65 protein-coding genes and 2 pseudogenes (2 of these 67 cut by a window edge) are annotated in these 55720 nt (G+C 47.8%); 18 read left to right on the top strand and 49 right to left on the bottom strand.

What is annotated here, in order from left to right:
* Positions 1 to 506, top strand: the 3' portion of a protein-coding gene (locus tag E6W40_RS24920) for a phosphatidylglycerophosphatase A family protein (protein WP_136608332.1). 61 nt of this gene lie to the left of the window's left edge; the window shows 506 of its 567 coding nt (coding positions 62-567); the start codon falls outside the window, past its left edge; it ends in the stop codon at positions 504 to 506.
* Positions 507 to 568: 62 nt separating this feature from the next.
* Here the strand turns inward: E6W40_RS24920 and E6W40_RS24925 are convergent, their stop codons facing one another.
* The 3 genes from E6W40_RS24925 to E6W40_RS24935 form a co-directional block, all read right to left on the bottom strand.
* Positions 569 to 1552 (bottom strand): MBL fold metallo-hydrolase, encoded by a 984-nt coding sequence (locus tag E6W40_RS24925; protein ID WP_136608333.1) that lies wholly within the window; start codon positions 1550 to 1552, stop codon positions 569 to 571.
* A gap of 16 nt (positions 1553 to 1568) precedes the next feature.
* Complete coding sequence (locus E6W40_RS24930; RefSeq protein WP_136608891.1) at positions 1569 to 2324, bottom strand: class I SAM-dependent methyltransferase; 756 nt, start codon at positions 2322 to 2324, stop codon at positions 1569 to 1571.
* 92 nt (positions 2325 to 2416) lie between these two features.
* Positions 2417 to 2950, bottom strand: coding sequence for a GNAT family N-acetyltransferase (locus E6W40_RS24935; RefSeq protein WP_136608334.1), 534 nt, complete (start codon positions 2948 to 2950; stop codon positions 2417 to 2419).
* A gap of 180 nt (positions 2951 to 3130) precedes the next feature.
* Here E6W40_RS24935 and E6W40_RS24940 point away from each other — a divergent pair, with 180 nt between their 5' ends.
* The gene (locus E6W40_RS24940; protein WP_168929044.1) at positions 3131 to 3652 is read left to right on the top strand and encodes a hypothetical protein; all 522 of its coding nucleotides are present in this window, start codon (positions 3131 to 3133) and stop codon (positions 3650 to 3652) included.
* 75 nt (positions 3653 to 3727) lie between these two features.
* On the opposite strand, the gene E6W40_RS24945 is transcribed toward E6W40_RS24940, so the two are convergent.
* Positions 3728 to 4957, bottom strand: coding sequence for an MFS transporter (locus E6W40_RS24945; RefSeq protein ID WP_136608336.1), 1230 nt, complete (start codon positions 4955 to 4957; stop codon positions 3728 to 3730).
* A 20-nt stretch (positions 4958 to 4977) separates the two neighbouring features.
* Positions 4978 to 5874 carry a TetR/AcrR family transcriptional regulator gene (locus E6W40_RS24950; protein ID WP_136608337.1) on the bottom strand — a complete coding sequence of 299 codons (897 nt, stop codon included), beginning with the start codon at positions 5872 to 5874 and terminating at the stop codon, positions 4978 to 4980.
* Positions 5875 to 6147: 273 nt separating this feature from the next.
* Here E6W40_RS24950 and E6W40_RS29615 point away from each other — a divergent pair, with 273 nt between their 5' ends.
* Entirely contained in the window at positions 6148 to 6312 is a 165-nt protein-coding gene (locus E6W40_RS29615) for a hypothetical protein (protein WP_168929045.1), read from the top strand.
* 159 nt (positions 6313 to 6471) lie between these two features.
* Here E6W40_RS29615 and E6W40_RS24955 read toward each other — a convergent pair whose 3' ends face one another.
* The 4 genes from E6W40_RS24955 to E6W40_RS24970 all read right to left on the bottom strand — a co-directional run bounded on the left by E6W40_RS24955 (position 6472) and on the right by E6W40_RS24970 (position 9185).
* Positions 6472 to 7401 (bottom strand): manganese-dependent inorganic pyrophosphatase, encoded by a 930-nt coding sequence (locus E6W40_RS24955; protein ID WP_136608338.1) that lies wholly within the window; start codon positions 7399 to 7401, stop codon positions 6472 to 6474.
* A gap of 129 nt (positions 7402 to 7530) precedes the next feature.
* Positions 7531 to 7875 (bottom strand): DUF1904 family protein, encoded by a 345-nt coding sequence (locus E6W40_RS24960; RefSeq protein ID WP_136608339.1) that lies wholly within the window; start codon positions 7873 to 7875, stop codon positions 7531 to 7533.
* 113 nt (positions 7876 to 7988) lie between these two features.
* Positions 7989 to 8738, bottom strand: coding sequence for a 2,3-diphosphoglycerate-dependent phosphoglycerate mutase (gpmA, locus tag E6W40_RS24965; protein ID WP_136608340.1), 750 nt, complete (start codon positions 8736 to 8738; stop codon positions 7989 to 7991).
* Positions 8739 to 8813: 75 nt separating this feature from the next.
* Complete coding sequence (locus E6W40_RS24970) at positions 8814 to 9185, bottom strand: hypothetical protein (protein WP_136608341.1); 372 nt, start codon at positions 9183 to 9185, stop codon at positions 8814 to 8816.
* Between the two features lie 128 nt (positions 9186 to 9313).
* On the opposite strand from E6W40_RS24970, the gene E6W40_RS24975 reads away from it, so the two are divergent.
* Positions 9314 to 9775, top strand: a complete 462-nt coding sequence (locus E6W40_RS24975) for a DinB family protein (protein ID WP_136608342.1) — start codon at positions 9314 to 9316, stop codon at positions 9773 to 9775.
* Between the two features lie 87 nt (positions 9776 to 9862).
* Here the strand turns inward: E6W40_RS24975 and E6W40_RS24980 are convergent, their stop codons facing one another.
* From E6W40_RS24980 to sigY, 6 genes are read right to left on the bottom strand one after another with little or no spacing between them, the layout of a single operon-like run.
* The gene (locus tag E6W40_RS24980) at positions 9863 to 10642 is read right to left on the bottom strand and encodes an ABC transporter permease (RefSeq protein WP_136608343.1); all 780 of its coding nucleotides are present in this window, start codon (positions 10640 to 10642) and stop codon (positions 9863 to 9865) included.
* Positions 10639 to 11559, bottom strand: a complete 921-nt coding sequence (locus tag E6W40_RS24985; protein ID WP_136608344.1) for an ABC transporter ATP-binding protein — start codon at positions 11557 to 11559, stop codon at positions 10639 to 10641. Before E6W40_RS24985 ends, E6W40_RS24980 begins: the two co-directional genes overlap by 4 nt.
* Positions 11556 to 11753 (bottom strand): PLD nuclease N-terminal domain-containing protein, encoded by a 198-nt coding sequence (locus tag E6W40_RS24990; protein ID WP_136608345.1) that lies wholly within the window; start codon positions 11751 to 11753, stop codon positions 11556 to 11558. Before E6W40_RS24990 ends, E6W40_RS24985 begins: the two co-directional genes overlap by 4 nt.
* 33 nt (positions 11754 to 11786) lie before the next feature.
* Complete coding sequence (locus E6W40_RS24995) at positions 11787 to 12011, bottom strand: transcriptional regulator (RefSeq protein WP_136608346.1); 225 nt, start codon at positions 12009 to 12011, stop codon at positions 11787 to 11789.
* On the bottom strand, positions 12004 to 12417 hold the full coding sequence (locus E6W40_RS25000; protein ID WP_136608347.1) for a YxlC family protein: 414 nt from the start codon (positions 12415 to 12417) through the stop codon (positions 12004 to 12006). The genes E6W40_RS24995 and E6W40_RS25000 overlap by 8 nt, the downstream gene beginning before the upstream one ends.
* Positions 12404 to 12934: an RNA polymerase sigma factor SigY gene (gene sigY / locus E6W40_RS25005; protein ID WP_136608348.1), complete on the bottom strand. Its 531-nt coding sequence runs from the start codon at positions 12932 to 12934 to the stop codon at positions 12404 to 12406. The genes E6W40_RS25000 and sigY overlap by 14 nt, the downstream gene beginning before the upstream one ends.
* A 245-nt stretch (positions 12935 to 13179) precedes the next feature.
* On the opposite strand from sigY, the gene E6W40_RS25010 reads away from it, so the two are divergent.
* The gene (locus tag E6W40_RS25010) at positions 13180 to 13401 is read left to right on the top strand and encodes a DUF6199 family natural product biosynthesis protein (RefSeq protein ID WP_136608349.1); all 222 of its coding nucleotides are present in this window, start codon (positions 13180 to 13182) and stop codon (positions 13399 to 13401) included.
* Between the two features lie 115 nt (positions 13402 to 13516).
* Here E6W40_RS25010 and E6W40_RS25015 read toward each other — a convergent pair whose 3' ends face one another.
* Positions 13517 to 14251 carry a class I SAM-dependent methyltransferase gene (locus E6W40_RS25015; RefSeq protein WP_136608350.1) on the bottom strand — a complete coding sequence of 245 codons (735 nt, stop codon included), beginning with the start codon at positions 14249 to 14251 and terminating at the stop codon, positions 13517 to 13519.
* A 501-nt stretch (positions 14252 to 14752) separates the two neighbouring features.
* Here E6W40_RS25015 and E6W40_RS25020 point away from each other — a divergent pair.
* Complete coding sequence (locus E6W40_RS25020; RefSeq protein ID WP_136608351.1) at positions 14753 to 15103, top strand: DUF3888 domain-containing protein; 351 nt, start codon at positions 14753 to 14755, stop codon at positions 15101 to 15103.
* A gap of 275 nt (positions 15104 to 15378) precedes the next feature.
* Here the strand turns inward: E6W40_RS25020 and E6W40_RS25025 are convergent, their stop codons facing one another.
* Positions 15379 to 15804: a hypothetical protein gene (locus E6W40_RS25025; protein WP_136608352.1), complete on the bottom strand. Its 426-nt coding sequence runs from the start codon at positions 15802 to 15804 to the stop codon at positions 15379 to 15381.
* A 251-nt stretch (positions 15805 to 16055) separates the two neighbouring features.
* Here E6W40_RS25025 and E6W40_RS25030 point away from each other — a divergent pair, with 251 nt between their 5' ends.
* Entirely contained in the window at positions 16056 to 16286 is a 231-nt protein-coding gene (locus E6W40_RS25030) for a DUF2188 domain-containing protein (protein WP_136608353.1), read from the top strand.
* A 149-nt stretch (positions 16287 to 16435) separates the two neighbouring features.
* Here the strand turns inward: E6W40_RS25030 and E6W40_RS30560 are convergent.
* A pseudogene (locus tag E6W40_RS30560) lies at positions 16436 to 16513 on the bottom strand (helix-turn-helix domain-containing protein); the annotation flags it as partial.
* Between the two features lie 504 nt (positions 16514 to 17017).
* Between E6W40_RS30560 and E6W40_RS30565 the strand changes: the two are divergent.
* Positions 17018 to 18369, top strand: a protein-coding gene (locus E6W40_RS30565; protein ID WP_425464922.1) for an IS3 family transposase whose coding sequence is annotated in 2 segments (ribosomal slippage) — positions 17018 to 17474 and positions 17474 to 18369 — 1353 coding nt in all. Because the reading frame shifts where the segments join, the coding sequence is not laid out codon by codon here.
* Positions 18370 to 18441: 72 nt separating this feature from the next.
* Here E6W40_RS30565 and E6W40_RS29840 read toward each other — a convergent pair.
* The 4 genes and pseudogenes from E6W40_RS29840 to E6W40_RS25060 all read right to left on the bottom strand — a co-directional run bounded on the left by E6W40_RS29840 (position 18442) and on the right by E6W40_RS25060 (position 19864).
* Positions 18442 to 18561, bottom strand: a complete 120-nt coding sequence (locus E6W40_RS29840; RefSeq protein WP_211147086.1) for a YjcZ family sporulation protein — start codon at positions 18559 to 18561, stop codon at positions 18442 to 18444.
* 311 nt (positions 18562 to 18872) lie between these two features.
* Positions 18873 to 19277 (bottom strand): glucosaminidase domain-containing protein, encoded by a 405-nt coding sequence (locus E6W40_RS30570; RefSeq protein WP_136608354.1) that lies wholly within the window; start codon positions 19275 to 19277, stop codon positions 18873 to 18875.
* A pseudogene (locus E6W40_RS30575) lies at positions 19223 to 19411 on the bottom strand (tyrosine-type recombinase/integrase); the annotation flags it as partial. The pseudogene E6W40_RS30575 and the gene E6W40_RS30570, both read right to left, overlap by 55 nt.
* A 228-nt stretch (positions 19412 to 19639) precedes the next feature.
* On the bottom strand, positions 19640 to 19864 hold the full coding sequence (locus E6W40_RS25060; RefSeq protein WP_036649309.1) for a helix-turn-helix domain-containing protein: 225 nt from the start codon (positions 19862 to 19864) through the stop codon (positions 19640 to 19642).
* A gap of 233 nt (positions 19865 to 20097) precedes the next feature.
* On the opposite strand from E6W40_RS25060, the gene E6W40_RS25065 reads away from it, so the two are divergent.
* The gene (locus E6W40_RS25065; protein ID WP_136608356.1) at positions 20098 to 20391 is read left to right on the top strand and encodes a transposase; all 294 of its coding nucleotides are present in this window, start codon (positions 20098 to 20100) and stop codon (positions 20389 to 20391) included.
* Between the two features lie 201 nt (positions 20392 to 20592).
* Here the strand turns inward: E6W40_RS25065 and E6W40_RS25070 are convergent, their stop codons facing one another.
* The 5 genes from E6W40_RS25070 to E6W40_RS25090 form a co-directional block, all read right to left on the bottom strand.
* A complete protein-coding gene (locus E6W40_RS25070; protein ID WP_211147098.1) occupies positions 20593 to 22119 on the bottom strand; it encodes a right-handed parallel beta-helix repeat-containing protein in 1527 nt (508 codons plus the stop codon).
* A gap of 102 nt (positions 22120 to 22221) precedes the next feature.
* Complete coding sequence (melA, locus tag E6W40_RS25075) at positions 22222 to 23523, bottom strand: alpha-galactosidase (RefSeq protein ID WP_136608358.1); 1302 nt, start codon at positions 23521 to 23523, stop codon at positions 22222 to 22224.
* 19 nt (positions 23524 to 23542) lie between these two features.
* On the bottom strand, positions 23543 to 24367 hold the full coding sequence (locus E6W40_RS25080; protein WP_136608359.1) for a carbohydrate ABC transporter permease: 825 nt from the start codon (positions 24365 to 24367) through the stop codon (positions 23543 to 23545).
* An 18-nt stretch (positions 24368 to 24385) separates the two neighbouring features.
* Positions 24386 to 25321 carry a carbohydrate ABC transporter permease gene (locus tag E6W40_RS25085; RefSeq protein ID WP_136608360.1) on the bottom strand — a complete coding sequence of 312 codons (936 nt, stop codon included), beginning with the start codon at positions 25319 to 25321 and terminating at the stop codon, positions 24386 to 24388.
* Positions 25322 to 25337: 16 nt separating this feature from the next.
* Positions 25338 to 26474, bottom strand: coding sequence for an ABC transporter substrate-binding protein (locus E6W40_RS25090; protein WP_246073179.1), 1137 nt, complete (start codon positions 26472 to 26474; stop codon positions 25338 to 25340).
* Positions 26475 to 26866: 392 nt separating this feature from the next.
* On the opposite strand from E6W40_RS25090, the gene E6W40_RS25095 reads away from it, so the two are divergent.
* The 7 genes from E6W40_RS25095 (at position 26867) to nagA (ending at position 35186) form a co-directional block, all read left to right on the top strand.
* The gene (locus E6W40_RS25095; protein WP_136608362.1) at positions 26867 to 27886 is read left to right on the top strand and encodes a LacI family DNA-binding transcriptional regulator; all 1020 of its coding nucleotides are present in this window, start codon (positions 26867 to 26869) and stop codon (positions 27884 to 27886) included.
* Between the two features lie 241 nt (positions 27887 to 28127).
* Positions 28128 to 28994, top strand: coding sequence for an iron uptake system protein EfeO (gene efeO / locus E6W40_RS25100; protein ID WP_136608363.1), 867 nt, complete (start codon positions 28128 to 28130; stop codon positions 28992 to 28994).
* Between the two features lie 4 nt (positions 28995 to 28998).
* Positions 28999 to 30288, top strand: coding sequence for an iron uptake transporter deferrochelatase/peroxidase subunit (gene efeB / locus E6W40_RS25105; protein ID WP_136608364.1), 1290 nt, complete (start codon positions 28999 to 29001; stop codon positions 30286 to 30288).
* Between the two features lie 53 nt (positions 30289 to 30341).
* The gene (locus E6W40_RS25110; protein ID WP_246073180.1) at positions 30342 to 32183 is read left to right on the top strand and encodes an FTR1 family iron permease; all 1842 of its coding nucleotides are present in this window, start codon (positions 30342 to 30344) and stop codon (positions 32181 to 32183) included.
* Positions 32184 to 32404: 221 nt separating this feature from the next.
* Positions 32405 to 33280, top strand: a complete 876-nt coding sequence (locus E6W40_RS25115) for a MurR/RpiR family transcriptional regulator (protein WP_136608365.1) — start codon at positions 32405 to 32407, stop codon at positions 33278 to 33280.
* Positions 33281 to 33285: 5 nt separating this feature from the next.
* Complete coding sequence (gene nagB, locus E6W40_RS25120) at positions 33286 to 34014, top strand: glucosamine-6-phosphate deaminase (RefSeq protein WP_136608366.1); 729 nt, start codon at positions 33286 to 33288, stop codon at positions 34012 to 34014.
* Positions 34011 to 35186: an N-acetylglucosamine-6-phosphate deacetylase gene (gene nagA, locus E6W40_RS25125; RefSeq protein ID WP_136608367.1), complete on the top strand. Its 1176-nt coding sequence runs from the start codon at positions 34011 to 34013 to the stop codon at positions 35184 to 35186. The genes nagB and nagA overlap by 4 nt, the downstream gene beginning before the upstream one ends.
* Before the next feature lie 148 nt (positions 35187 to 35334).
* Here nagA and E6W40_RS25130 read toward each other — a convergent pair whose 3' ends face one another.
* Both E6W40_RS25130 and E6W40_RS25135 read right to left on the bottom strand, forming a co-directional pair.
* The gene (locus E6W40_RS25130) at positions 35335 to 36372 is read right to left on the bottom strand and encodes a YhcN/YlaJ family sporulation lipoprotein (RefSeq protein ID WP_136608368.1); all 1038 of its coding nucleotides are present in this window, start codon (positions 36370 to 36372) and stop codon (positions 35335 to 35337) included.
* Between the two features lie 102 nt (positions 36373 to 36474).
* Positions 36475 to 37062, bottom strand: a complete 588-nt coding sequence (locus tag E6W40_RS25135; protein WP_136608369.1) for a hypothetical protein — start codon at positions 37060 to 37062, stop codon at positions 36475 to 36477.
* Between the two features lie 190 nt (positions 37063 to 37252).
* On the opposite strand from E6W40_RS25135, the gene E6W40_RS25140 reads away from it, so the two are divergent.
* The gene (locus E6W40_RS25140) at positions 37253 to 38167 is read left to right on the top strand and encodes an NAD-dependent epimerase/dehydratase family protein (protein WP_342774744.1); all 915 of its coding nucleotides are present in this window, start codon (positions 37253 to 37255) and stop codon (positions 38165 to 38167) included.
* A 68-nt stretch (positions 38168 to 38235) separates the two neighbouring features.
* On the opposite strand, the gene E6W40_RS25145 is transcribed toward E6W40_RS25140, so the two are convergent.
* From E6W40_RS25145 to E6W40_RS25155, 3 genes are read right to left on the bottom strand one after another with little or no spacing between them, the layout of a single operon-like run.
* Positions 38236 to 38622 carry a hypothetical protein gene (locus E6W40_RS25145; RefSeq protein ID WP_136608371.1) on the bottom strand — a complete coding sequence of 129 codons (387 nt, stop codon included), beginning with the start codon at positions 38620 to 38622 and terminating at the stop codon, positions 38236 to 38238.
* Positions 38623 to 38636: 14 nt separating this feature from the next.
* Complete coding sequence (locus E6W40_RS25150) at positions 38637 to 39698, bottom strand: glycosyltransferase family 4 protein (RefSeq protein ID WP_136608372.1); 1062 nt, start codon at positions 39696 to 39698, stop codon at positions 38637 to 38639.
* An 18-nt stretch (positions 39699 to 39716) separates the two neighbouring features.
* On the bottom strand, positions 39717 to 40052 hold the full coding sequence (locus E6W40_RS25155; protein ID WP_136608373.1) for a hypothetical protein: 336 nt from the start codon (positions 40050 to 40052) through the stop codon (positions 39717 to 39719).
* 190 nt (positions 40053 to 40242) lie between these two features.
* Between E6W40_RS25155 and E6W40_RS25160 the strand changes: the two genes are divergently transcribed.
* Positions 40243 to 40872, top strand: a complete 630-nt coding sequence (locus E6W40_RS25160) for a DUF1796 family putative cysteine peptidase (protein WP_136608374.1) — start codon at positions 40243 to 40245, stop codon at positions 40870 to 40872.
* Between the two features lie 71 nt (positions 40873 to 40943).
* Here the strand turns inward: E6W40_RS25160 and E6W40_RS29620 are convergent, their stop codons facing one another.
* The 17 genes from E6W40_RS29620 to E6W40_RS30185 all read right to left on the bottom strand — a co-directional run.
* Positions 40944 to 41111, bottom strand: coding sequence for a hypothetical protein (locus E6W40_RS29620; RefSeq protein WP_168929046.1), 168 nt, complete (start codon positions 41109 to 41111; stop codon positions 40944 to 40946).
* 44 nt (positions 41112 to 41155) lie between these two features.
* Positions 41156 to 42376 (bottom strand): glycosyltransferase family 4 protein, encoded by a 1221-nt coding sequence (locus E6W40_RS25165; RefSeq protein ID WP_136608375.1) that lies wholly within the window; start codon positions 42374 to 42376, stop codon positions 41156 to 41158.
* Between the two features lie 236 nt (positions 42377 to 42612).
* A complete protein-coding gene (locus E6W40_RS25170; RefSeq protein ID WP_136608376.1) occupies positions 42613 to 43050 on the bottom strand; it encodes a hypothetical protein in 438 nt (145 codons plus the stop codon).
* Between the two features lie 85 nt (positions 43051 to 43135).
* Positions 43136 to 43855 carry a glycosyltransferase family 2 protein gene (locus E6W40_RS25175; RefSeq protein ID WP_136608377.1) on the bottom strand — a complete coding sequence of 240 codons (720 nt, stop codon included), beginning with the start codon at positions 43853 to 43855 and terminating at the stop codon, positions 43136 to 43138.
* Positions 43852 to 44787, bottom strand: a complete 936-nt coding sequence (locus tag E6W40_RS25180) for an NAD-dependent epimerase/dehydratase family protein (protein ID WP_136608378.1) — start codon at positions 44785 to 44787, stop codon at positions 43852 to 43854. Before E6W40_RS25180 ends, E6W40_RS25175 begins: the two co-directional genes overlap by 4 nt.
* Positions 44748 to 45596 carry an SDR family oxidoreductase gene (locus E6W40_RS25185; protein WP_136608379.1) on the bottom strand — a complete coding sequence of 283 codons (849 nt, stop codon included), beginning with the start codon at positions 45594 to 45596 and terminating at the stop codon, positions 44748 to 44750. Before E6W40_RS25185 ends, E6W40_RS25180 begins: the two co-directional genes overlap by 40 nt.
* The gene (locus E6W40_RS25190) at positions 45593 to 46579 is read right to left on the bottom strand and encodes a polysaccharide biosynthesis protein (protein ID WP_136608380.1); all 987 of its coding nucleotides are present in this window, start codon (positions 46577 to 46579) and stop codon (positions 45593 to 45595) included. The genes E6W40_RS25185 and E6W40_RS25190 overlap by 4 nt, the downstream gene beginning before the upstream one ends.
* Positions 46572 to 47660 carry a non-hydrolyzing UDP-N-acetylglucosamine 2-epimerase gene (gene wecB / locus E6W40_RS25195; RefSeq protein WP_136608381.1) on the bottom strand — a complete coding sequence of 363 codons (1089 nt, stop codon included), beginning with the start codon at positions 47658 to 47660 and terminating at the stop codon, positions 46572 to 46574. Before wecB ends, E6W40_RS25190 begins: the two co-directional genes overlap by 8 nt.
* A gap of 12 nt (positions 47661 to 47672) precedes the next feature.
* On the bottom strand, positions 47673 to 49094 hold the full coding sequence (locus E6W40_RS25200) for a glycosyltransferase family 4 protein (protein ID WP_168929047.1): 1422 nt from the start codon (positions 49092 to 49094) through the stop codon (positions 47673 to 47675).
* 142 nt (positions 49095 to 49236) lie between these two features.
* Positions 49237 to 50349: a CgeB family protein gene (locus tag E6W40_RS25205; protein WP_246073231.1), complete on the bottom strand. Its 1113-nt coding sequence runs from the start codon at positions 50347 to 50349 to the stop codon at positions 49237 to 49239.
* Positions 50350 to 50408: 59 nt separating this feature from the next.
* On the bottom strand, positions 50409 to 51494 hold the full coding sequence (locus E6W40_RS25210; protein WP_425464961.1) for a CgeB family protein: 1086 nt from the start codon (positions 51492 to 51494) through the stop codon (positions 50409 to 50411).
* Between the two features lie 243 nt (positions 51495 to 51737).
* Positions 51738 to 52094: a hypothetical protein gene (locus E6W40_RS25215; RefSeq protein WP_136608385.1), complete on the bottom strand. Its 357-nt coding sequence runs from the start codon at positions 52092 to 52094 to the stop codon at positions 51738 to 51740.
* 26 nt (positions 52095 to 52120) lie between these two features.
* Complete coding sequence (locus E6W40_RS25220) at positions 52121 to 52393, bottom strand: hypothetical protein (protein WP_136608386.1); 273 nt, start codon at positions 52391 to 52393, stop codon at positions 52121 to 52123.
* Positions 52390 to 52728 carry an alpha-helical endospore appendage domain-containing protein gene (locus E6W40_RS25225; protein ID WP_136608387.1) on the bottom strand — a complete coding sequence of 113 codons (339 nt, stop codon included), beginning with the start codon at positions 52726 to 52728 and terminating at the stop codon, positions 52390 to 52392. Before E6W40_RS25225 ends, E6W40_RS25220 begins: the two co-directional genes overlap by 4 nt.
* Positions 52729 to 52758: 30 nt before the next feature.
* Entirely contained in the window at positions 52759 to 53046 is a 288-nt protein-coding gene (locus E6W40_RS25230) for a nucleoside-diphosphate sugar epimerase (protein ID WP_136608388.1), read from the bottom strand.
* Between the two features lie 133 nt (positions 53047 to 53179).
* Positions 53180 to 54559 carry a glycosyltransferase family 2 protein gene (locus E6W40_RS25235; protein ID WP_136608389.1) on the bottom strand — a complete coding sequence of 460 codons (1380 nt, stop codon included), beginning with the start codon at positions 54557 to 54559 and terminating at the stop codon, positions 53180 to 53182.
* Positions 54560 to 54612: 53 nt separating this feature from the next.
* Positions 54613 to 55720: the 3' portion of a GT-D fold domain-containing protein gene (locus tag E6W40_RS30185; protein ID WP_246073182.1), read on the bottom strand. It continues 155 nt past the right edge of the window; 1108 of the gene's 1263 nt are visible here — the last part of the coding sequence; its start codon lies beyond the right edge, outside the window; the stop codon is at positions 54613 to 54615.

Below are 55720 nucleotides of genomic sequence, written 5' to 3' on the forward strand. Positions count from 1 at the left end.
CGACCCGGGAATGGCTCCATAAAAGAGGCGTAAAACTCGAGGAAATTGCGGAGCTCGTCATGCTCCTTCAGAAGAAATATTATCCCGATCTGACGATGGAAGAATGCATGGACAACGTGGATAAGGTACTAAGCAAACGCGAGGTGCAAAATGCGGTGCTAACCGGCATCCAGCTCGATGTGCTTGCGGAGGAAGGTAAGCTTTTTTCACCTCTGCAGGAAATGCTCGAAAATGATGAAGGCTTATATGGCGTTGATGAGATTCTGGCCTTTTCCATCGTCAATGTGTATGGCAGCATCGGATTTACGAACTATGGATATGTGGACAAGCTGAAGCCGGGTATTCTTGAGCGTTTGAATGATAAAAGCACAGGTGAAACACACACCTTCCTGGACGACATCGTTGGCGCGATTGCGGCCGCGGCAAGCAGCCGGATTGCACACCGGAAACAAGCCGAACGTGAACAGCAGGTTGAGGGCAATGAGCTTGTAATTCCGGAAGATTAAAATGAAATGCTAAAAGGGACGGCTCAATAAGAGCTGTCCCTTTTTATAGCGTACATATTCGCTCACATCATCTTGTATTGAATCATGTCGTCCTCATTGTGAAATGCTGCGATTCGTCCTCTGCGCTCCAGCTCCCTTGTATGGGCGAGGGTCTCGCACATGGCAAACCGCATCTGGTGGATACCCAGCTTGCTGCTGAAGAGCGAGACGCATAGCTCATAGCCTGATGCCGGAGCTGAACCGAGCAGCTGCTCCATCTTCACCAGCCGCTCTTCATGATGGAGCAGCAGCGCCTCAAGCCGATCCTCAAAATGCCGGAAAGGGTTCCGGTGCCCCGGATATGCGGTGCTGACCTCCAGATTCTTCAGCTTTAGCAGTCCCATCAAAAAGGATTGCAGCGGCTCCGGATCACTGCCCGGCATCAGGCTAACGTTCGGCGAAATCTGCGGGAGGACGGCGTCACCGCATAGAATATCGCCGCTCTCTTCATGGTAAAAGGATAGATGCCCCGGCGCATGCCCAGCAGTTTGAACCGGCAACCAGTCCCTTCCGCCCATTGTGAACAGCTGTTCGGACGGAATAAAAGATACTTCCGGAAGCGGTGTGATCTGCGGCATAAAACTGTTCATATGTACTTCAAGCTGATCCGTCCAATCCGCGGGCATTCCCTGTCTGCGGAACAAATCAAGTAAATCCGAGTTCATCGTGGATTGTGGTCCCCACATCCGTTGTGTTTCCTGAAAAGATCGCTCCGACATCCATACCTTGCAGCCTGTCTGCTGCTGAATCCAGCCTGAACAGCCCAAATGATCCGGATGGTGATGAGTCAGGACAACAGCCTCTATATCACTGAGGGCGATACCAAGCTCCCGAAAAGCCTGGTTCCACTCCTCCTCATTCTCCGGCGTATGGGGCCCTGGATCGATAATGGTCAATCCTTCCGGTCCGCGCAGAACATAGCTGTTCACCCAGCGAAGCGGGAAGGACATGGATATTTTCACTTGAATGATTCCATTGTGATGATCTGTTATTTCCGGCATGTTCACGTCACTAAACCTCTTTTCACATCTCTTGCGGATGAGGGCGATGGCCCACGAAAATCATCCGTTCTGAAGATTCCTCCAGGTAGTTTTCATCCTCGTCGTATCCTCCATGAACCTCATCAATGACGAGTCTTGACGCTGCAAGCATCTGTTTCATTTGCTCCAACGTATATAGCTTTACCCGTTCATGGTAGTGGCGTTCTTCGCCATCACCATCCTGCGGAATGATCGTGATATCCTTTTTCACAAAGTTATCCTCGATCTTCCGTTTTTCTGCAATCCGCTGGCCATCCGTTTCGCGTTCGGATTCCGGCACCAGATGGGACCGAACATGGGGCGAGTTCATAAAATCGATGATGAAACAGCCACCGGGCTTTAGCATTCTGTAAATTTCCTGTAGTACTTTCATCTGCTCCTCATCCTCACGGAAATAACCGAAGGACGTAAACAAATTCAGCACGGCATCAAAATCCCCATCTAGCGGAAGCTCCCGCATATCGGCTTGATGCCATTCCACACGCTGCTCCGGGTCCATCTTCCTCGCCTCCCGCAGCAGCACTCCTGACAGGTCCACACCACTCACGCGGTAGCCCGCATCTGCCAGTGCCAGCGAATGACGGCCGGTGCCGCAGCATAAATCAAGCACCCGGGCGTCCTGCGGCAGATCCAGCCAAGAAATCATTTTTTTGACCTCCCGCACAGCCCCCGCCGCATCTCTGTGTTTATATACAAGCAAATAATCTTCTCCAAAGCTTTTTTCATACCAGTCTTTGATCATGATGTCCCTCCGAATATGGTGTCATTTTATAATTACAGTAAAATGCAACAGCATGAACCATATTCTGCCCATCGATGTTTAAAAGAACTTCATTTCGTTTCATAATCCTGAATCAAAATGGAATAGAGATATGAATCAACAAATCCGCCCTTGTTGGAAAGGAGATGCTCGCGCAGATGACCCTCTTTCTGCATGCCGAGCTTCTGCATCACACGCTCCGAGCCTGTATTTTCCGGACGGCAGGTCGCATAAATCCGGTGCATATCCAGCTGCCTGAAGCCCAGTTCGAGCATGGCTGCCGCACTTTCGAAAGCATATCCCCGGCCCCAATGATCCGGGTGGAAGCAGTAGCCGACTTCTCCGTTAAAGCCGTTCTTATACAGGCCGACGCCGCCGATCATCTCGCCGCTGTCTTTCAGCGTAACCGCAAACTCATATCCTGTGCGCGGCTCTTGTTGCTGCATTGCCAGCATCGCTTCGATATGCTCCTGTGTCTCTTCCGGCGAATTGGGACCCCACAGCGTATATGTCGTCACGAGCGGATTCGAAGCATATCGATGCACGCCGGCATAGTCATCCTGATGATATTCACGAATGATAAGTCGATCTGTTTCCATGATCATGACGATCCCTCCATTTTTACGGACCTATTGCTTCCAGATTAAAGCAAGATCGGTTCCTTGCCAAGTGGAGTCGCGGACAATGGTCACCGGAACCGTGTAACAAATGGATGCTGCAAAGCGTTCTATATGTTAGAAATCAAGCCTGCGGAGGGATCCTATATTAAAAAGAAGAGTACGTACATGCTTTTGCTTCTGTTTCTTTTGGTTGTCACCGGCTGCCAGAACCGCAATACGATGAATGGACCCCTGTATAAAGGACGGCCCTTAACCATAGGCGTGATCGGCGATGAGCCCGTCGTAAGGGAATCAAACATTACTTTCAAGCCACTCACACTGGAGGAGCTGGAAAAGAATCCGGCGAAGCTTTCATCGCAATTTGATGCCGTCTTCATTACCAAGGATTATTTCCGCGAAGCCTCTGAACCACAATACACGAAAGTTTACAAAACGGCCGCTATCCCCTTCATCTTTATCAAGCTGGATAAACTGCTCACCGCATATACAGTTGAGCAGTTATCCTATGATGACGTTCCGGATGCTTTTAACCTTATGTTCGCATCCGCCGTCTATCAAGCTCCTGGCGCAGATGAACCGAAACTGTGGGGATTCGGCCTGTACAACGATGTGGAAAACGAAACGAATGTCAAAACCACATACTCCACCATTTTTAGTTCAATTGAATCTAAGCGCATTGGGAAATGAAATCAAAAACGCCCGGAAAACGAATCCGGGCGTTTTTGTCATGGATAAATCATGACAGTATTTCCATTTGTTAACTTACCCTTGACTGCTGGCAGCCTCAAGCTTTTGCTTACTGCGGCCGGTCATCCTTCTTCCCCATGAAACGGACAAAATCAGGCTCAGTACCAGAATGATAGCCCCGAAGGAATAAGGCAAGTTCACATGAACATCGAATAGAATACCTGCGAGCGCAGGACCAAAAATATTACCAAGACTCATATAGGCATTATTCATCCCCATGACAAAGCCCTGCTCCTCGTTTCCAGCCATTTTGGATAAAACCGTATTGATCGCTGGTCTCATAATGGAAGTGAAGGTGAAGAAAATCAGGATCAGCAGCAAATTGTACCAGAAGTTGCCCGAGAGCAGCATCAATACCATAGTAATGGCCGAGATCAGGAAAGAAACATTAATCAGCTTGTTCTCACCGAAACGATGAAGCAGCTTATTGATAAACGCTCCTTGAATGACAACGCCCACAAGCGCTCCAACCGTAATCATGATAGAAATTTCCTTGGTTGTGTATGCATACTTGTTGTCGACGTACAGGCTGAATACTGCTTCAAAATTGACAAGGCCAAAGGTCAGGGTAAACACAAGAATCAGATAGATAAAATAAGGTGCTTTAACGGAAGTGATCAGCTGCTTGACGATGCTTTCCCGCTTTTGCTGTGATTGTCTTGCCGCCTGCAGGCGCTCTTCGGACAAGGTTTCTTTCAGCATAAAAAAGGATAGAATGGTGGCAATCGCCGCAATCAGAGCTGAAATGTAAAATGGTGCACGAAGTCCAAAATCCGCAAGGAATCCGCCAATGCCCGGCCCGATAACAAATCCAAGCGACATTGCGGCCCCCAGCATGCCGAGACCTTTACCGCGTGTATCTTCCGTTGTGCTGTCAGCTACATAGGCCATCATTGCCGGAACCATCATGGCTGCGCCGATTCCCCCGAGGAAGCGGGATATGTACAGCATCCACATCACATTTGCGATGGCAAATAAAAATTGAGAGAGCGTGAACAGCAAGAGTCCTAGAACAATCATCCGTTTGCGGCCGTACTTATCCGACCATTCACCCGCAAGCGGAGAAAACAGAAACTGTGTCAGGCCAGAGGCTGCAATCAGATAACCTGCCGCTGTGCCTCCTGCGTTAAAATCTTCAAGCAGCTTGGGCAGAATTGGAATGACGAGTCCGATGCCCAGCATGGCTATAAACATATTGACCATTAATACAATAAGAGATTTGTTTGGTTTTGTGCTTGATGACATGAATCGATAGTTCTCCTTTTCTAAGCTAGATAGCTCTTGATCTTCGGAAGTGCGGCCAATCGGCCGGCAAGCTCCGACAGTTCCTGGATCAAAAGCAAATTATGGAGCATCCCCTGTACAATAATTCTTCGTGGTGATTGGCTTTTCAGCTCATTATCCAGCATCAGAATCGAGTCACGGACATCCTGCTCCTCTTTCCCTGATTTCCCCAGCAAATCCGCGCTGCGGTACATCCGGCATATGAGTCCTTCCACACTGTCCGTCTCAGGCTCCGGCATTTCGGATCTCAGATATTCGGGATAGTTATGCTCGCCGAGAATCGGTTTTACGCCATCTTCCTTCATCAACCCATCCGCCATATAATCCAGCAGCTTTAAAATATAAAGGGACAGCTCGCTCACCCCGATCGCCACATTTTCCAGGATCATCAGTACACTGTACTGCTCCAGCAGTGAAAACATGGAGAATACCAAATCCACTGCAAAGGGTTCAATGCGCGGACCATAGACCGTTTTGAACATCTGCTCGAAATGGCGGATCATCCTGCCCCGCAAGGCCCCCGATGCCTTGAGAACTTCCTCCGTGTATGAATTCGGGTTTTCCGTGATCAGCATCCGGATCAAATCGCGGTGAGCCAGAGAGTCCTGAAGCTGAAGCTCAATCTGATGCCTCAGACTGTCTGCCGAATTTACATCCCCTTGTTTCATCATGGCCTGCAGTTTGACATAGAGCCGGTCATTAATCATATGGAAAATAGACAGCAGCAGCTGATCCTTGGATTTATAGTGCTGGTACAGCGTTGCTTTGGACATACCGCAACCCTCGGCGATATCCTGCATGGTGGAACCGTTAAAGCCCTTGCGGGAGAAAACATGGATGGCTGCATCCATAATTTCCTGTTTACGGTCATTGGACATGGCGCTTATTCACTTCCTCTTGGAATTTCACTACCCTTAAAAACTACACGGTTTTGCAACTAAACTATATAGTTTTACCGAATTATAACTTGCAGTACCCTCCTCGTCAAGAAAAAATGAACATTCGACAGCTTTGCTGGACAACCCGTTTTTTGACGAAATATTAAAGAAAATAAAGTGATAGCGGTCTCATATTATGACAAACGTTTTCATAGACAAGTGATATATTGATATTGCACTTATGAATAGGTGTATAAATTGGAGGGATTAAACATGGAAAATTTCGAAAACGAACTGCAGTTGTCTGAGGAAGAGGCTCAAGAATCTCAAATCGAAGACATTGAGGAAAGCGAAGACGAGGAAGACGAAGAAGCTGAAGAAGCTGAGGCTGAATCCGAAGAAGAAGATTCAGAGGAAGACGAAGATTCCGAGCAATAATGGTTCCAAATCCCTTCTCCCAGAACTACAGACTTTTACAAACCCAACCTGTTCAGTCATGAACAGGTTTTTCACTGTTTATGCGGCATAGATCTTAGAAAACAAACAGGCGCTTGACCCGTTAAGGAGTCAAACGCCTGTTCTATATTCAATCGTATATTATTTGCTCAGTGTTTCAGTCAGAACAGGTACAATTTGCGATTTGCGGGAAACAACGCCTTTGAGCACGGCTTTGTTGTTTTCCAGCTTCACCTGATATGCAGTCTCTACGGAAGAAGCGGCATTACCAAGAGCCAAGGCTACCGAATCGTTGTTCAGGATGTCCGTTACGACGAACACGAACAGATCCAGACCTTTTTGACTGATGATGTTATTCAGAGCGTCTTCCAGCTCCGTTTGGCGGTTCAGTACATCATTTACGTCCACCGCGTTGACTTGGGCGATTTCTACTTTGTGGCTGCCCATTTGGAATTCCTTGGCATCCAGTGAAATAAGCTCGGCTACCGTTTTGCTGCTTACGTCTGCACCTGCTTTCAGCATTTCAAGACCGTAAGTCTCCAGGTTTACACCGGCGATATCAGCCAGCTCGCGTGCAGCAGCTACGTCTTCGTCTGTGCAGGTTGGGGATTTGAGAAGAAGCGTATCCGAGACAATGGCGGATACCATCAGTCCAGCGATTTCCTTCGGAACGGCAACATTCTTTTCTTTGAACAGCTTATTCAAGATGGTAGCTGTGCAGCCGACAGGCTCAGCGCGATAGTAGAGTGGGTGTGCAGTCTCAAAATTCGCGATGCGGTGATGGTCAATAACCTCCGTGACACGAACTTGATCGATGTCATCAGCGCTTTGCTGGCGCTCGTTATGGTCAACGAGAATCACTTCACTGGCTTCGCCTGCCACTTTCTCAACAAGACGGGGAGCATCAACCTTGAAGGTATCCAGCGCGTATTGAGTTTCACCGTTTACATTGCCCAGACGGACGGCTTCCGCCTCCAATCCGAGCTGATTTTTCAAATAGGAGTATACGATAGCTGATGTAATTGTGTCCGTATCCGGATTTTTATGCCCGAAAATCAAAGTTTTAGCCATGAGTATTCATTGCTCCTTATCCATTTATAAAGTACAGACATTCCAGAAATGTCTTGGTCTACATTCGATTATAGCGGTAATTCACTAATATTCCAATTCCTTTACAGAGATTTATTTACAAATATCTGATCAGGCCTCATGGATCGTTTTTCTCGGAATCTCGTTCAGAGGCAATCCCTCTTTATAGTAAAGCGATGGCTGCAGCAGAATATAAAAAATATGAGTTCGAGTAAAACCCTGGCTCTGCAGGTGTCCGTTTATCATTTTAGCAATGGCGTCATGCTTCTCCTGCTCTCTCGGAAACATGAAAATCTCAACGGACTGCGGACTGTTTGTGATTTTTTCCACATGCAAGAGCTCAATTTTTACGATTTCCTGCGGAATGTTGGCGATGGCTGCCATATCCTCAACAATCGCGGGTGCGACAGTTTCCACCACGTTTTTTTCAAATCCTGTAAATCTGACAAAAGGCAAAGCTGTTCCCTTCTTTCCTGAGTTGGTGTTTCAGCAGTACTGGTATTATATACCCTACCACAAAAACACAGGAGGAGTCACCTCGCGCAAAGGAACTCCTCCATGAATGTTAGTTACTCCATAATTTTCGACGGGTTGGCAACCACATCGATCTTTTCCTGCACCCGTTCCTCGTCCCCAAGAAAATGGCGGTTCAGCGGCTTCAGGTTCTCGTCCAGCTCATACAGAATCGGGACGGCGGTCGGAATGTTCAAATCCAGAATATCTTCATCGCTGATATTCTCAAGCACCTTCATCAGTGCGCGGAGGCTGTTGCCATGCGCTACAACCAGCACCTTTTTGCCTGCCTTGATCTGGGGTACAATCTCCGCCTCCCAATATGGAACGACCCTTGCGATGGTGTCCTTGAGGCTTTCACCCAGCGGAATCTCCTGCTCGGTCAACCGGCCGTATCGTTTGTCCTTTTGCGGATACCGGTCATCCTCGGCAGTAATTTGCAATGGCGGTACATCATAGCTTCTGCGCCATAACTGAACCTGTTCAGCCCCATATTTTTCGGCCGTTTCCTGCTTATTCAGCCCTTGAAGCGCGCCGTAGTGGCGCTCATTCAGCTTCCAGCTTTTATGAATGGGAATCCAGAGAAGATCATTGACGTCGAGTATATAGTTCAGCGTCTTGATTGCCCTTTTCAGGACCGACGTAAACGCAATATCAATCTCGTACGGCACCTTTTTAAGCAGTTCCCCTGCTTTAATTGCTTCTCGGACACCTTTTTCCGTTAAATCGACATCTGTCCAGCCTGTAAAACGGTTTTCCTGATTCCATATGCTTTCGCCATGTCTTACCAGCACTACTTTAAACATCGATTCATACCTCCTCACTGCCATGGCGGCGTAAACTGCATGGTCTATTTTTTGCCTATCCTATTTTTTTAACCCTTATTCCGTTTTTTGATGCATGCGGGCGACATAATTATCGGTGGTTAGATAATTCAGCTTCTGGGTCTTTTCGTCGTATTCATAGATCAGGATCATGCCGTAAGTGTCAGAGTTCATGTTGCTGTCAATGACGGCGAAACGACTGCCGCCAAGATAGACGCCCCCTCCGTTCAGGTCAGTTTTCACATCCATTTGACCGGGAAAGCTCTGCATATTGGTTCCGCTGGTGCGAACATCCAGACTGCCTCCGGTAATGTAGGTTCCTGTTTGCATCTTCATTGGCGACTGAGCATTCATATTCAGCAAATAAATCACGACAATGATCAATAATCCGTAAAACAACAACATGTAAGTGTTATGCTTCTTATCCACAACTATATCATCATTCCTTTCAGATAAGATAAAATGAAGTGCGCTTCATATAATGAAGGCGGATTTGCTCCTTCTGCTGCCATACTGTAAAATTGAATGAAGATTACATATTGTAAGGAGGAAATATTATGAGAGACTCTTATGTATTCGGACTCATGCTGCGTACACGAAGCAGCATCATCCAAAAGGTCGAAAATCTTCCTGAGGAAAAACGTAATGTGATTCCTGAGGGATTCAGCAACAGCATTCACTGGCAGCTCGGGCATCTGCTGACGATAACGAATATCATCGTGTTCCAGTTTGCGGGGAAAGAATCCGTCATTCCGGAAAACTACAAAACATTTTTTGCTTCCGGCACCAAACCTGCAGACTGGACAGGGGAGCCTCCGGCTTGGGATGTGCTGATTCAGGAGCTGACCCAGCAGTGTAAGCTGATTGAAGATACTTTCGCTGGCAAGCTTCATGAACCCTTGGCCGTGAAGGAGAATTTTGCCAAGGCGGAGACCGTCGGCGAAATATTAATTATGAACATCAGCCATGAAAGCTCGCATTCTGGCATGATCAATGCCATGCTGAAAATACTCGGCTAGAAACAAAGAACCCTGGCTTTGGTAAAAGTCAGGGTTCTTTTATATCCATATTATTACATATTATATCATGCCTGCATAGGTTTTTTTCTATATTTTGGATTTAACTAGTTTGACCCTATAGGTGGCAGCTGCGAAACAAGCCAGTATGCATAGCATGCTGATGATGAGCGCGCCAGCTGCTTCCGTCATTCCCTGTCCTTCAAGGAGCCCATTTACGTATATTTGCGGCAGCGAACCGGGACTCCAAGCCAGGTACCGCGGAAACCATCCGGAAGCCATCGTTAGCATAAGTGCCATCCCTAAACTGACAAAGGCAATACCCGCTGCAGGGTTCAAAAGCGAACTGGCAAGCAGAGTCAATGATCCACCAAACCACATCCACAGCAGATAAAATCCCCCCGCTGTCAAAGCTGCGCCGGTATCGACCGATCCGATCATCTGCACAGTATAATACCAGGCCCCAGCGTATCCGAGCACGAAGGAAACGGTGATTAAGGAAAACATGCTCATCCATTTGGCAGCGGTATATGATACGAACGAGACCGGTTTAGAAAATATCATCTGCGAAACGCCGCTTTGGCGTTCACCTGAAATCATCGTCATCAATGACAGCACCAAGATGAGCAATCCGACCGAATTGTACTGGCCAAGCGTCTGCGCCATTACCTCCGCACCAGAAGGCGGCTCCATTGTAATCGTCATGCCTTTGGGCATGTTTCCCGCCGACTTCAGGATTTCCGGCATGAAGCGGGTTACGATCGGCTGCATTACCCCCAGCATCAGAAAGACCAGTGGCACCCAGAGCCATTTATAGCTGCGCCCCATCTCCAGCATTTCTTTGCGAAAAAACAATCCGAACTGTCTCATGCCTGCACCACCTTCATAAATAAATCCTCCAGCGTGCTTTGGCCCGATTCGAATTTCCGGAAAAATACGTGATGAGCTACCGCGTCCTTCATCAGATCTTGCGATGCTTGCTCCACATCCGCTACCGTAAGCTCCGCCCGGGTTCCGGCAATCTCCGCCTGCAGTACAAAGGCCTTGCTGCCGACCGATGCCAGCCATTCCCCGGAAGCCTTCTCTCCACCGACTTCCAAGCGGATCACAGGCTCGCTGTACTCTTTGCGGATATGTTCCAGACTGCCTTGCAATGCGATTTCTCCGGCTTTAATCATGAGAATTTCGTCGCAAATCTCCTCGGCATCATGCAGGACATGGGTCGAGAACAGGACTGTCGTTTCGCGGCGGATGCGCCGCAGCAGGCTGAGTACGTCTTTTCGCCCGGCAGGGTCCAGCGCAGAGACCGGTTCATCCAGAATGAGCAGTTTGGGGCGGTGGATCAAGGCCTGTGCCAGTCCCAGCCTCTGTTTCATCCCGCCGGAGTAGCCCCCTATTTTCCGTTTCCCCTCATTCCCCAGTCCCACGGCTTCCAGCCACTCACCGGTCTTAAGCGCCGCCTCGCGGGTCGTAAGCCCGGCAAGTTCTCCGGTATAGCTTAAAAATTCTTTGCCGCTCATCCATGGATAAAAAACCGGCATCTGCGGCAAATATCCGATGTATGGCCGGTGGTCCTGAACCGGTCTTCCACCGTGCAGCAATTGAATGGATCCTTTCGTCGGCTGAAGCAGGCCCGCAAGCATACTGATCGTTGTCGTTTTTCCTGCTCCGTTTGGCCCGAGAAGGGCTGCGCAGCTTCCTTCGGCAACCGAAAATGAGATCCCGTTTACTACTGTACGCTCCTTGAAGCGCTTGGTTAATCCTTCAACCTGAAGCAGCGGAGTCATGAGACATCCTTCCTTCCCACAACAAAGTAAGCAACTGAGCCCAGTAGACTTCCGCACAGTATGATGATGACCCATAACCATTTAGGCCCCCGGGTCGATTCGGCTTTATATAATGAAATAAGTCCCACCACAGACAAAATCAGCTGGATGAAAATCAGAGGCGCAAGCAGATTCCATGGAATATCCGTATTCACGTGGCTTCCCCCTTCGCGTTATAAAAATTGTTATTACCGATTTTTTTGTCGTTCTTTTCTCCGCGGCCAGTATATATAAACGAACCAATAAGCGATAAGTGGTGAAGGGCATTGGATCAGCCCGATGATTCCCCAGAACCAGTAATACTTCGTATGGCGGCGGGCATGTGTGAACAGCCACAGACTTTGAGTCAGCAAAATGGCTATTACCAGAACAATGGCCCAGATAGGCAGTGAATCAGAATGTGAACTATGCATGACCCGACTTCACCTTTTTTCGTGATTTTTGCAGGGTACGCAAGGCAATGGCGATGACCCCTACGAACACAATCCCCTGAATCACTACGAAGATTACGAAGCTGCTCGATGCCAAAAGCAAATTGCCGCCGATAATCACAAGTGCAATGATCAGGAACAACGCCCACTCCAGAGCGGCCTGTTTGCGAAGCTTTTGCCTGTGACCGTTCACGAGCTGCTCCAATTCAAGCAGCGTCGGCGGCTCAGGGTCCCGGATGGTCAGATCCATCTGGTCGAACCCATGCAGCAGTTGTGCGATCAGAGCCTCATCCTCCGCAGATCCTTTTTCGTCCATGTTTATTGCCTGCGGTGGCAGGTCCGGTTTCTTCGGGTTCATGATCCCATGCTCCCGTTTATTCCTTTTCATCAGTCGTCAGCTCCTTTCGTAACTGCTGCAGTCCGTGATATATTCTCGATTTCACCGTTCCCGGCGGAATGTCCATGATTTCGGCAATTTCATCTTGAGTGTAGCCGTAATAGTGCTTGAGCAGAATCGGAAGACGCCACTCGTAACTTAGTCGGGACAGAGCTTGTACTGCATCCGTCCAAGCTTCCAACTGGTGCTTCAGCTGCCATTCGGTCTGGCGGAGAGCTTGCTCCTGGTCCTTCCATTGTTTCTCGACTTGCTTCCGGCGCATCTGGTCGATATAGATTCGAGTCGCCAGTGTGATGAGCCAGGAGGAGAATTTGGATTTTCCGTTATATAACTTAATTTTCTCGATACACCTCAGCATGGTCTCCTGCGCTATATCCTCCGCCAGTGCCGGGTTCATTGTCATTTTGATCAAATATTTCATTAAAAAGGAGTAGTGGGATTGCAGCAGCTGCGCCATCGCCTGACTATCTCCGCGCTGAGCGCGTTTGATTTGCTTTTGTTCGTCCAACTGCTGCCACTCGCTCCTTTCATTTTTTCATTCGTTTCGCTGCAGCGATGATTGCTTACGTCCGTACGCGACCCATGCAATCACCCATAATACGTTTAGGTTCCTTGATTCGTTCACGGGATATTAAAAATATTTTCAGGAAGTTTATTCCGTAGCATTTTTCAGCATAAAGGACGATACCTTTTGTTTCTCCAAAAGGTAACTATTTGTTATTAGAAACGTTTTATCTTTAAGGAGATGGTTCGATGTCAGTCGTTTTGATTTTGTTTGGCATTATCATACTTGCGCTTGGCGTGATTCAGATCCGCAAGCCCGCCTGGGGTTGGAGAGCTAATGAAGGTTGGAAGGTAGAAGGTGAATCTGAACCAAGCGAGGCATACCTGGTTTTGGCAGAGATCGGTGGTATATTGATTGTTGTCATGGGAGCATTTCTTATATTAGTCGGGATATTCAAGTTATTTTATTAAAGAATTATAGGCAATTGCATCGCTACGGATGCGGATCATTCTTACGACCACTTCGCTTCTTCAGAATGATTCCGCCTCCTCCGCTGAAGTATGTCCTTTCTTTAATTCATTCTATTTATTTCTTTTCCGCTGAGATCATTAAAAACATAGGTCTTCGAGTTTCGTCCATCATCCCGGGTATATTTTTTAACATTTCATCCGAAGGCGTAGATTCCTTGACTGCCTGGATGCTGAAACCAGCATGGATTAAGTCATTAATATAAGTTGATATGGTACGATGATATTTTATAACGTTTTCCGTTAAGAACGTTGTTTCACGCACGCCTTCCGATGCATAGTTGTCCACTGGCCAATGCAGCGTATTCCCTTGGTCATCGTAATACCAATCTTGTTCGCTGCGCGAAGTGAAAATCGGATGTTCCACTGAAAAAACAAATGTACCACCTGCCGCTAGACAGTCATAGACCTTTTTGCAAATCAACTCGAATGACTCGATATAGTGAATAGCTAATGAACTGATAACCACATCAAATGGAGCGTTAGAAAAGTGGATCTCTTCAATTGGCATTTTTATATACGAAATCAAAGGATCATTCGTCATTTCCCGAGCCTTTTGAAGCATTTTTTCGGAAATATCCACGCCAACCACCGAACTAGCCTGTTGCTCACGAGCATACCGGCAATGCCAACCGAAACCGCAGCCCAAATCGAGTACATTCTTATTCTGTAGATTTGGAATTAATGTTTTTAGTACGTACCATTCTCCTGCAGCCTCGAGTCCTTGGACTGACCTTGGCATTTTTTCATAAGCAGAAAAGAAATTCACATCATCATATTTGTTTTGTTTCATCGTATATTTCAACTCCTTTTAGGCGAGCTCAACTCGCACCTTATCATGAATATTAACACAACAAATATTAAAGTTAATTCTCATTTCAAATTTCTGTTGTTGCTCAGCTGTGAGGAAATATCCTAAAAATTTGTTAAAAGTGATAATGTATTTAAAACAAATTAATAATAAGGAGATCGTCCTATTGCATAAAAAGAAATACTTAACCCTTTTACCGCCGTTCCTCATTCTAACGATCATCTTGGCTTTCACTCTTCCAAACGATAAAAGGTATTTTGCATTTTTAGCCACGTTTGCATTTTGGATTACATACTATGTTTGGATTTATATTGAGAAGCAGATACAGAAGAAAAACGAATAGCATTTGTTGCGTCTTATGTGTCTATTGCTTATTGCCTCTATCCTTATTGATGATGATTTATACGACACCGTGTTGCGGTACGATCATTGCTAAAAATTAAATCCAAAGGGAATAATGTTATAAAAAGGATTGATCAACGAATGAAAAAGATTACGATAATAGTGATATTGGGTTTTCTTTTACTTTCGCCCATTGCATCTGCAGAACCAAATAATAAAATTTGTAACGATGTTCTCCTAACTTCACTTAGTCCGGCGATCTCAAACGCGATCAGCGGGTATTATGGGTATCCACGGTTATATGGGATGTATGATGCGAAGATTCTGAGAATTGAGCGAGTTCATGAAGGCGAATACACGTTTAATGTCACTGTGCAGGTCAAAACTTTTGTTGGAGCCCATAACCATCCTTTTGGTTTAGAAACAATGACCATAGCAGTTAGCCCTGGCTCAATGCTTGTTTCGAAGTTTCATCATGAAGATGCAAACTAAATCGTTACGGATCAGGATTGCAAAAATATAGTTTGGTTGCACACTCAAATTACGTGCTATATTCTATTTGGAGGTGCATCCATGAGTGGTAAAAAACTTGTGCTCTTGATAGTGTCTATTTGTGTATTTGGATTAATAGGTGTCTATGGGTTGATATATTTGATCGTATGGTTTGCTTTTAATTCATCTTGATTACTCATCGGCTCAGCTTCCCGATCTTCACTCTTTCCTCAAAACAAAAAGCCACTCGAATGAGTGACCTTGAAATTTGGAATTTATGCGAAGGCTAATACGGTCTTTGTCGCAAGCCAGAGTAAATCACATAATTCAAGATTTGCTATGTCATTACTTGGCAGGCTATCCGGTAAAATACACTTTGGGATTTTCCAATGAAAATAATTACTCACCTTGTCATTATTATATTCAATCAGTAAGCCACTCTCCAGGTTTCCCTGAACCATCTCAATCATTTGTCCGATGGAAAGAAGCGGCAGCGCTTCGCCTTTATGATAGTCCTCGTTAAAGTCTCTGTGACCAGAATTCACGAAAGGGCCCTCATAGCAAGTGAGATCATCATACTTTACCTTAACCACGTAGAGATCAGATAATCCGGGATTCCTCACCATCCACCATTTACGCAACCTCTCTTTTTGCTCGGTAGACAGTTCATTCAGATCATCAATGGTTATCCTCTGCTTCATGAACGATTAGCACCTCCCTCTCTCTTTCGTCCATTCTTATCAAGAAGAATATTCCATTGGCTATGCTCGAATTCCTTTATCTTAAATCAAACCGCCTTGTTGGATTATGCAGGAGGGAAAATTTATGATTTGGTATGTTTACTAGCCGCTCAATCCTTCAAATCGCATTCACTTCCACTCCTTCTGTTTATAGATACATAAGGGATTCAACAATAGAAGAAGTAATGTCGACAATGTAAGGAGGTGCGACTATGCCTAATAACAAAAAGCCATCTGTTCATACTGTTCCAAATCCTGAAGGTGGTTGGGACAACCAACAAGATGGAAAAGTTATGAGTCATGGTGAAACAAAAGCTGATGCCCAAAAGCTTGGAAGGCAACAAGCAATGAAAGATAAGACAGAACATGTTATTCATAACAAGGACGGGATAATATCAGAGTCCAATAGTTATGGGAATGACCCGTTCCCGCCAAGAGGATAATATCATCTATCCGGTTTCGTTATTTAAACGGGAAGCCGGATATTCTTTATTATGTTTAAAATCCCCCAAAGCAAAGAACCTTCTCGCCATGCCCTCCTTATAAATAAGGAAGACACAGTACAGAAGCCAAAGGCGCTTGAAGGCATCGATCAGATCTTTAATTCCCAGAGCTTGATCAGCTCGACGACGGCCTGAGAACGGCCTTTGACATTAAGTTTCTGCATCACAATAGTTAATCACTTTATCAAACAACAAGAGGTCTACTATGACTTTGGTTTCTTACGTTCTCTTTAGCATAAGTATACGTAGTAATGCAAGAAGACTCAGAAGAGAATCGAACCAGGAGCTGGGGTATAAGAAGCCAAAATGAGAAACTGGACCAAGTCAGGGCTTCAGCACAGTCCAGTTTTATACGAAGTTTATTGTTTGATATGTACTCTGAACTCATATTGACTACGCCTATAGTAGACTCCTGAAATACAAACATTTTGCCCCACCGCAATAGCAATTACACCAATAATGAATACAACTATTACCCCAAAACCACCACTTTTTATAGATCGACTTATTCATAATCCCCCCCTTAAATATGTATGTACTGAAACAGTGTGTTGTGGAAACATTTGGGGGTCAACAATAAAATAAAGACCCTGCCAGCACGTTGAACCGCACCCCATATCTTGGACACATGATATAATCGTCTAAGAAGAAGGGGTGCGGATTTTTACATTATGGTCAAATACAGCGAAGAGATACGAATAAAAGTTGCCATAGATGTCCTTGAGGGCGGGCTTTCTGAGAACGAAGCAGCGCGGAAATATGGAATGAGCCATGTCACTGTTAATGAATGGGTAGCAGCCTACTCCAAGCATGGAGCTGCAGGACTATTAACTAAGCAAACATACAGGACTTTTACAGGAGAACAAAAGCAGTACATATTAGAAGACATGCATAAGAACCGTTTGAGTTATAAAGGCGCAGCAAAGAAGCATGATGTACCGGACAGATCAATACGAAAATGGGAACGGCTATATCAAAGTGAGGGGCCGGGAGGCCTTTATATAGAGCGCCGAGGACGTGTTGCTAGTAAAGAGCCACTGGAAGGATTAGAGGAAAATACAAGCAATGTAGACGAGCTGATTAAGGAAAACCAACGCCTTCGTATGGAGGTTGCATACTTAAAAAAATTGAATGCCTTAGTTCAGGAAAAGGACTAATTACGAACGACGACAAAGCTCATGTGATATACGAGCTAAGGCATGAATTTAACGTAAAAGAGCTTGTCAAAATTGCAGACATTCCTCGTAGCACTTACTATTATCATGTAAAGAAATGGAGTAATCCGGATAAGTACGCCGATGTGAAGACAGAGATGCGGCGTTTATTTAACGACGAATTAAAGTGTCGGGCAGGATACCGTACGATGACTAGGGAGATTCGTAAAACATCTCAAATCAACCACAAGACAGTCCAGCGCCTAATGAAAGAGCTAGGGCTTCGGTGTATGGTTCGTAGGAAGAAATATCGTTCTTATAAAGGTGACCAAGGGAAAGCAGCTCCGAATGTCCTGAAAAGGGATTTTAATGCAGTAGCACCAAATGAAAAGTGGGTTACCGATGTGACTGAATTCCACCTGTTTGGGCAAAAGATATATCTGTCGCCGATTATGGATCTGTATAACCGTGAAATTGTCACCTACACCATATCCAGTAGGCCCACCTTCTCTATGGTCACTGAGATGCTTCAAGATTCATTTAAGAAGCTTCCTGAGCAACACAAACTTATTGTGCACTCTGATCAAGGATGGCAATACCAGCATAAACACTACCAACATATGCTCTCAGAGAGAGGAATCACACAGAGTATGTCACGTAAAGGAAACTGCCTGGATAACTCAGTAATAGAGAATTTCTTTGGTATCTTGAAAACTGAGCTTTTGTATATTCAAGAATTTGATTCACTTGAAGAGTTCATCCAAGAATTACATCAGTATATGCACTATTACAACCACCGAAGGACTAAACAAAAGCTAAGAGGACTCTCGCCGGTAGAATACCGCCTCCAGTCCTCTATAGCAGCCTAGGTCTCCACGTGTCTAAATTTTTGGGGTCAGTTCACGTAGCCAGCAGGGTCTTCACCATCCCTGATATTGGGTTTACCAACAAAATGCTGCCAAAATAATTACCAGCAGAATGAACAGCACAAGGATTGCACCCATATTGTTATGCAAACCATGACCATAACCTACGCCAACTCCTCCTACAACTCCACTCATCCCATATTACCTCCTTGAGTTTAAAGTACAATGTATCTTATGAATTAATCAGGATTGTGTATGGGCAAAGCGGTAAATAGATAAAGGCTCATTCCACGTTTGTAGGATGAGCCATCAGAAGGAGGTTAAACAAATGAGCAGAATGCTAACCCTCTACATTTTATGTTTTTGTTTACAAAATGTTCTCAAAAAAGAGTACTGCCAGCAAAAAGCCAGCAGGATCTTCGCTTATTTTTGTACCTTAATTCCGTTTTCCTTCCGGTAGTTGATTACAAGCTGCCGCCAAAAGTCATAGCTGCCTTTTTCGTCCGCTAATACGGTTTGTAATATTTAGAAGCATCCTTCACCCAAGACGGACACGGCATTTCAGTCAGTTCCTTTTGGGATTTAATCCATTCGGCTTGCTGCTTGATAGTGCTTTTCAGTTCTTCAAATTCCCTCTGCTCTGCTGCTGTCATTGACTGCTCACCTTCCTTTGTATCATATTGATAAAGCTTGTACTGCTCGATGATATTGATCAGCAGCTGCGTGTAATTCGGATCTGTCGCATACCCGCCTTTCCGAATCTCCAAGGCAGCTGTCTTATAATCGGCATTCAAAACACCGTGGTATCTCGTAGGTTTATCCTTGGTGCCATTGAGTATCAGCTTAGAATGATCTGCTATGGACTCTGAGCAGTTGTAATAAGCTCGGAAAGCTGCGTTAACATTTGACAGGCTTGCCCCTTCTCATCCATATCCGTCAGAAAATCTTCTATATGTTGTGCGTTAAGCTTTGATATTGGGATATGTCCTAATGATGGGTTTATATAGAGCCTCAGATTGTTCTCATATAATTCCAACGTTTCGGGCGATAAAGTTCTTCTATTTTAATCCATTCGGAAATGTAATCTTTGAACGGCGTCTTGCTGGGTTCAAAGTAATCCCCCTTATTCACACTCGCCCGTAATTCAGCCTCAGCTACTGTCACCTCTTTCCTATGTTTTAAAATCCCCCAAAGCAAAGAACCTTCTCGCCATGCCCTCCTTATAAATAAGGAAGACACAGTACAGAAGGCCAAGGGCGCTTGAAGGCATCGATCAGATCTTTAATTCCCCGAGCTTGATCAGCTCGACGACGGCCTGAGAACGGCCTTTGACATTGAGTTTCTGCATCACGTTGGAAATATGGTTCCGCACCGTTTTCTCACTGATAAATAACTGCCCGGCGATATCGCGGGTCGTTTTATCCTGAACAAGCAGCTCAAATACTTCACGTTCACGGTGAGTTAGCAAAAATTTGCTTTTATGATCGTTCCCTTTCAATGGTGTCACCCCTCCTTGCTCGGGTTTATGTGGTATAACAAGGTAAAGGGATACAGTCAACTCATATTATGTAAGCTACAGGGCAATGGTGCCGTCATGGTTAAAAAATAGGCTTGCGCCTTCATGGCGGGCTTTAACGCGCTTCAAACTTCCGAAGTTCATACGTTTTCACATCAGCAAAAAGTTTAAATTCGCAAGCCGGAGCCGACAATGAACTAGAGGAGGTGCTGGCTATGCTGATTTTGCTGATCGCAGGTTTCATTGTTGTTCCGTTTATCATGACAGCCTTGTCTATTCGGAGCAAGCTGGTCAGGTATGTGCTGCATTTGGTTGCGCTGCTTTCTTTTTATACTGCAGGCTCCATTGTCACCACGGTTGTTTACATGAACAGAACCCACGAGACCGTGTTTACCACAAACGTTCATGATGTGCTCCTGAACCCTTGGTTTCTGATGACAGGCGCTTACCTTGGATTGTATATTCCATACCGGCTACTGGCCGGATTCTGGGTACACCGGCATTCATAATTTACTTCCGGTGCATTCCTTCGCTTGTTGTTTATGCATTCATTTCATCTGTGTTCCATATAACTTCCATGGTTTGCACAAAAATACACCCCCTACATTCATCGGTCCCCAGAGGGGCTCCCATGTTTATAAGGGGTGCATTTGCACTTAAGTTAATATTGGAGCTGCATGATCAGGTATTGATTCACATTTAGAATGAGCCTATTCGTACGCGCCCATATTCACGCCAGCTCCCTGAACCCGTGCTTGCCCGTCGATATCCAGTGATCCAATGATGCTGGTATCCGTTAATCCCGAATCCATGGCTGGCGATGCTGGCTTCAGGTGGAAATCATTAGAGGCGGCGTTCAAGAACAAAGGATCCGCAAATAGGGAGTGAGCGTCGTTGCTTGTTCCTTTTTGGTATGCGGAGAAACCCGTATACTCTTTATTTTTCCAGGTCCAGGTGGCGTTCGAGCTTCCACCCGGGGCAAAATACAGATTATAATCAACCACATTTCCCGAGTTTTTCGTATATTCGTTATAGATCAGTACATTCGAAGAACTGGCTACGAAAATATTATTTTTAATAACATTGTTCTGGGTATCATATTGAACGTACAACTGTCCGCTGCCGTCACCCAGGGTGTCATTTTTGTATAATGTGTTGTTGACGATAAGGCAACCCACTGTCGACCCGCGCTTTGTATCATAACCGCCCATGGCAATACCGGTTAAGCGGTTATTATAGATCATATTGCTGCGGATTGTTATGTTACTGGTGGATTTCCCCGCATGCTCAGAAGCGATTTCAACCCCGATGTCATTATTGTAGCTGTAGTTCCGCTCGATGATGCTGTCTTTGCCCCCATCGACATAAATGCCATCCGCCGCATTGCTGTTGTTCGGAAGCTTTTTCCCGTAGGACGGGTTGTTATTGGAAGTAATATTGTAGACCTGATTGCCGCTTACGAACCCGTTTCTTGCCTGATCATAGGCCGCATTCGGTGATTTGCCCTCGTACCCGATAATATCGATCCCGATATTGTCATTATCATGAATCTTGTTGTTCGTCACGGAAAAGGTGTCGACATTACCGTTTAACACGAGCGATTCGCTGGAACCCAGCACCAGATTGTAGAGTTCGTTGCCGTCAATGGTCACGTCATGGATGGACTCCGGGGCTTTGGTGCCATACACGGCAATGCCATGAGCATCCCGCCCGAGAAGATCGGTTCCTGTTGGGGTTGACGTATTCTTAATATCATGGATTTTGTTGTTGGACAGCGTAATATAACTGCCTGAGCCGTGTACGTAAATCCCGACGGGCATTACGTTGCTTTTGGTAGTCGTATAGTTGCGAACCTCAAACCCTCGGATGGCAACATAATTAGCGTCCGTGATGTCGATGATGCCTTCGGTTCCGCTTACAGTAAGCCCTGTTCCATCGATCACGGCCTGCTCCGAGTTATAGCTGGTGAATGTAATCAGACCTTGGTCCGCGGAACCCGATTTGGTGATCTTGAGTTTTTCGTTATACACTCCGCCGCGAACGTAAACCGTACTTCCGGGTCCTGCGGTATCAGCTGCATGCTGCAAGGTCTTCCATGGTGCGCTGCTCGTACCTGCATTCGAATCGCTCCCGTTTGCCGATACATAATACTCGGTTCCCGAAGCTGCAGCCGAAGGCGCTTTGACGCTAGCGATTCCGAAACCTAATACAGCCAAACTAACTCCCACAATCAGCATTTTACCGAATCTCACGAATGATCATCTCCCTAATTTTTTTGTTTACCGCATATAACCATGTCCATCCATCTCAATGGCCCGCCAAGAATTTGTTTCTCAGGTTTACTTCAACGCCGGGATAAAGTCATGTTCGGCTTCATACAACTCCTCAAACATATCGCCTATCTCAGCAAGCGAGCAAACGGCAGCGGACAGCGGATCGACCATCAGCGCATGCCGGGCCATTTCTTTGTCATTACCCAGCACCGCTCCCACGGCCAGATCAAAAAAGGCCATATTAGAGCGGCACAAAGCGGCTAGATGTTCAGGCAGACTGCCGAACTGGCAAGGATTTATGCCATTGCGATCAACCATGCAGGCTACTTCGACAACGCCGTCAGACGGCAAATTATGAATTAACCCTTCGTTAGGCACGTTGCCATAAATCACTTTCGGTTCGTTTTTCAGCATCGCTTCAATAATAATGGCCGCATATTCATTGCTTGGCTTAAGCTCAAGCGGAATCGTGCCCTCGAGCTGCTGAATGATCCTTTCATCGTTTTCCTTCCGCCAAATCGGCCAATTATCCGCGTAATAGCCTGTTGCGCCATTATAACCGGAACTGCAGTGCTGATCGATTAATGATTGGCGTTTACGATAATAAGGAATGTACTCCGAGAAATGGCCGCTGGATTCCGATACGAAAGCCCCCAGGTATTTCATGGCGTCAAACCGGACGGGGTCCTTCTTCAGCAGTTCCGGATCCTGGATTTTCTCGCGCAGCAAAGGATACAAGTCCTGGCCCTGGTGGGAAAGCTCCACGAACCATGACATATGGTTGATCCCCGCTGCCCTCCATTTCATCTCCGAATAAGGTACCCCCGCATATTTGGCCAAACGCTGGGATGTATTCTGAATGGAATGACATAAACCAACGACCGGGATTTGTGTAATACGGGATGTAAGCAGCGTCACCGCCGACATCGGATTCGTATAATTCAGGATCGTCGTATCCGGGCAGAGATCCTCAATATCCCTGATGATTTCCATCCAGGAAGGAAGCGTGCGCAGCGTTTTGAATAGCCCGCCCGGGCCAAGCGTGTCACCGATGCACTGGTTAACTCCATACTTCAACGGAATCTCATACTCATAACGGACCGTCTGCAGTCCTCCCACTTCAATCTGGTTAATGACGAACTGCGAACCCCCGATCACTTCCCTACGGTCGGTGGAAGCAATCACGTCCCACTTCTTGCCTGAAAGCTCTATAATTTGAGCGACTAGCTTGCGTGCGATCTCCAGCCGTTCCGGGTCGATATCCACCAGTGCGATCGTGCCGCCTTCAATCCCTTCAATGAGCATAATGTCCGTAGTAATCTCCTGTGTAAATGCGCTACCTGCGCCAATAATCGATATTTTAGTCATCGGTATTCTCCCCTTCTCTTTACTTCATGCCCGTCATCGTCAGGCCTTTGATAAATTGCTTTTGGAATATGAGAAACACGGCAATTACCGGAAGCGTAATCAGCACGGCCGCCGACATCACGACGTTATAGTTGACCATATGCGTTCCGTTAAAGTAAACCAATGCCAAAGGAACCGTCATTTTGCTCTCGTCGTTTAGAATAATAAGCGGCCATAAATAATTGTTCCAGGAATTCATAAAGGTAAAAATGCCGAGAGCAGACAGCATGGTCAGAATGAGAGGCGCAATGATCCGAACCATCAGCCGCAGTTCGCCTGCACCGTCCATTCTTGCCGCATCCAGCAGATCCTGCGGGATATCCTCAATAAACTGCTTGGCGAGAAAAACGCCGTAGGAGCTTACCAGATTCGGCAAAATAATAGCCATCAACTGGTTGACCAAACCTAATTTCGCCGTGATTAGATATGTCGGAATCATAATAACCTGAAAAGGAATCATCATCGTCGCAAGGATTAGAATGAACAGAAGCTTTTGTCCCTTGAATTGATGTTTGGCAAAAATATAACCGGCTAGAGCACTAGTAAAAAGCGTCGCTGCCGTAATCACGATGGAAGTCACCGCACTGTTCATCAGCCATCTTCCGAAAGGCGCATCCACCAGCACGGTGCGATAGCCCTCCAGACTGGCCTTACTCGGTAAAAAAGTATGTGACCCGGATACGATCTCCATGTTGCTTTTTAAAGAAGATAAAACCATCCATGCATAAGGCAGCAGCATCGCACAAGCGGCTACTATCAACACCAGCATAATCAAGCCGTCCAACCATTTATTTCTGCGGTGCATTCGCTCTGGACCCCCTCGTCAATATTCCCACTCCGTACGCCCCCATTTGAGCTGCAGTAAGGTAACCACTAAAATGATCATCAGAAACACGGTAGCCATGGCCGACGCATACCCCATGTTGGAGTTGGAAAAGGCCTGCTCGTATATGTGCAAAGCCAGCACCCTTGTTTCATTAAACGGTTCTCCCTTGGTCATGATCTGGAACTGGGCGAAAGCCTGAAAATAAGAAACGACAGTGGTAACGGATATGAACAGCATCGATCTGCGGAGCAGCGGAAGCGTAATGTCCTTGAAGATATGCCAGCGGCTTGCTCCATCCAAAATGGCGGCCTCATAATACATTTCCGGAATCGAATCCAGACCTGCGATAAAAAGGACGATATTGTACCCGATATCTGCCCACAACGTCATCATGATGACCGAGTACAGCGCATAATGCGGATCGCTTAACCACTGTATCGGGGCCATATGCATCTTGTCGAGCAGGATATTAAACAATCCGTGATTGAAATTGAACATGGTGCTCCAGACGATTGCCGTACCTGCAAGCGGTGCGATTGTCGGAAGAAAAAACAACGTGCGCATCAAGCTCCGCAGCCAGCCGGACCGAATCCGCTGGATCGCTACGGCGATCATCAACGTGATGATGATGTTCACCATAACGGCAATAATGACAAATTTAAACGTGACCCAGAGCGATTTCAGAAAAACCGAATCGCCGAGCATACGGATATAGTTGTCGGCCCCTACGAAGAGAGCGCTTCCACTAAGCGGGTTATATTTAAATACCGATAACCCCAGACTCCATCCGATGGGAAGAAAGGCAAACACGCCGAACAGCAGCAGAACGGGAGCCAGCGACAGGTAAATGAATTTCCTTCCGTTTTTTCGGCCTGGCCGTTCGATCCCGGGCTCAATTCCTTTATTTCTGCCTGTTGCAGTGTCAAGATTCATGCTCGTTCCACTCCGATCATTTATGTTGATCCTGACTTTCGTTGATGGTTTTCTCTATATTCTGAAGTCCCTTTTCAACCGCTTCCTGCCCGGTGGCCATCAATTGGAAGTGATCATTAATCGTTTTGAAAAAGAAATCCCGGTCAGCAATCGGACCGATCCATTTCCCCAGCTGCAAAATATCAAGTGAAGTTTTCATATAAGGATTTGATTTGAGGAATTCCGGATTTTCCGCCACTGCCTTTTTGGCCGGAACAGTGAACGTGCTTTGGTTCCATGCAAGCAAATTGTCATTGGAGGACATGTAAGTAATAAAGTCGACGGCTGCTTTCTGCTGCTTGCTTTTCTCCGAGGCAACAATGCCCCAGCCTGACTCTGCTGAAAATGAAGGAGGATTCGTTGTAAAGGAAGGCACGGGTACATACTCAAAGTCTTTCACTTTGTATGTATTCAGCCCGGCAGCTACGGTCCATGGACCTCGATAGGTCATTGCCGATCTGCCTTGAAAGAAATAATCGGAAGTGTCCAGCTCGCCGCCGAACGTCGTAAGATCTGCCACTTTGTCGTTGGCAACGAGGTCGGTTAAGGCCGACATCGCCTTCTGGGCTTCTGGTGTCTGGAAATTAACATGGTCGTCTTCTCCCCAATATTTCCCGTTTTGCTGCAAAATCATAGACAGAAATGTGAACGTAATATTGTCGCCGGAAACGAAGTCAAAACCCTTGACCTTGATTCTCTTGCCGTCACGAACCGTCAATAGCTTCGCATCGGCCACAAGCTCATCCCATGTAGCAGGAGGATTGGCAATTCCATGCTCTTTCAACATTTCAGGATGGATTAACATCCCGCCATTCTCAATATTAAATTCGAGCGGCAGTCCATACAGCTTGCCATTCAGTGTGTATCCGCCCAATGGCGCTTCGTAATATTCCGTTTGCAGCTGTTCACTTCCCGGAATTTCCGCAAGCAGGCCGTTTTTCGAATACTCCGGAACCCAGGTGCCGAACATTTCTGCGATATCAGGCGGACTCTTTGCGGAAAAGGATGCTTTAAGCTTCTGGTTGTACACGTCATAAGGAAAGGTCTGGTAGTCAATGCTCACATCCGGGTGAAGCGCTTCGTAGTCTGAAATGACTTTTTTATATGCATTCATGAAGGCGTCTTCCTGATGGCTCCAGAAAACAAGTTTTACTTTACCCTGGCTACTGGAGGGTGATGAATCGGCTTTCGAATCATTTGCGCAACCCGTTATTGCAAAAATTGTGCAAATAATTGCAAAAACACTGCAAAGTTTTATAATCCGCATTAAATTTACCCCTTTCTTTTGATTAAATCTGCTTCGATCATCTTGATTACATGAAAATAATACCTCTGCTACAAACTATAGTCAATCATAATTATGCAAATTTATATGCAAATTATCTTTGAAAATTGCTGCAATATTTCTCGCAAATAAGTTGACCTTTGCCTTTTTTTTACTTAACATAGAGAGTGAGATTATCATTCTGCTCTACATCTTATATGAAATTGAAGGCAGGTCATATCATGCCCACATTAAAAGATATAGCCGAACGTGTCGGCGTTTCGATCTCCACCGTTTCCCGCGTTCTAGCCGACGAGTCTAACCGCTTTTTTAACAGTGAAACGAGACAAAAGATTTGGGACGCAGCACGTGATTTGGGTTATACGGTTAAGCTTCCTGCCCAAGAATCCGCTTCGCAGGTCAAAAAGATCGGATGCATTGTATCCACCATGCAAGGGCGGCATTACCATCCTTATTTCTCGGTCATTTTTGAAGGTATCGAAAAGGAATTGTCCCAACAAGGAAACAAAATTGCTTTCACTCTTACACAGGAAGATTTGAAAAAACCTGAAGTTTTGCAGCAAATTACAAGCGAGGATCAAACAGATGGCCTGATTATCATTGAAGGCATCGAAAATAAACTATACAGTCAAATCAAAAAACATGTTCAACATATCGTTGGCATCGACGTGTCCGATCCAAGCATCCCTACGATCTCTTATGACCGCGTCGAAGCTGCCCGTGCAGCTGTTCAGCACCTGATTGATCAGGGTCACCGCGAGATTATGTTTATTGGGGGAACCGGATTATCCGGGGAATTTGATCGGGAGAAAAGATTCCGCGGCTACAAGCTGGCACTGGAGCAAGCCGGGATGACAGTCCATCCGCGTCATGTCCTGAATGCGGAGTGGGAGCCGGATAACGCTTATCATCTCGTTCTGAAATACCTTGATAAGCCTGGCGGCCAACTGCCGACAGCCGTTTTTGCAGCCAGTGACATTATGGCGATGGCGGCGATGCGTGCCATTTCGGAGAAGGGCTACCGGATACCGCAGGATTTTGCCATTATCGGTTTTGATGACAATGAGCCGTCCCGCTATACCGTTCCTCCGCTTTCGACGATTCATATCCCGACGCTCGAAATTGGAAGCGTGGCTGCACGAACGATCCTGCAAAGTATTCAAGCGCCATATCCGCTGCCTATTAAGATCTTGCTGCCATTCCAGCCCATCTTCCGTCAGTCCAGCAATTGGAAAATATAACCGATAACTTAGAAGCCTCTCTTAGGGTGCTGAAGGAAAAAACCTTCTAGTCCGATAGAGAGGCTTTCTTAACGTGGCACCTGCATCTGTTGGCTGTCCTCCAACCTGTAAAATGACTTCAATAAAAAAATATTGACAGCAACCAAGCAACTCTATATTATTATTTCAGGCATGATACTGAGAATCATTATCATTTATATGTCAGGATACATATTTTTCATATAAAAAGGAGCTGCTTTTCTTGAAATACAATGTCATTCTTCCCACGGGTATACTGGTCGCCTCCCTGCTCTTCAGCGGATGCGGGCAAAAGGAAAACGTCGAAGCTGATCCTACGCCTGCCGCACCTGCCACAACGGAGACGAGTGCAGCTCCTGCTGCAGCCGATTTTACCGCTGCGATTGAGCAATATCGGAACTTCGCGGTTGAGCAGTGTGATCTGTTTGTGAAAGAAACGGAAAAATTCACAAATGCGGTCAAAGCCGGAAAGCTGGACGAAGCCAAAAAACTTTACGCACCTGCTCGTGCCTACTACGAGCGGATTGAACCGGTTGCCGAGGCTCTTGGCGATCTGGACCCGAACATCGATGCACGGGTGAATGATGTTGACGCAGCTGAATGGCGCGGTTTCCACCGTATTGAAAAGGCTCTTTGGGAAGACAAAACAACCGCCGGGCAAGAAGGTTTTGCCGACCAGCTGTTGAAGGACGCTCAGCTTCTCAGAGCAAAAATCGAAACGATCGATATCGACGCCAGCTTGATGGTTACCGGTGCTGTGGAGCTTCTGAATGAAGTATCCTCCTCCAAAGTGACCGGCGAGGAAGAGCTTTACTCCCATACGGATTTGTATGACTTCGCCGCCAACGTTGAAGGTGCCAACAAAATTTTCGAAATTTTGAAACCGGAAGTGGCAAAAAAGGATGCTGATCTGGAAAAAGAAATCGGTGACCGCTTCGCCACTCTGAAGCAGGAGCTCGAAGCTTTTAAAAAAGGCGATGGCTATGTGGATTACACCGAGCTGAAAGATGATCAAATCCGCAAGCTCAGCCAGAACCTTGATGCGCTAGCTGAACCGCTGTCCAATATGGGCAAGATTTTGGGAGTGTAAACACATGTCAGACCGTAATAAGAATTCAAACGATGATTCAATTATGAAGAAACCAATGACCCGCCGTGACGTCCTTCGTCTGGCGGGTACTGGAGGTCTTGGACTTCTTCTTGGAGGCGGCGCCATTGGCGGCCTGTTCACGGCGGAGAATAACCGTAAATCAGAGGCAGCCCAGGCTCCGGCAGCGGAAGACCGTATTCCTTTTTATGGCCATCACCAGGCGGGCATTATCACTCCCGCGCAAAATTTCATTTGTTTTGCTGCATTCGATGTAACCGGAAGCGGCAGCCATTCACTGCAAAAGCTGTTCCGGACATGGACGGCTGCGGCTGCGGCGATGGCCGAAGGCAAACAGGTCGGCGAGGAAAGCGATAATCACAACCTGCCGCCAGTCGACACCGGTGAATCCGTTGGACTGAATCCATCCCGCCTGACGATCACCTTCGGAGCAGGAACTTCACTCTTTGACGACCGTTTTGGTTTGTCCTCGAAGCGCCCTCCTTCCTTTAAAGAGCTGCCAGCCTTTAACGGCGAGCAGCTGGAACCGCAATGGAGCGGAGGCGATATCGGAGTGCAGGTATGCGCTGACGATATGCAGGTAGCCTTCCATGCGGTCCGTAACCTGGCCCGAATGGCGCGCGGAACGGCAGTTCTGCGCTGGGTACAGGAAGGCTTTCAGCGTTCAACCCAAGCCGATCCGTCCGGAGGGACTCCCCGTAATCTGCTCGGCTTTAAGGATGGTACGGGTAATCCTGCTGTTACCAGCGGGCAGGACATGGATAAGGTTGTCTGGGCGCAGGGCAGTGACGGGGCTGCCTGGATGGGGGGCGGCAGTTATATGGCAGTCCGCCGCATCCGGATGCGCATTGAAATTTGGGACCGCTCAAGTCTGAAGGACCAGGAGGATACCTTTGGCCGTTATCGTGCCAGCGGTGCCCCTCTCGGCTCCAAAAATGAATTTGATCCTGTTGATCTCAGCGCGAAGGATGAGAAAGGGAATCCTCATATTCCGGCAAATTCCCATGTTGCTCTTGCCCGAGGAGACGGCTCTCTCCAGATGCTTCGCCGCTCGTACTCCTACTCCGGAGGCATCGATCTCAAGACTGGACAGCTTGACGCCGGGCTGCTGTTTATCAGCTACCAGCGCGACTTGATCAAACAATTCGTTGCTATGCAGCAGAAGCTCTCGAAGAGCGACCGCTTGAATGAATATATTTTGCATGTGGGCAGTGCCGTATTTGCATGCTTTCCAGGGGCCTCCAAGGGCGGATACATCGGAGACACCTTGTTCTAGAGCTGATTGACTTACACCTGTTCATTAATTTGCTTTAAAGGAGATCACAGCATATGCGGCCAAGAAAACATTTCATGCCATATAATCAACATAATAGAAAAAGACCTGCCGCGTTGGCCTTTCTGTTCTTAGCCATGCTCCTCGTTCTCCAATGGGCTGCGGCACCGGCGTTTGCAGAGACTGCACCCGCCTCATCCGTTGACCCTCTCCTTCCAGCTGTAGGCAGCGCCCTTGTGGAAGCAGGTCAGCAGCAATGGAAAGAAGCTGCCGGGGATCTTCAGCAGTTTAAGGAGCAATGGCTTCTCGTTAAACAAACGGGAAGCCAGGATCTCGCCGATGCTGAAGCCCAGGTCGATGCTGCCCTGACGGATGCTGAGTCAAAACTTCAGGCAGAAGATGCCGGATCCAAGCAGGCTCTTTCCGTACTGGCCAAAGCGGTCAATGCATACGTGAATGCATCTGCGGAACAGCAAGGCGGCAGCAACAAGGCATCCGGCGGTACGGAAGCCGCCGGTAAGCTCATCCCCTTTGCCAAAGAGAGCCTTGCTGCCATCGAGAGCAAGGACTGGGTCAAGGCCAAGTCCAGCTATCAAAACATTGTCAACGCATGGCCAAAAAGCGAAACACCCATCCGCAGCGAAAACTTTACCGTTTACGGTCAACTGGAAACGCAGATCAGTTTAGTACGAATTGCCCTGCAGGCTGACCCGGTTCGCGAAGAGCAGGCAGCACAGGAAATGAAGAAGCTGCTCACGCTCCTGACCGATTATACGGAAGGAAAGATACAGAATACCGGCTCAGCTGAAAGCGGAAGTAACTATACATTGTCCGATCTTCTGGGCGTTCTGGAAACCGTCCGCCAGCAGACTGTGGACGGTCAAAGTGATAAGGCTGCAGATAATATGAACAAATTTATCGCGGCATGGCCTTCCGTCGAAGGCGAAGTCCGTATTTCTTCGCCGGCCCTGTACACCGAAGTCGAGAATCAAATGTCTGAAGTTTCAGGATACCTGCTATCATCCCCTCCACGTGATAAGGAAGCATTAGCCTTAATCGAAGAAATGAAAACTTCTTTGACACCCATCGCGGGAAGTCATAGCTATACCGTTTGGGATGCTGCACTCGTGCTGCTCCGTGAAGGTCTGGAGGCCATTCTGGTCATCGCAGCACTGCTGTCCTATCTGAAACGCAGCGGCAATAGTGCGGGACGTAAGTACATATGGTCTGGTGCTGGCACCGGCTTTGTCCTGTCGATTATTCTGGCGGTTGTACTCACCTACACCATTTCCCAAGCGGCTTCTGGCAGCGCCCGTGAAATGATTGAAGGTATCACCGGTCTGGTTGCTGTTGTTATGATGATTACGGTCGGTCAATGGCTGCATAACAAGTCCAATACAAAAGCCTGGAATCAATATGTAGGCAAGCAGGTCAGCAACGCCCTTGCCAAAGGCAGCCTCTGGTCCCTGTTCTCTGTGGCTCTGCTGGCCATTTTGCGGGAAGGGGCGGAAACAACCATTTTTTATGTTGGTATGGCTTCCTCCATCCCGATGCTTCAGCTGATTCTAGGCGTCGTGATCGCGCTTGTCATTCTTGCCATTTTGGGATATGCGATTATTGTCCTCAGCGCCTCGTTGCCGCTTCGGGCCTTTTTCCTGGGAGCCACGCTGCTGATATATTATCTGGTGTTCCGCTTCCTTGGCGACAGCATTCACTCCCTGCAGGTTGCGGGCCGTTTGTCGGCACATTCTCAGTCTTCCCTGCCATCTATCTCATGGCTCGGCATGTACCCAACCTGGGAAACCTTTATACCGCAAATGATTATTCTGGCCTATATTGTATGGCAGATCTTACGGCAGGAAGTTGGGAAATCAAAAAAAACGCGTATTAGTGCTTAATCGCTACACCGTCATATTTTATTTCGAGTCAAAGCCCGTGTTCCCATGAACGCGGGCTTTGTCATTTCCTGGGGAATGGCTGTCCAAATAAATCCGGATTGCCCCTTGTCACCAGGAGACTTTTGACCTATGATGAGGTTAGACATAAAAATAATTTTCTCATTATGAAAAATAATCACTAAAATAATTTTCACTCATTCCATGAGTAAGGAGGTCCTTTCGTGGCACCTATCTTGTATGCCCTGGCACAGGAAAAAGAAAAACTGTCCCAGCAGGAACGCCGGATTGCCGATTTTATTCTCTCATCCCCGGCGGAAGTCGTGCATATGGGAATCAAGGAGCTGGCCGAGCAGTGCGGAACCAGTCCTGCCACGGTGACCCGCTTTTGCAAGGTATTCCATTTAAAGGGTTATCCCGATTTGAAGGTCAAGCTGTCCGCTGAAATTGCCCATACGGAAATGCAGGAACGAAGTCAGGCTTCTTCCTACCAGGACATCGTTGCCAACAACCCGTTATCCCAAATCGTGGAGGCTATGGAAGCCAATCATCTCACCTCCATCCGGGATACCACTTCACTGCTGGATATGGATCGGCTCTCAGAGGCCATTACGCTGTTGTGTAAGGCACAGCGGATCGATTTGTATGGTGTGGCAACCTCATCGGTTGTTGCACTCGACTTTTATCAGAAGCTGATCCGCATTGGTAAAAACTGCACCGCCTTCGCAGATCCCCATATGCAGATCACTTCTGCTTCGACGCTCACGGAACGGGATGTGGCTGTCGCCATTTCATATTCCGGGGAAACCGAGGAAACGCTCAATGCGCTGGCCTGTGCCAAAGACAGCGGGGCTCAGGCGATTACTCTTACTTCTTACGGCAGCAACACGCTGGCATCCATGGCCGACATTCCCCTGTTTGTTTCTTCTCTTGAGGAAGGCATGCGCAGAGGTGATATGGCTTCAAGGGTGGCCCAGCTTCATATTATTGATATTCTTTTCATGGGCATGAGCAGCGAGCAGTTCGGACAGTATGTTCCCAAGTTGGAGCAATCCTATCAAAATGTCCGTAACTACCGAAAACCAAAAGGAGGTCATTAACAAGTATGAACATCTACACATTTAAGCAGGAGTCCGATTTTATTGCCACCGGAGCGAGCCTCATTGCAAGTCTGCTTCACACGAAACCAAGGTCGGTGCTTGGCCTTGCGACAGGTAGTTCGCCGATTGGTATCTACAAGCGTCTGATTGAAATGAATCAGCAGGGACTTGTCAGCTTTGCCAAAGCTTCCAGCTACAATCTGGATGAATATGTAGGTCTGCCAGAGGGTCATTCCGAGAGCTACCGTTATTTTATGAACGACAAGCTCTTTAACCATATCGATATCAAAATGGAGAATACGCATGTACCTAACGGTAACGCCGCAGATCTCGAAACCGAATGCAGTAAGTATGATGCGATGCTGGAAGAGTATGGCCCGGTAGATCTTCAGATTCTTGGACTGGGACATAATGGACACATCGGATTTAATGAACCGGATGAAAGCCTTGTTGGCGGGACACATGTCGTTGAGCTTCAGGAAAAAACACGCACTGCAAATGCACGCTTCTTCCCTTCACTCGCTGACGTGCCAACTCAGGCCGTTACGATGGGCGTAGGAAGCATTTTGAAAGCCAAGCAGATCCTGCTGCTCGTTCGCGGAGAAGATAAGGCTGAAATCGTCAAACGGGCTTTGAAGGGGCCGATTACGTCCCAATGCCCGGCATCACTTTTGCAATGTCACCCTAACGTTGTCGTGTTACTGGATCAAGGAGCCGGGAGGTTGTTATCATGAGTGAAGTATCAGGCCAATTGCTGTACGGAAAGGTCGTTATTCCAGGCGGAGTGATTGAAGAAGGCGTTGTCGCCATTCAAGACGGCAGCATTGTCTATGCGGGCGAGGTTCAAAATCTGCCGGAGCGTTGGCAGGTGTTAAACCCGGAAAGCAAAAAAACAGACGGATACATCGTTCCAGGCTTCATCGACGTCCATGTGCATGGGGGCAGTGGCGAGGATTTCATGTATTCAGGCAAGGAAGAGCTTGATAAAATCACCTCATTCCACTGTTCTCAAGGGACAACAGCCATGCTTGCCACCTCGATGACCGCTCCTAAAGCATCGATTGATAAGGTGCTGAAGGAAGTCAGTGAGTACCAACAACAGGATATGCCCTACACCATCATCGAAGGCGTGCATTTGGAAGGACCTTTTATTAGTCCGAAATGGCCTGGTGCCCAAAATCCGGAGCATATCGTCATTCCGAATGTGGAATGGATGGAAGCCTGGGAAGCTCAGTATCCTGGATTAATTAAACAAGTTACCCTGGCTCCAGAGCGCGAAGGTGCGTTGAACGCAATTGCCTGGATGGATGCGCATGGCATCAATGCCGCCCTGGGTCATACGGATGCAACTTATGAGGAAGTGGAAGCAGCGGTGGAAGCCGGTCTCCGTCAAGGCGTGCATACGTTTAATGCCATGACACCGCTCCATCACCGCAAACCGGGAACAGCCGGCGCCGTTCTTAGCGATGACCGGATTCATGCCGAAATTATTGCCGACGGCATTCACGTACATCCGGCCTGCATTTCCATTCTCGCTAAATTAAAAACCAATGATAATCTCATTCTGATTACGGACGCAATGTCCGCTGCGGGTATGCCAGACGGCGACTATACCATTGGCGACCTGCCGGTGGAAGTCAAAGACGGGATCGCCATGCTGAAAGGTGAATCGAACAGTCTGGCCGGAAGCACACTGACCATGATCAAGGGCTTCCGCTATCTGGTTGAAACCGTAGGCTTGACCGTAGAGCATGCTTCCCGCGTTGCCAGCTATAATCCAGCCAAACGTCTTCGTATTCAAGACCGTACAGGTACGCTGGAAGCAGGTAAGCAGGCCGATGTTCTATTGCTGGATGACAGCTTGAACATTCAAGGCGTATGGGTACGTGGACGCCAGGTATTTTAATTCTTTCCTACACAACAATAATGATTCATTAAAGACCTCTGGATTGTTCATATCTGGAGGTCTTTTTATTTTGATCATGGTATGTCGTAATTCTGAGTCAAAATAAAAAAGCAGTCGCGTTTAGGCGCGAAGGCTGCTTTTTCATTGGTTACTGCATCATATGACGGCCAGCAGGCGTTTTGCCGAGTGGTGCGGACGGTGTGTTACCCATTGGAGTCACACGGTTCGTATTTGTATTGGTATTAATATTGTGATCAGTTCCAGTGTGCATCGGGAAAATACGTTCAAACATGGTTGAAAGCTCGGATACCATACCTTGAATCGGATGGCCGTTTTTCACCTCGGTTGCATAATTGCTGACCCGTTGGACAAAATCAGGATTAGCAGATACATATACATTGGTGATACTTGGATCTGCCTTTTTGATAACATCGCTGATTTTGGTTTTGATTTCTGCACTCACATTGTCCTTATTCTCGGATAAGGTTTCATTCGTGCCAGAGGTTCCCGATGTCGTAGCATTGAATCCATTGCTCTTCGTAATGGGTTCGCCAGAGCTAGTAGTATAATTATGCAACCGGCTTGTTCCGGTTCCCATATCCGTTCCTGTCCCTGTCCCTGTGCCATTTCCAGTCACGCCGCGCATAATGCCATAACTGCCGGTCCCCATCGTGCCGTACAAACCGCGGTTATTGGCGCTCGTTGTGCCGCTGCCAACGCTGTTATTATTAAAGCTGCTGTTGTTCATCGTTCCGAAGCTGCTGCTGCGGAAATTGCTGTTGGTACTTTTCATACCATAGTTCCCTGTGATGCCTTTGGTTCCCATATGGCCTTTGGTACCGTCTTCCAGAGTTACGGCCACATATGCACTATTGCCTGTATGCAGCACATTTGCGGTACGTACTTCCTTCAATGCTGCAACCTTATCTGCAAGCTCTTGGGAAGACGTCAGGTTGCTCGTGTTATGTCTTGCTCCATCCGTACTATACGTCGATAAGCGGTTTCCGTCTCTTAAGGAATTCACATTCAGGCGTCCGTTCATTCCGTTCAGCCCGCGGGCATCATGGACATTTTTGGTGCGAACATTGGTGTTGGCAGGCTCTTTCGTTGTACAACCAGCCACACCAGCCACGCTTACAAGCAGTGCAGCGGATATCGAAAGACTAATCGCTTTGGATCGCATCATGAGTTCATCCTCCGTTATGAGTTTGATGTAGTAACATCATTTAGGATGACCGTGCGATCATGACGCTATGCTGAAAGGATTTGGCATTCCGATGCCTTCATGTTATTCTGCAGGTGATGCAGTCTTCAACTGGTCGATTTCCTTTTCCAGCTGCTGCACATCCTTTAAAGCTACTGGATATACCATGGATTCCCCAGCCGGAATGATCCAAAATGTCTCCGGATACGCTGGTTCGACCGCGATCTGGTACACCTTATCACCGCTGTCCGGACCACTCAAGAGAGTGACCGTTGAATCGATGACTTCGGCTTTTAATGAAGAAGCTTTTCGTGAGGAATCCGAATCCTTGGTCAGCATCGCATTCATTTTCGAAATGATCATATCCGCATGATCAGTAGTAACCGGTTCTCCGTTCAAAGTCCATCCGCTATCCGCCACATTCTCTTCTGTACCTGACCGTTTGAGGATCCATGAAGTTCTTTTTCCATCCCACTCAACGGAGGTCACATCCTTGTTTATCCAAACTTCAGTTTTTCCTGCTCCAGGTTGTTCCTTTGTCTCTGACGGTGAGGAAACGGTACCTTTTGGATCTGGATCCTTCGTTTGATAAGGACGGACAAAATAGGCTGCGCAGGCAATCAGAACCATACATATAACGATGATGATGGCGGGTATCCATTTTTTATTCAAACTCTTCATCCCCTTTCCTATAGACCTATACCTCTATTAACATGTTACCCCAGTAACTGATCTTTACTACCTTCATTCCTATAATTCCTGAACTCCCCCCTGAAATAGGGAGATGCCTAATGCCAATAATTTGCCTTCCACATAGGATAGATTATAACCCATCCTTCAGGAGGTAATGACATTGAATACGGTGGTGGTAACAGGCGGAGCCGGATTTATCGGGTCTCATCTTGTACAGGAACTGGTTGAATTGAAGCAGCATGTCCATATCATCGATAATCTGTCCACCGGCTCGGCTGGAAAGGTCCATCCCGCTGCTGTTCTGCATGTTGAGGATATACGGAGTCCAGCGGCTCTTCAGACAATCATCTCCTTGAAGCCGGATACGGTATTTCATTTAGCGGCACAGGCGGATGTCCAGCAGTCGATAAGCAATCCAAGGCTGGATATGGAGATCAATGCAGGTGGAACTTTGAACATGCTGGAGGGCTGCAGGAAGGCTGGCGTCCGTAAATTCATTTTTGCTTCGACATCGGGAGTGTACGGCAATCTGGATAAGGACTTGCTGGACGAAACCGACAAGGCTATGCCTATCTCATTTTATGGCTTGTCCAAATATGCAGCTGAACATTATATCCGTCTTTATGGCCAATTGTTTGATGTCGATTGGACGGTTCTGCGCTTTGCCAACGTCTACGGTCCCGGTCAAACCTCCAAAGGCGAAGGCGGAGTTGTTTCCATTTTCCTAAACCAGCTCCTGCAGGATAAGCCCCTTACAATTAACGGAGATGGAGAGCAGACCCGCGACTTTATTTATGTAAAAGATGTGGTTTCGGCACTTTCAGCAGCCCAAAGCTCAGACAGCCGCGATATACTTCATGTCAGCACCGGCGCAGCAACTTCCGTCAACCGGCTGGTTGCCCTGCTCAGGCAGTATCACAGCCAGGACATCACTACTCATAACCGATCCGCAAGGGCTGGAGATATCCGAAACAGCTGTCTCTCGAATGACCGGATCCGCAGCAGCCTACACTGGAAGCATCAGTTCAGCATCGAGGAAGGACTCCGGGAAACCTATCTTCATTTCATCAAACCCGTATCATGAACGTCATCGAAAGTGTGTGGCCGATCCATGCATTATTTAACAACGGGTCGGCCTTTCCGTCTTACAAGTCATTCCGGAGAAAATACGCTTCCCTCCAAAGCATACGCGACGAGACGCGCTTTCTGTTCGCTGGAGCGTACGGTTAAATAGAAATGACGCATGCTGCTGTCTGCGACCAGTGTGTGACTTTCTCTCGTGCGGGCCTTGGCAAAGCAGGTTTCCAGTGTCCAGTACACGGCAGGTCCATCAGGCATATCCCTTCTCAAAAAGAACTCAAGCTCCCCGAGATCACACATCGGTTTTAACCAGGATGCATCAATGGCCAGAACGACCCGATCTCCTTCAGAAATCCCTTCCAGCGTAACGGAGGTCAGTACAATCTCATCAGCCCCTACTACAAACGAGTCAAATGAACCCGCCCCGGCTTCCTGCCTGGTTTTATACTTGAGTGTCATCGTCACCATCTCCCCTATATTTGATTCAGCATGCTTATGAAGCTTAAACAATATAAATGAGGATTGAACTCGGTTTGCAGCAGCCTGAGAGCGTTGTTCCGGATGTTTTCCCTGCGTTCGGTATTGATCATCAAATCCAGTGCTTCCTGTACCGCCTGCGCGATATTGCCAAGTGTATAGCTCTTGCCGGTGGCGTTATGACGGATAAATAATGCCACTCCATCTGAATTCGTAGCGAGTACCGGACATCGGCAGCTCATGGCCTCCAGGACGGATAAAGGGCCTCCTTCCACCTTGGACGTGGAACACATGAGCCCGCCCGAATCGCCAATAGACGAAAAAAAATTCTGCATCTGGACATTGGCCACATTCGAACGAAGAGTCAGGCGCGGACGGAGCCCCAGATTATGGACCATCTGCTCAAACAGCTCGCGTTCATGGGGATCGGACAGATTGGGATCCTCAAACATCCACAGGCTCACATCAGGAATGTAGTAGGAGAGCTGATGTCCGATATGGAGAAATTCCCTCCAGTTTTTATTATCCTCCATCCGCCCAAGCCAGGCGATAATCGGGTGCTCCGGTTTGACAGCCGGCCGATACGTAAAAGCTTCGGAATCAAAGCAGTTTGGAAAATGAAACTGGGGAATATGGGGAAACAATTCCTGGAACAATGCGGCTATATGCGGTGTGCAGGGATTAAGTAATGCATCGGCATATCTGTTCACATAAGGCAGTGCTTCAATCAGCTGCTTTCTGGCATTTTCCTTTGCACCATAGCCTTGAATTTCCAGCACCAGCTTACCTGTATAGCCAAGTTCTCTGAATCTCGGAAAACTGGTATGGTCCGTTGTAACCACGATCACATCATAGTTTCCGGAAGTCAGTATGCCGCGAATTTCATCATCGTTATTGGTGATATACATCGGAACTTCATCATTGTTTTGCACTCCCGCCCCCCAAAAGTAATAGAGGCAGGAAGCATGAATTCCATATTTTTTCAGAGCCTTGCACCGCAGCCGGTTCAGCGTATCCATACCGCCGCTAGGCACATAGAACACAAACAATACATTCATGTCATATCCCTCCCCCGTTTATAACGTACGGATGGTATCCTCCTGTGTATATAAAGCAATCAAATTGCCATGATCGCGGACTCTTACGGTTGCCCAGGTATGGTCGTAATGGTTCACATTCGTTACCAGTACAAGCTGAAAAGGCAGATATCCCGTCAAAATATGATATAGGTGTACGGTACTGCCCGGACTTACATGAATTAGCTGTACATAAAAAAGCCCCTGATTGCCATAGCCGTGAACGAGCATCTCAAAACCTTCACTTCCGCCGTTGGTTACCTCAATATCACAGGATTCAATATAACGGCAATCAATTTGGGAAAAGGGCGCTGCTTCGAGTCGTAATATGGACATAACCCATCCTCCTGAAATCAAGTCATATCCCATCGTATGATTTTCCCGGCCAATGGTACGGGCGTATGGCTTTAGCCGCTTACCTAAATATCAGACAGGAGTAAACGAGCATACAGGCGAACTTGGAGCAAAGTGCATTTACTATAGAGTGAAGCATTCAAAATTTGCCTATGAAAGGAAGGGCTCAAACATGCGGATAGCTGATCTCAAAGGGACCTACGATGCCATTTTCAGCCTTGGAGATTTATGTCTGGCTTCAATGCAGCTTGAGAAGTTCGATCTGCGCCCCTACGCCGGACCGCTTGATTGGATGGCTACTCACAATTTGGCTGACGTGAATCGCCTGCTCCGGAACCATTTCGCCAATTTTATGGAGTACAACAATCTGGTCGTTGAAAAACGGATCAGTGACCAGCTTTATCTGGTCAGAGAAACCAACTATGATTTCCTCTCGAATCATGACTTTTTTACGCACAACAACTTTCCTCCCTATCTCGCCGCATACCCGGAAGTAAAGGCAAAATATGACCGCCGTGTACAGCGCTTTATGGAGAAAATGGCTTACAGCCCCAACATCCTTTTTATCCGGACCGAAGGGTCCTTTGAGCATGCACAGGAGCTTCAGACCGTCTTATCCGGCCTAGTAGCACATGATTTCAAAGTCCTGCTTATCAATCACACCGCCGTCCCCAACGTGGTGGAGACAGACTGGCCGCTTGAAAAGATTTGCTCTATTCAATTGCCCAACGACGAGAAATGGGATGGTAACGATCATCTCTGGGCAGACATCTTTAACGGGATTCATCTAAACGAAGATTAACTTAACCAAAGGGGCCAGCCCATAAAGCAGATATCCTGCTTACAGGCAGCCCCTTTTTTTCACGAATATGATCAATCAAAGGCCAAAACTTCCATATCGGGAAGGGTATAATTCCGGGGTAATTGTTCAAAAATCCGGTTCCAAACTGCATAGTCCACCAGTACATCGATATGTGATGACTGCACCGCAAAGATCCGGTTATACAAATCGCCGATGACCATATATGGATCTCCTGGCATGGCTCATCCTCCCTTCATCTCTCATGCTCATGTAAAATCTAGATTTATAGGCTTGAAGCCGCCCTTTCGTACGCATTCAGCAGCCTTGCAATCATTTGATCCATGGACCAGTGCTTCTTAGCCCACTTAGCTGCATTTTTCCCCATCTTACGTCGGTATTTATCGTTTTCGAGGAGCATATTGAGATGCTGCGCAAGTGTCAACGGATCCTTTACCGGCGAGATCAATCCCGTTACGCCATGCTCAACCATCTCTGGCAGCCCTCCGGCATTCGAGACACATGCAGGCAGTCCGGCTATCTGCGCCTCCATGACCGAGAATGGCTGATTATCCTGGATACAGGAATGCACAAAAATATCAGATTGCATCAGCAATGCCGGGATATCACGCCGTTCACCCATGAAAATCACATCATCCAGCAAGGAAAGGCCTGCTGTCTGCTGCTGCAGTTCTTCACGCTTTTCCCCTTCTCCCACAATCCAGCATACCCAGTCATTCCGCATATATTTCAGCATCCCAAGCGCGGAAATCAGCACGTCGATCCCTTTAACAAAGGCAAGCCTCGCAGGGAAAATGATGACCTTCTTACCTGGCGGCTTTTGCACATCGGTTCCCAACTGCGCGCTTTGCCAGAACGGGATGGTATTAAGTCCGTACTGAAAAACCTCAATCCGCTGCTCCTGCACGCCGAAATCATGCACGAGCTCATGTTTCTGCCACTCGGTGGAAGTGATCGTTAGCTGTCCTGAAGAAGCGCCATAATATTCTATCGAGTTAAAATATTTCCATGCGGGCGAATGCTCCTGAACCCCAAGCTGCGGATTCAGCCGAAAGTGATTATGCAGCTCACCACTGACGGAACCATGAACCTGAACGACCAGCGGGACATGCGCAGGCTTCACACGGTTCAGGGCTCTTGCCGCAAAAATATCCTGTGTATGAATAACATCATATTGCCCCAGACCAAAATAGGCAGCTGACAGCTCCATATTGTAGCGGTCTTCTTCATAGAAATTGATTATCGGATCACGATGCAGAAGCGGGGTATGGGCTGCCGACAGCTTTGCAGATAATAAAGGCCGCAGGGCCGCCTTGTGCAGTTCCTGGCCTCGGTTGATGATATGGAATTTCGAGTAGTCCGGGCTGTTGCCGAGCAGATCAACCTGATGTCCCATCGCTTCGAGCCGTTCCTGAATCTGCAGCATATATTTCCATACGCCGCCGACATGGGGAATCAGCCAGTAGGTTGCCAGTAATATCTTCATGCCTTCTCCTTTCCATGGGTCCGGCAGGGCCGGATTCATTAAGGGTAATCCATCATTAGCGGACAATATACTATATTGATAAAAATTCAGTTACGACCCGACTCTTGAACCCATCAACCATAAAAAAACCATCTATCGACTATCCTCCGCTGGTCTAATATACATAAAAATTAAAAAAGGGCACCGGAAAACCGGTGCCCAAAACTGATATAGCTAGAAAAAGTTATCATTTGATCTTAGTCTGAGTATGCCACAGCCTGGAAGCTCTCCGGTCCAACCCGGGTAGGGACTACCGCAAGTCCTTCCGGAATGCTGATAAAGGCCTGATAGACAACGAATTCGGGGTTAGTCGTAAGCAAATCCGCCCCGGATATCGTAAAGGCATCGGTCGTAAGCAGCAGTGTCCCTACAGGAAGAGTTTCTGTTGCAGTATAGACGGGGAAGGACACACCGCTGACGACTCTAACGATCGTGATTGTAACCGGAACAAGGACAGCAACAATCGCACTCAGCGTAACCGTAGCCGAAAAATGCACGGAAAGATTCGGACCTGCGGCAGCGGTATTCAGACCCAAAGATCCGAACAAAGCCGGTGTGGTGCTCGCCGGAATGGAAATAGCTCCATTCGTAGAGCTGTTTTGCGAGATCTGGCTATCAACCAAAACGTTTGGCATAGGTATTACCTCCTTTCATACTATAAGTATGCAAATCTTCGAATCTCGCTTGGACGAACTATAAGGGAAAAGGATCCAAAATTGTTCAAGATCGCTCCATAATGGATATCAGCGGTCCCAGTGAACTGCGCACATTTCCAAGCGTCACCGCATATTCCTGCTCAATCACCGCCTTATGACGGATCGTCCCCATAGCCTCGTGCTGGCGGTAACCAACCAACGCTTCATCCAAAAACGGAAGAGGAAATCCAGCCTGGATCACCCTTCTCCAGAAATCCAAATCATGTGTATACGGCAAGTTTTCGTCAAAAAGACCGACGTGGTAAAACAATTCCTTTTTCATCATCACCGTGCAGCCGTTGACCGGATTTCCGTGCATAAAGATCCGGTAGAAATCCAGTATATTCGAAAAGGAGCATCCTGCTCTAAAGGAGGTGATTTGGCTGAACCTGTCTATAACATTGAAATTAGTATGTGATATAAAGGCGCCTTGCTGCATCATAAACTGGACCTGATGGCTTATTTTCTCTGGATAAAACAGATCATCGGAGCTAAGCCAGGCAACATATTCCCCTGATGCATACCGTATACCGTGGTTCAGCGCACTCGCGGTTCCGCCATTCCCTTTGCCCAAATAATAGATATGAGAGAGAAAGGGAGCCAGCCTGTCTGCATAGCTAGTAGATCCGTCGTCCACCACGATGATTTCCAAAGGAGCGTAGCTCTGTGACAAAGCACTCTGCACCGCCTGATCTACGTAAGGGTCATTATAAAAAGGAATAATAATCGTCACCAGCGGTCTCATAATTCCCCTCCTTCCAGCTTATAAAAATGCTGCAAAACATCATGGAGCGAAGTCTCAAGCGGTATTTCCGGCTTCCATCCGAGCTTCGCCATCCCTTCTCCTGAAGGCTGGAGTTCGAGCGAAACAGACGAATCCGGCTCATCCCCCCATTCCAGCGAAGCCTTGCTGCCGGCAATATTCATCATACTGAGCGCAATTTTCTCCAGTGTATGCTGGGTTCCTGAACTGATCGTAACGGTATGTCCCGGCGTTCCCTTCTTCAATAAAAGATCGTATGCTTTTACCGCATCCCTTACATCCAGAAAGTCACGCCGGGCATTCCGAGAGGAAATTTTAAAAGATGCGGTTTTCCCTTCATGCTCACAGGCTGCGATATGCCGGGCGAGCAAGGCGCAAAAGCCTGTTGAAGGCCCCGGTCCTATGAGATTTGATGGTTCGGCAAGAATTACAGCCTGGCCAAACAAGACTTCCCATGATAGTGTAGCGGCTTTTTGCAGGCTTTTACTGAGGCTGTATGGATGTGGAGGCTGAAAAGGAGATGCGAGCGGGAACACTGCCATGGAGCCGGCAATTACAATTCTGCAGGATGGAAGCGAGCGGAGTGAATTCAGGAGATAAATAGTGGGAAGTACATTGGTTTCCATATACAAGAGCGGATTCTCCCATGATTCTGGGACTGAATTTTTGCCGCCAAGATGAAGCACATAATCCGGAGCAATGCTTTGGACCAGCTTCTCAAGCCCATGCTTGTTTAATAAATCGCAAGCATAATACGTAATCCCCTCCGGAAACTGTCCCAGTGGAATTTTCCGGACGATGGCGGCTACCTGGAGGCCCTTACCGGCAAAATACCGGCAGGCATGGCCGCCGGTAAAGCCTGAAGCCCCAGTAATCAGTATGACACGCTTGCGGAAGGAAGCTCGTTCATCCATTTTTCCAACTCCTTCAGCATGTCTCGATAATGAGGAACGCAATAGTCAATGTCTGTTCGGGTGGATACCAATGTCCGGTCCTGCACCGGCTGCTCAGCAGGCATCACCGTTACTCCACGTATATTCCATATCTCCTGAAAAAGCAGCAGCAGGTCATGCTTGTTTATCGGAATGGGATGGGCAAGATGTATCAATCCGGAAACCGGTGAAATCATCAATTGATCGATAGCTTTGGCCAGCTCCAGAGTTGTCACTCCATTCCACAGGACATTGCGGTAACCGGTAACTATCCCTTTCTGGGACATAAACCAGTGCATAAGCCCGATGCCATGACTTCGGATTTCCGGTCCGATAATGGATGTACGTATAGTCAGATGTCCTGGTGCACGAACTTCCCCAAGGGTTTTGGTCATGGCATAAACGCTGGTCCCATCCGGTGTATCATCCTCTTCGTAGCTGCCCCGCGTCCCTTCAAACACACAATCGGTACTGATATGAATCAGACGGATACCGAGTACATCAGCAGTCCGTTTCAGCCTATGAGGCAGGAAGCCATTGATATGATAAGCATTGATTCGGTCTTCTTCCGCATAATGATTCAAAACACCGATGGCATTGATCACAATATCCGGTCTGACAATTTCCAGCAATCTGTCGGCCATGCATGATTCAGAAGCATCAAGAAAAAGCCCCCCGGGGCTGTGTTGATCCCGGGTTGTATAGAATACCTGATGCTTTCCCTGACGCTTAAAATAATCGACCAGCATATGCCCTGCCATCCCGTTTCCTCCCAGAATTAGCAGCTTCATTGCAGGAACCCCCCGCGCTGGAGAATGTCTCTGATCTCCTCTTTGTTCATCAGATGATAATTCGAGCTGAAGCTGCTGAACGATACGGGTCGGCAGTGACTATAACGTTCCTTCAGCTCAGGCATATGAAGAGTCGGCAGGATCACGAGGTATTCCTCGTCATACACAACCGTCGTCAGGCTCTCATAATCGCTCATCAGGATCTCATGAATCTTCTCTCCTGGCCGGATGCCGGATTCTATAATCTCCACATTCTCTTTGCCGGAGTCCTCGATCAGCACTTCCGCCATATCGACAATTCTGCAGGCAGGCATCGTCATAACGAATATTTCACCGCCATAGCTCTCTTCAGCAGCCTTGAACAACAGCTTAATCGCATCCCGAAGCGTCAGGAAGAAGCGGGTCATCTGCATATCCGTAATTGAAACCTGCCCTTTGCCCCGAATCTGGTCCTTAAACACATGGACTACGCTGCCATTGGTTCCAAGCACATTGCCTCCGCGAACAGTGACAAACCGGGTTTCACTATTCAGAAGGTTTGCATAAACGATAAGCTTTTCTCCGATGGCTTTGGTCATGCCGTAAAAATTGGATGGATTTGCCGCCTTGTCAGTAGATATATAAAATACCTTCTTTACCTTGTTCTCAATGGATGCCTCAATGACATTCTGGGTGCCGATTACGTTGGTTTTGAGTGCTTCATAAGGCTGATCCTCACAAACCGGAACATGCTTCAGCGCTGCAAGATGAAATACATAGTCAATGCCCTGACATGCCGTGACCAGCGCATCCTTGTCTCGGATATCCCCGATCCGGAAGCTCAGATGTCTGTCTTCGAACTCCCGGCTCATGGCCACCTGAGAAGATTCATTGCGTGAATAGACAACAACTTCCTTCGGCTTTAACCCCAGCAGTTGGGCGATCAACTCGTACCCCCATGAGCCGGTACCTCCGGTCACCAATATACGTTTATTTTCAAACATGAACTTTCCCTCCAAGCAAAAATTTAACAACCTTATCTGAAACATTTTCCGTCAAGTAACCTTCCGGACACACCCAGCTCCGGTTCAGACTAATCATCAGATCCGCCGCTCGGTATATTGCTTCAGCATCTAGACCGGACACGATATTGCTGCCGCAGTCCACCGTCTCCGGACGCTCTGTCGTAGACCGCATGGTTACGGTAGGGACCTGCATGATGCAGCACTCTTCCTGTACGGTGCCGCTATCCGTTAACGCGCAGCAGGTGAACCGTTCCAGCATGACAAAATCAAAAAATCCGAAAGGCTCATGGAATTCGACCAGCGGGTGCAGCGATATTGATTGCCCGGTAATACGTGAAGCTGTACGCGGGTGGATACTGCAAATAATCCGTCGTCCGTACTCCTCGGCAATCAGGTTTAGCCCCTCCACAATCTGCTGCAAACGGCCCGGGTGATCCACATTCTCCGCGCGATGCGCCGTGACCAGAAAATACTCCTTCGGCTTCAGGGAGAGTCTGTTCAAAATATCGCTCTCTGCGATCGATTTCTCGTAATGCTTCATGACTTCGTAGATCGGATTACCTGTCAGGACAATGCGCCGGCTGGGAAAACCTTCTGCCAGCAGATGCTTCTTGCTCTGCTCTGTATAAGGCATATTAATGGATGAAATGGCATCAATGACCCTTCTGTTTTTTTCCTCGGGCACATTCAGATCAAAGCAGCGATTCCCTGCTTCCATATGAACTACAGGGTATCCCAGTCTTTCCGCGAGAACTGCACACAATGCGCTGTTGGTATCACCAAGCAGCAGTATTTTATCGGGTTTCTCTTTCTCCAGAATAGCCTCCATTTGCGAAAACATGGATGATAGCTGCTCTCCCAGTGAAGCAGCTGCGTCCTGCAAAATATAATCTGGCGAGCGTAAGCCCATTTGCCTGAAAAAAATTCCGCTCAGCCTATCTGCAAAATTTTGCCCGGTATGCACAAGCACATGCCGCTCCGCATACCGGTCCAGCTTAGGAAGGATGAGGCTGAGGCGAATAATTTCGGGTCTGGTGCCCAAAATCGTCATAATTCTCATAGCGTCAATCTCCTACCTTCGTTTGATTGATTTGGAGCGGCGTTTGGATCGCTTGCCTGCTCCTGTCTTTCTTTTCGTATGATAACGCCTGGAGGCAGGCGCTTTGATCCGGATTCTGCGTACCTGTGCTCTTTTCTTCTTCCTTGGTTTCCGTCTAACCACCTTAGCTGTCTGCCTTATCGGCGGCAATGGCAAGGGCTGAGGTTCCCGGTATGCGGATACACTGCGGGATATGCCTCCGCTCATCCAATCAGGACAGCCAAGCTGCAGCTCATTAACAAATGTCTGAACCCTCTGACGATATGTTTCCATGCCGTATAGGGTCCTTGCCGAATTTGCGTTTTTGCTGCCGGTGATTTGCATAAGTTCGGGATTTTCCAGCAGTTCAGCTGCCTTGACAGCAAGCGCGGCATAGTCGCCCGTCGGTACGGTAAATTGCGCGTTTCCCGTATTACCCATCAGTTCCCCAAGTCCACCGGAATCAAATGATATCACCGGTTTGCCGCAAAGCATGCCTTCCAGCGCGGTCATGCCAAATCCTTCCTTCACCATGCTAGGAACCACAAGGATATCCATTGCGCAGTATGCAGAATGAACCGATTCCACAAAAGGTATAAAACGAAAACGGGTTCTGTAGTCTGAAGCATTCACTTCTGCAACGCAGCGGTCAAAATATTTATGATCTGCCGGCTTGCCGATCATGACAAAACGGCAGTTTGTGTAGGATTCAGCTAGAATGAGTGCCATTCGGATAAATTCGTGAAGTCCCTTTTCAGGATGAATAAAAGAAGAGATATAGCCTATACAGGGCTGGGAATCCTTAAGGCGAAGAACTTTGCGGTATCCGGTACGGATAAGCTTTTGGGATGGATGAAGCAGCTCATTATCGGAAGATGGGGGAAGCAGCGTGATCGGCCTAGAAACATTGCCCCGAAAGACACGAGCCGATGCTTCCGAAATGGCGATCAGACAGTCGCTGTATTTCTCTACCACGGATATCGCTGCAGCCGTATATTCAGTGGTTTGCATAATTTCTGTAATTTTCCACAACACCGGTATACCGAGTGTTTTTGCCGCTATTGCCGGCAATGCGTTGACAATTGTGCTGGTCAGAACGATATCCGGTGCAGTCTCTGTCATACAGCGGACGACGGATGCAAAGTCCGGATGGTTCCGGAGTTCCTCTGCCTCTTGTTCCAGCCACTCTCCGGGATGATACATGCTAAACAGCAGGGGGTAGGTTTGGATTCGTACCTGAATGCCTTGCTTTCTGGCATAGTCTGTCAGTTTGCCTTCCTGCGGAGCTGTCAGGATGCAGTCAAAATAAGGGGATAATTGCAGGCAGAACAACAGCAGGAGCTTTTCGGCCCCTGTGATGCTGCCGGTATTGCTGACATGCGAGAACAACATGAGTTTGGGTTTGTACGTTATCATGTGCATGGGACCACTGCAAAAAGTACAGGGTACGATTCGCACCTCCTTTGACCCAAGTAATACAATATATTAGAAGTAAATCTGTACCGGCACGACAAATGTTCCCCTCCATCTGTCCAAAATTGCCGGCGGCTAATGCCGCCTAAGGGAAGACAATGGACAACATTTGGTTCAAACGGTGGCTGTAGGTATGCTCCCGCATCGTCCGGTCAAGAGCATTCAGAGCAATGTCTCTGCGTTCTTTTTCATGGGTCAGATAGTATTCGACTTTGTCGAGGAGCTCTTCCGGAGAGCTGTACGTTTCAATCTCCCTGCCTGGAGTGTAGAATTTGGCGAGGTCGCTGCGAGCATCCGTAAGCTGAAGGGTAGCACAAGCGGAGATTTCGAAAGTACGTGGATTAGGAGATGCAGCCGGTATTTTGACGGCGTTGTTATTCACGGAATCATCCTCGTGGGAGCGGTGGAGATTGATGACTATCTTGGATGCATTGTAGGCTCCTGATGTCTCTTGCGGCCCCATCCATTTGTTCAGCTCGATGCGATCCTGATAGGCGGCATAATTAGGTAGACGGTCCCACCAGATACCATTGATGATGGTATTATGCTGCATCAGACGGTCCATAATCGGATTCAGATACTCGACCCGATTCCAGTATGCGGAGCCAATAAAGCTCACTTCCCTGCGCTGAGCTGACCGCGTTCTTTCAGGTTTGTAATGCTCAGCATAAGCGGCGAAAGGCAAATGATGCACCTGAGGGCAGCCGAGCTGCTGATAATATGGAATACAGTTGGATTCCAGAGTAAATATATAGTCATAATGGTTCACGTTTTCCGTGGTCATATCTGTATAATACGGATCATCCGTCAGCCAGATCGCCGTTTTAATTCCCTGCTGGCGGATCAGATCAAGCTGCTCATTCTGGATAAACATACCGTCCAGAACCAAAACCAGATCCGGCATAATTTGATAGGCAATTTCACTGATTGGCTGTCCCGGCTCAATAACAGTCAACTGGGATACCATTCCGCGCAGCGTTGTGGAAATAGCCTCATCGATCGGGGAATAAGGAAATCCTTTTCCGGATGCAATATAGAGCACATTGACTTGGCGGAATGGAAATGCGGCAGCATGTTGGCTGACAATATAATCGGCGCGCCCTTTTAAATAACCCTCGTCATGTCCTGACTGATAACCTGCTTTACGGCCACGCGCCCGTGCTTCTTCAGCCGGGGTTAATACTAACTCATGCCGCATGGTTTTTCTCCGGTGCTTAATGGTTGACATGTAGTAACCCGCTCCTCATCCTTTTTAATTTAAATAAGCTCTAGCAGCGTATTCATTCTCGAAACAAAAGAATGTTCTTTTCGCGTCGTCCATAACCCGCGCCAAGCCATCTCTACACGTTTATCCTCATGCTGAAGGTAATAACTGATTTTATTCTGCAGTTCACTAACCGAACCGAAGGTTTCGATGTCATACCCCGGTCTGTAATGCGAGTTGGTATCCTCACGGACATCGGTAATCTGAAGAGCGCCGCAAGCGCTGATTTCATAGGTGCGGGGATTGATGGATTTGGCTTTAATGTGATGGCTGTTCCGGTTATCCTGCCCATACTCGTCCGGCCGGTGAATATTGAGAACGATTTTTGCGCCGTTGTAATAGTTAACGGTTTCTTCCGGCACGATGTATCCCATATGCAGCGAACGTCCCAGCCTCTGAATCTGAGTGAGTCTTTCCCAATACCCCCCGGCAATCAGTACCTTCTTATCCTCCAGAAACGGGGCCATCTCATCCAATAGTGCCACCCTGTTCCAAAAGGCATTACCGATAAAGCAAATATCATACAAATGCCCTGGTCCCGGGCGCTGCGGCTTGAACATGTCGGTATTTACGGCCAAAGGCAGATAATGCACATTGGAAGCTCCAAGTCCGCGATAAAATGGAACACAACCTAATTCATGAGTAAACACAATGTCATAACCTGTGCACATCGGGGCCGTATCCTCCGTAAAATACGGATCGTCAACAAACCAGACTGCCGTCTTCATCCCCATCCCGCGGATCTTAGCAATATCCTCCAGATGGTTATCCGGAAATACATGCAGTCCATTCATGACCAGAACCAGATCGGGCCGTTCCCGAGCTGCCACTTCCAGCATGTTTGGAGCTTCCGCTACGATACATTCTCTGACCAGGCTGCGGAGTGCCGCTGTCACCCCCTGATCGATCGCAGGAAATCCTTGGGGAACATACATTAGTTTCATGTCCCTGCTATAAGGCTGTGGCAAAGGCACACGTTCTTCCACCGCCTGGCAAAGGCCAAGTCTGTACCCATCACCGTAACCATGCCGGTGACTTGCGTTTCTTCCTGCAGCAGCTTTTCTTCCCACAGCTTTCACCCTGCCTGTTGTGATTTTGAAAGAATAGAATTGTTCAGCTCCGCTGAAAACTAATAAATTCTATAATCATAAATATATGCGGAAGAGACAATTGCATCATGGACGGCAGCCTTTCAGGCAGGAAATTGGCGCATGTCACGCATAACAAGCAGCAAAAAAGCCTCCAACTTCATGGTTTCCCATGAAGTTGGAGGCTTGACTGTTCCCATACCTGCTATTTATATCAGGACTCTTATGAAATCCTCATTTCGATTGATAGGCTAACTGATGTCCATCTTCATATCCTTTGGCGAAGCCGGCATTGAACCCTTCGTTATAGGCTTCATCATACCCTTCGGTGTATGCGGCATCCGGAGCCTGAGGCAGAGCACTTTGCTCCACCGGAGCTGGAAGAACGGGATTGACCCATCTCCGCTTACGTTTTCTGCGGACCACGCCGAGTCGTTGATGTCTTCTTTTTCCGCCCTTTACGAGCTGACGCTTGGCCTTGTGCTGACGCAGCTTTTTCGTTCTCAGCAATCGGGCCTTGCGAGCAATGAGCTGCTTGCGCCTCCGGGTGCCGGATTTTACGGACCGGGAAACACGTTTCTTGGTCTTCATCCGTTATTCCTCCTGTACTTCGGTCGTCATGTATGCGGCAGTCGGGATGCGTTTAACCAGGGAGGCGCAGGAGTACCTCTACGCGGATGGCATAACTTGATTCCTTCCAGCATCTCGCACATGGTAGCTTGATACTGCGTAAGAAGTCGGATATTCTCTTTCAGACTCCGGGCCGATAGCTCTGAATGGGAGGATATATCCGCAATGCTGCTGAGGATTCGGGCTAGCGCCTGTTGGCTGTTTGCAATGGAAGCGATGATGGAAAGCTTAGCTTCCTGCTCTTTAAGGAGCATACTCATTTTCCCATGTCTCCCAGATCGAACCCTGAGCCAAACATGCCATCTTCGTCACCAAGTCCGTTTTCCTCCTGAACCAGAACAGCTTTCAAGTTGCTGCAAAGTCCGTTTTCGAGCTTGGTCAGCCCCTCGAGCAGTTCCACGATTTGACCGTGAATCTGCAAAGGCTCATTAAGCTGATTATCATGGGTCTGAAATGCATCCGCGGTCAAATGATTCAGTGCCCAATTCCGGACTTTCTCCGCCTCAACCGCTTTGGCTTCCAAAATCATGGCGATATTCCACTGGATTTTGGAAGCGGCGTCCAGCATATGCAAAAAGGCCTGTTCCCTGCTCATCTGCAGCACTCCCCTATATCAAGTCTCCATTTACTCTTCCTCATGGCTACCGAGCTCTTTCACAACATGATTCAGAGTCTCCGCGAGCGCTTCCTGAAGATCCGCGATACTTCCCAGATAGGCAATGATGCTTTTATTGATTTGTCCAGAATTCTCAATTAACCCGTTAATGCCATCAAATTCAGGATCGGTATCCGGCAGGTCGTGTATAATTTGAGCCATTCGAACCGCCATCTGGCGTTCGGCATCCAGAACTCTGGCCATCTGCTGGTGGGAATGGGACATATGAGTTAACATTTCATCAATTTTGCTCTGCATGATCTATTCCTCCTGTTGATGCTTTCGCGAAAGGCCGCGAAGGCCCGCCCCGCCTGATCCGCTTCTGCCTGCTATATCCTATGCCGCAAGCCTACATACAGTTACGCCTAACCAGGGGGGAGTTCTAAATTTATTACAGCACAGGGTTTTGCAAAATAGGTGGTGCGATAACCGGCAGACCACGGGGAGCAGACTGCAGCCTCTCCGTCGACAAATTCAAGATACTCCGTTCCTTCAAATTCCACCGTTCCAGCGCAAAATCGGATACGAACGGCCGAATGCAGCCTCTACGCCATTGATAAACAATTCCGTCACCGCTGCCTACAAGTTGACCCTCTACAGGCTCATCCATTGGGGACTTCAGCACCGACAGAAGTGCTTCCTCATCCATAACCGCTTCAGCTGTAGGGATGCTGCGGATATCCAGCCTGGACAGGACCACGGGCCGAATCCCCGTCTTCTTCTCGATAGCGGTGCAAGGATATTTATCTCCCTCATAGAGAAAATATTGCTGTCCACCCTGATCACGGATGACCACATGAGAAGGGAAAAAGTCAGAAGGAGACCCGGCATTACTAGGATTACCGTTTCTGAACAGAGAACCATTCTGCTTCACTTCCTCCACCCATACATGAGGATTTCCCCATTTTCCTGTGTAATACAGCTCATTATGACCATGAACCGCATGAAATTGCTCTTGTCCGAGCTCCTTCATACTGACGCTGCCAAAGTGGTGGATAAAAGAATCCCCGGCGATAACAAGCTTTAGCCCGCAGAGCCGGACCCGGATGATCCAGTCATCATCCTCATAATTTCCGATTCTGAAGCCTTCATCGAAATAACCAATCCGCCCAAGCAGCTCCCTCCGGAATAGAAGGCAGAACCCGACAAGCCGGTCGGTCTCCTTCCACTTGGTCTCATCCGGCTTGTCGCAGGAAGCTGCATATTCCCACATTTGCTCTACGTTTTCGTAGGGAACGGCAATCTGCTGTTCACCGCTGATATAATTCGTTACCGGACCAACGACGCCGATGATGGGATCGCTCTTCAGACACCGCAGCATATGGGTTAGCCAACCAGGAGTCACCAGGGTATCGTTGTTCAGAATGACAATGGTATCGCCTTTGGCCATCATCAGTCCCTGATTGACACCTCCGGAAAAACCACGGTTGGTTTCCATCAGCCGGTAACGCAGTTGCCCCGTTCTCTTCTTTAGATAATCACCGGTTTCATCTGTAGAGCCATTATCTACTACAATAATCTCGTAGGGTTCTATCGTGTGAGTCTCGATGCTCTCAATGCACCTGGTCAAATACTCCGCCTGGTTATAGCTTGGAATTACAATACTCGTGCCGTGGAACGGCTGGTCGAACGCCGCTTTCCCTTTAGCTGTGCCTTGCGCATATCCCCGCTCGTAGCCCAGCCGGTAACTGCTGCCTGCATCCGGCCAGATACGTTTCCCCCTTTTTTTGCCGCCTGGCCTTACCGATTTCCGCCTAAGATTTCTCTTCATTTGATAGCCCTCTCCCGTCTCTATACTTGATCTATATATAAACGGAGCAATGATCAGTTGTATGACAATTCACCCGAAATAAGCTTATCCGCCAAATGGCCAAAATCCAGCGCCGATTTTCCAAGCTCCGTTGCTATTCTCTGACATATGACAACTGCGGGAATACCGCTAGCAACCAGCGCAATATCAAAGGAATGCATCGACGCTTCCGAAAGCACGCGGGGAATATCCGGAAATCCGTTGACAGGGGAAATAACTCCCGCAACATGCACCATGGATACCGTAAGCTTCCTAGCCAATTCTTCCGCCAAATTACCGATCACCAGCACCTGTTTATTCCGCAGCAAAGACTGGAGGAATCCATATTCATGCAGCGCGTAATTGATTGTGGAGGTGGTAAAGATAAGCGGCCCGTAATCAATGCCATAATAGCGCAGAACCGGAAACAAAAGCCCCTGATAAGTAGGAAGACGCGAAAAGGGTATGCCGATAATATCCGCCTTCCTTACCGCATCTGCAAGTATGCTGCGAGCATGGTAATCAGGCAGTGTCATGCCGGCAGCCGTAAGAAAATGTCCCGCCGATCTGGCATGCTCTAATGGAAGCACAGTATCATGAGCCAAAGCGAGGAGCTCCCCGTCTCCGAGCCGGACGACCGATAGCGGCTGACCTCCAGCCAAAGAGTGCTCAAGTCGTTGATGAACCTCCTCCGGTCGTAGGAGCGGCTTCAGACGGGGCAGATACAGCTGCAGGCCGGCTGCCATAATCTCTCTTGCAGACACTTCTGGCAGCACCGTGTAGGGCGGAAGTAATGATGCCATTTCTTCTTCTGTTCCGGCTGTACCACCTGCCCCGTACCCCCTATTAAGCTCAGTCGTACAGGTCTCGGTAGGTTCAGTTGATACAGGTGGAAAAAACGGCTTCTGCTTCTGCCTTGGCTTCGGCTCCGCTTTCCGATAGCGGGGTCCGTTCGGGAAGCGTTCATGCTTGCGGGGAAGTCTGAATGGAGTGTTCGACCTGCGGCGGTAAGAGTACTTTTTTTTCCCCGGCTTGCGCTGCCGTGCTGCTTCGGGTTTTGTCTGCCGTACTGCTTCGGATTTTGTCTGCCGTGTTGCTTCGGATTTTGTCTGCCGTGTTGCTTCGGATTTTGTCTGCCGTACT

It is taken from the genome of Paenibacillus dokdonensis (assembly GCF_004916975.1).
In the GTDB taxonomy this organism is placed as follows: domain Bacteria; phylum Bacillota; class Bacilli; order Paenibacillales; family Paenibacillaceae; genus Paenibacillus_AQ; species Paenibacillus_AQ dokdonensis.

Bases quoted from the DNA above. Each gene is read 5' to 3' on its own strand.
- E6W40_RS24935 (WP_136608334.1), bottom strand. From the start codon at position 2,950: ATGATCATGGAAACAGATCGACTTATCATTCGTGAATATCATCAGGAT.
- E6W40_RS24940 (WP_168929044.1), top strand. From the start codon at position 3,131: ATGCTTTTGCTTCTGTTTCTTTTGGTTGTCACCGGCTGCCAGAACCGC.
- E6W40_RS24945 (WP_136608336.1), bottom strand. From the start codon at position 4,957: ATGTCATCAAGCACAAAACCAAACAAATCTCTTATTGTATTAATGGTC.
- E6W40_RS24950 (WP_136608337.1), bottom strand. From the start codon at position 5,874: ATGTCCAATGACCGTAAACAGGAAATTATGGATGCAGCCATCCATGTT.
- E6W40_RS29615 (WP_168929045.1), top strand. From the start codon at position 6,148: ATGGAAAATTTCGAAAACGAACTGCAGTTGTCTGAGGAAGAGGCTCAA.
- E6W40_RS24955 (WP_136608338.1), bottom strand. From the start codon at position 7,401: ATGGCTAAAACTTTGATTTTCGGGCATAAAAATCCGGATACGGACACA.
- gpmA (WP_136608340.1), bottom strand. From the start codon at position 8,738: ATGTTTAAAGTAGTGCTGGTAAGACATGGCGAAAGCATATGGAATCAG.
- E6W40_RS24975 (WP_136608342.1), top strand. From the start codon at position 9,314: ATGAGAGACTCTTATGTATTCGGACTCATGCTGCGTACACGAAGCAGC.
- E6W40_RS24980 (WP_136608343.1), bottom strand. From the start codon at position 10,642: ATGAGACAGTTCGGATTGTTTTTTCGCAAAGAAATGCTGGAGATGGGG.
- E6W40_RS24985 (WP_136608344.1), bottom strand. From the start codon at position 11,559: ATGACTCCGCTGCTTCAGGTTGAAGGATTAACCAAGCGCTTCAAGGAG.
- E6W40_RS24995 (WP_136608346.1), bottom strand. From the start codon at position 12,011: ATGCATAGTTCACATTCTGATTCACTGCCTATCTGGGCCATTGTTCTG.
- E6W40_RS25000 (WP_136608347.1), bottom strand. From the start codon at position 12,417: ATGAAAAGGAATAAACGGGAGCATGGGATCATGAACCCGAAGAAACCG.
- E6W40_RS25010 (WP_136608349.1), top strand. From the start codon at position 13,180: ATGTCAGTCGTTTTGATTTTGTTTGGCATTATCATACTTGCGCTTGGC.
- E6W40_RS25015 (WP_136608350.1), bottom strand. From the start codon at position 14,251: ATGAAACAAAACAAATATGATGATGTGAATTTCTTTTCTGCTTATGAA.
- E6W40_RS25020 (WP_136608351.1), top strand. From the start codon at position 14,753: ATGAAAAAGATTACGATAATAGTGATATTGGGTTTTCTTTTACTTTCG.
- E6W40_RS25025 (WP_136608352.1), bottom strand. From the start codon at position 15,804: ATGAAGCAGAGGATAACCATTGATGATCTGAATGAACTGTCTACCGAG.
- E6W40_RS25030 (WP_136608353.1), top strand. From the start codon at position 16,056: ATGCCTAATAACAAAAAGCCATCTGTTCATACTGTTCCAAATCCTGAA.
- E6W40_RS29840 (WP_211147086.1), bottom strand. From the start codon at position 18,561: ATGAGTGGAGTTGTAGGAGGAGTTGGCGTAGGTTATGGTCATGGTTTG.
- E6W40_RS25065 (WP_136608356.1), top strand. From the start codon at position 20,098: ATGCTGATTTTGCTGATCGCAGGTTTCATTGTTGTTCCGTTTATCATG.
- E6W40_RS25070 (WP_211147098.1), bottom strand. From the start codon at position 22,119: ATGCTGATTGTGGGAGTTAGTTTGGCTGTATTAGGTTTCGGAATCGCT.
- melA (WP_136608358.1), bottom strand. From the start codon at position 23,523: ATGACTAAAATATCGATTATTGGCGCAGGTAGCGCATTTACACAGGAG.
- E6W40_RS25080 (WP_136608359.1), bottom strand. From the start codon at position 24,367: ATGCACCGCAGAAATAAATGGTTGGACGGCTTGATTATGCTGGTGTTG.
- E6W40_RS25085 (WP_136608360.1), bottom strand. From the start codon at position 25,321: ATGAATCTTGACACTGCAACAGGCAGAAATAAAGGAATTGAGCCCGGG.
- E6W40_RS25090 (WP_246073179.1), bottom strand. From the start codon at position 26,474: ATGAATGCATATAAAAAAGTCATTTCAGACTACGAAGCGCTTCACCCG.
- E6W40_RS25095 (WP_136608362.1), top strand. From the start codon at position 26,867: ATGCCCACATTAAAAGATATAGCCGAACGTGTCGGCGTTTCGATCTCC.
- efeB (WP_136608364.1), top strand. From the start codon at position 28,999: ATGTCAGACCGTAATAAGAATTCAAACGATGATTCAATTATGAAGAAA.
- E6W40_RS25110 (WP_246073180.1), top strand. From the start codon at position 30,342: ATGCGGCCAAGAAAACATTTCATGCCATATAATCAACATAATAGAAAA.
- nagB (WP_136608366.1), top strand. From the start codon at position 33,286: ATGAACATCTACACATTTAAGCAGGAGTCCGATTTTATTGCCACCGGA.
- nagA (WP_136608367.1), top strand. From the start codon at position 34,011: ATGAGTGAAGTATCAGGCCAATTGCTGTACGGAAAGGTCGTTATTCCA.
- E6W40_RS25130 (WP_136608368.1), bottom strand. From the start codon at position 36,372: ATGATGCGATCCAAAGCGATTAGTCTTTCGATATCCGCTGCACTGCTT.
- E6W40_RS25145 (WP_136608371.1), bottom strand. From the start codon at position 38,622: ATGACACTCAAGTATAAAACCAGGCAGGAAGCCGGGGCGGGTTCATTT.
- E6W40_RS25150 (WP_136608372.1), bottom strand. From the start codon at position 39,698: ATGAATGTATTGTTTGTGTTCTATGTGCCTAGCGGCGGTATGGATACG.
- E6W40_RS25155 (WP_136608373.1), bottom strand. From the start codon at position 40,052: ATGTCCATATTACGACTCGAAGCAGCGCCCTTTTCCCAAATTGATTGC.
- E6W40_RS25160 (WP_136608374.1), top strand. From the start codon at position 40,243: ATGCGGATAGCTGATCTCAAAGGGACCTACGATGCCATTTTCAGCCTT.
- E6W40_RS29620 (WP_168929046.1), bottom strand. From the start codon at position 41,111: ATGCCAGGAGATCCATATATGGTCATCGGCGATTTGTATAACCGGATC.
- E6W40_RS25165 (WP_136608375.1), bottom strand. From the start codon at position 42,376: ATGAAGATATTACTGGCAACCTACTGGCTGATTCCCCATGTCGGCGGC.
- E6W40_RS25170 (WP_136608376.1), bottom strand. From the start codon at position 43,050: ATGCCAAACGTTTTGGTTGATAGCCAGATCTCGCAAAACAGCTCTACG.
- E6W40_RS25175 (WP_136608377.1), bottom strand. From the start codon at position 43,855: ATGAGACCGCTGGTGACGATTATTATTCCTTTTTATAATGACCCTTAC.
- E6W40_RS25180 (WP_136608378.1), bottom strand. From the start codon at position 44,787: ATGGATGAACGAGCTTCCTTCCGCAAGCGTGTCATACTGATTACTGGG.
- E6W40_RS25185 (WP_136608379.1), bottom strand. From the start codon at position 45,596: ATGAAGCTGCTAATTCTGGGAGGAAACGGGATGGCAGGGCATATGCTG.
- E6W40_RS25190 (WP_136608380.1), bottom strand. From the start codon at position 46,579: ATGTTTGAAAATAAACGTATATTGGTGACCGGAGGTACCGGCTCATGG.
- wecB (WP_136608381.1), bottom strand. From the start codon at position 47,660: ATGAGAATTATGACGATTTTGGGCACCAGACCCGAAATTATTCGCCTC.
- E6W40_RS25200 (WP_168929047.1), bottom strand. From the start codon at position 49,094: ATGATAACGTACAAACCCAAACTCATGTTGTTCTCGCATGTCAGCAAT.
- E6W40_RS25205 (WP_246073231.1), bottom strand. From the start codon at position 50,349: ATGCGGCATGAGTTAGTATTAACCCCGGCTGAAGAAGCACGGGCGCGT.
- E6W40_RS25215 (WP_136608385.1), bottom strand. From the start codon at position 52,094: ATGAAGACCAAGAAACGTGTTTCCCGGTCCGTAAAATCCGGCACCCGG.
- E6W40_RS25220 (WP_136608386.1), bottom strand. From the start codon at position 52,393: ATGAGTATGCTCCTTAAAGAGCAGGAAGCTAAGCTTTCCATCATCGCT.
- E6W40_RS25225 (WP_136608387.1), bottom strand. From the start codon at position 52,728: ATGAGCAGGGAACAGGCCTTTTTGCATATGCTGGACGCCGCTTCCAAA.
- E6W40_RS25230 (WP_136608388.1), bottom strand. From the start codon at position 53,046: ATGCAGAGCAAAATTGATGAAATGTTAACTCATATGTCCCATTCCCAC.
- E6W40_RS25235 (WP_136608389.1), bottom strand. From the start codon at position 54,559: ATGAAGAGAAATCTTAGGCGGAAATCGGTAAGGCCAGGCGGCAAAAAA.